We start from the raw sequence: 56,385 nt of genomic DNA on the forward strand, positions 1-56,385 counted from the left end.
TGGACCGACCAGCCGTCCCGGTCGCGGGCATCGTCGTACGGGGAGAACCACACCGAGCCGATGCCCTCGCCCTTGACCTTCAGCGCGATCAGCCCGCCCTGGGCGAAGGCCACGCACAGGTAGTCCTTCGTCAGGTGGTCGCGCAGACACTTGTTGACGTACACCAGGTCATTGATCGCCGCTTCCTCACGCACCGTGAAGAACGGCTGGTCCACCAGCAGACCCAGGTCCACGTCCAGGCCCGCACCCACCGGGGCGCAGCCGCCCGCGGCCTTGAGGAACGAGCGGTACGCCTCCGGCAGCCGGTAGCCGAGGTCCTCCTCGACGCCCTGGACCTGCTCCTCGGCGACCGACACCACCGACTTCGGCAGCCCCAGGTGCGCCGGACGGACCTCCTGCAACGGCCGCGTACCGCGCTTCTCGTGGTCCACCGGAGCCGTCGTCAGGCCCGCGTGATGCCGCAGCAGCGCCTTCACCTCGACCGGGACCAGCTCCATGCGCCGCGAGCCCGCCACGTGGTGCCAGGTCCAGCCGTGCGGGGTCGCCACCGGCCCGACCGTGTCCCACAGCTCGTGCCGGGCGGCCTTCATCGCCGCGTTCGCGGACACGTAGTCCGTGAGCCGCAGCTCGTCCACCCCGAAGCCCTCCGGCGGCTCGGCGATCTCCACGGCCGCGCGCGCGTACGCGGAGAAGTCCGGATGCCCGTTGCCGTCCATCCGCACTCCGTGGGGATGCCGAGCGGCCCGGACCGGGTCCGGGAAATGCACGACCTGCCCCGAGTAAGCGGCGTTGGGTGGCGCGGCCTGCTGCCCGAGCCGACCTGTCGTCATGGCGGTAGCCCCCTGCTGGATCTGGCTGGTTCACCACAGCCTATGCGCTGGGGCAAGAGCCTCACCCGCACCCGTCCGGCGCACCCGCCCGAGGGCCAGGAACATCCGAATTGATACGAATATTCGACCCCACTTCCACATGACAGCTGACGTTTGGCAGGCTGTCCCCGCAGCACGGGGGCGTGAGCGACAGCGGTCACCACCGCCGCCACGGGAGGGAAAGCACCACCATGCACAACACGGCAACACGCACGGAGTCCGGCGACACCGCGCCGGGTGCACCAGACGCACCGGGCACCACCGGTGCAGCCGGCGAAGCCACCGGGCCCGCCGGCGACCCCCGCCTGCGCTGGAGCAGCACGGACGGCCGCCCCGCCGTGCCCGTCCTGCGGTTCCGCCGGGACGGCATCCTCCCCACCGTCGCCGCGGCCCTGTCCGTACGCGGCGAAACCCTCACCGGTACCGCCGGCAAGGCCGACCAGCCGCCCGCGCTCCATCCGCTCGTCCAGGACTTCCTCGACACCCTCACCAGCGGCCAGCGCGAACGGTTCACGGGCCGGTGTCCGGAGGCGATCCTGCTCTCCCGCCACCTGGCCTCCGTCGAGGGCGCCCGCTCGCGCCGGGCCTCCCGCAAGCCCCTCTCCCCGAGCGAGGCCCGCCGCTCCCTCAAGAACGCGAAGATCACCGCCCGGCGCATCCGGGAGGACGGCGACCCCCTCCACGGCAGTTACGCACCCCCCTGCCGCTCCTGCGACGCACTCCTCGCCCACTTCGGCGTACGTTCCGTCGACCTCACCCCCTCCGAGTAGCCATGACCACCGCCTCAGCCTCCTACGACCGCTCCTCGGCCACCCGCTTCCCGGTCGCCGTGGACTCCGCCCTGCGCACCGCCGGCTGGGAACCCGGCCGCTGGGACATCAAGCAGGCCGAGTACTGGGCCGACGCCCTCCGGGACCACACCACGCCCGCCGGACACCGGCACACCGTGTTCCCCGCAGCCGTCGAGGCGTGGGCCGAATTCGGCGGCCTGACGGTCACCGCGCCCGGCGCCGGCCGGCAGATCGCCCCGACGCCGGTGCGGATCGACCCGCTCACCGGGCTCCACCTCGCGCGCACCTTCGCAGACCTCGGCCGGGCACTGTCCACCGAGCTCTGCCCGCTGGGCGTCGAGGCCGACGGCGGCTCCCACCTCGCGCTCGACCGCGAGGGCCGCGTCTACGGGATCGACCACACCGGCGACTGGTACCTCGGGCCCACCGTCGACGAAGCCCTCACCCTTCTCCTGACGGGTCTCCAGCCAACGCGCCTCACCACGGGCTAGGCCGGCGCTTTCGGATCTTGCCGGGCCCCCGCTGCCCGGCTGACAAGATCCGAAAGAGCCGGCCTAGGCGAGCTCCGGAAGCCGCTCGCCGGCTTCCGGGTAGCGCCCCTCCTCCAGCCGGAACAGGTACGCGCGCAGGTCGGCGGCCAGTCCGCCGGCCAGGTAGGCCTGGAAGTCCCACACCCCGAGCAGCGCGTCGTCCTCGTAGCGGTCGCGGCCGCGGCCGAACTCCACCAGCGCCCCCTCCAGGTGCTCGGCGACCTTGGCGCGCTCCGCCCACCACTGGCGCACGGCCTGCGGGGTCCACCACAGGTCCCCGTCGCACGCGTACTCCTGGAAGGGATCCTCGGTCGCCGCGCCCACCACGTCCCGCACCTGGCGCCGGTCGCGCGGCTGCCGGAACACGTACTCAATGCTGTGGCACTCGGCCGCGTAGAGCACGTTGTCCGGGGCCTGGAGCCGCCCCGTCCAGCAGTTGTCCGTCTCGGCCGTGTAGAACGGCCCGGGCACGTTCAGCCACAGCCGCTTCTCCCAGCGCCCCCCGAAGACCTTGCGGTCCTCGTCCGTCAGCTCCCCCACCGGATCCCAGCCCATCGCTACCCCCGCCCGCTCGGCAGGACCGCCGAGACCTTGAAGCCGCCCGCGTCCGTGGGGCCCGACACGAACACCCCGCCCAGGCCCAGGACGCGCTCGCGCATCCCGACGAGTCCGTTCCCTCCGCTCGGCAGGCCCGGCTCGGGGGCCTTGCCGTCGCAGGGGCCGTTCTCCACCTGCATGGCCACTTCCCCCGCCCGGTGCGCGAGCCGCACCACGACCCGCGCGCCCGGGGCGTGCTTGTGGCAGTTGGTGAGCGCCTCCTGCACCACGCGGAACCCCGTCTGCTCGACCTCCGCCGGGTACGCCGCCCACTCGCCGTGCACCAGCATCTCCACGGTCATCCCGGCCGCCCGCGACTGGCCCACCAGCGCGTCCAGCTCACCGAGCGAGGGCCCGTCCTCCACGCCCCCGGCGAACGCGACCGCGAGGACGGGCACCGCCGGCACGGGGGCCGGCGCCGGCTTGGGGGCCGCCCGGAGCACGCCGAGCATCTCCCGCAGCTCCGTCAACGCCTGCCGTCCCATGTCCCCCACCAGCGCGGCGTTCTTCGCCGCCCGCGCCGGGTCCTTGACCGCCACCGCCTCCAGCGCGGCCGCGTGCACCACCATCAGCGACACCCGGTGGGCGACCACGTCGTGCATCTCCCGCGCGATCCGGGTCCGCTCCTCCGTACGGGCCCACTCGGCCCGCTCCTCCGCCCGGTCCGCCAGCAGCGACAGCTCCCGTTCCAGCGAGTCCGCCCGTTCCTGCAGGCTCTCCATCAGCCGTCGGCGGGCCCCGATGTAGAGCCCGAAGAGCACCGGCGGCACGGTCAGCGCCACCGCGACGAACCCGGACAGCACGACCACGAGCGTCGTATCGGCCTCCACGTCCCCGCGGGTGCGCAGGTACATCACGACGAAGGTCGCGGCCAGCGACATCGAGGCCAGCGTGGCCGTGACCCGCCGGGGCACCTCGGAGGAGGCCAGGGTGTACATCCCGACCACCGCCAGCAGGAACCCCATCGCGGCCGGGGACACGGCGATCCCCACGAGCACCACGGCGATCGGCCACCGCCGCCGCAGCACCAAGGTAGCCCCCACCGCGAACCCGAACACCACGCCGACCGCGGTCGGCAGCCCCGCCTCGGCGGCGAAGGGCACTCCCTCCCACGCACACTCGACGGCGGACACACCGCCGAGCACCACATCCCCCACGGCCTCCCGCCGCCGCGCCCACCACAAAGGCGGCCCAGCGCGGCCTTCCACTTCCCCCGTACTGGTCATGCCGTCCAGCGTACGGGCGGCGTCCGTGGCGCTCCGGGCAAATACCCGCCGCCGAAACGGCGGGGACGGGTACCGTCGCATTGAGGCCAGGCGGTACGGCATAGTAGGGACGGCCAGCTTGATCGGTACGCCGAAATGTCCGGTTAGGCCACGTTCACTATCCCCTGTGGTGTAATTGGCAGCACTGAGGCTTTTGGTGCCTTATGTCCGGGTTCGAGTCCTGGCGGGGGAGCTGCTCACATCCGGGTCCGGACCGTCAAGGTCGGGACCCGCGTTCGTTCCGGGGCAGCGGCACCCCGGTATCCTTCACGGGTCCACCCCCGAAGCCGAAGGGCACACCCGTGAGCGCCAACCGCCCGGCAGCCGTCGTCGTACTCGCAGCGGGTGAAGGCACCCGCATGAAGTCGGCGACTCCCAAGGTTCTGCACGAGATCTGCGGGCGCTCGCTCGTCGGTCACGTCGTCGCCGCCTCCCGCGAGCTGGACCCCGAACACCTCGTCGTGGTCGTCGGGCACGCCCGGGAGCAGGTCACCGCCCACCTGGCCGGCATCGACGCCGAGGTGCGCACCGCCGTCCAGTACGAGCAGAACGGCACCGGGCACGCCGTCCGCATGGCCCTCGAAGAGCTCGGCGGCGGCATCAGCGGCACCGTGATCGTCGTCTGCGGCGACACCCCGCTGCTGACCGGGGAGACCCTGCGCCGGCTCGCGCAGACGCACGAGGCCGACGGCAACGCCGTCACCGTGCTGACCGCCGAGGTGCCGGACTCCACCGGCTACGGGCGGATCGTCCGCGACGCCGGCGGCGCCGTGACGGCCATCGTCGAGCACAAGGACGCCTCCGACGCCCAGCGCGCGATCCGCGAGATCAACTCCGGTGTCTTCGCCTTCGACGGCGCCCTGCTCGCCGACGCCCTCGGCAAGGTCCGCACCGACAACAGCCAGGGCGAGGAGTACCTCACCGACGTCCTCGGCATCCTGCGCGAGGCCGGCCACCGCGTCGGCGCGGCCGTCGGCAGCGACCACCGGCAGATCCTCGGGATCAACAACCGCGTCCAGCTCGCCGAGGCCCGCGCCCTGCTGAACGCGCGCCTGCTGGAGCAGGCCATGCTCGCGGGCGTCACGGTCATCGACCCCGCCGGCACCTTCATCGACGTGACCGTCACCTTCGGTCAGGACGCGATCGTGCACCCCGGCACCCAGCTGCTGGGCGCCACGCACATCGCCGAGGGTGCCGAGGTCGGCCCCAACACCCGGCTCAAGGACACCCACGTGGGCGCGGGCGCCCGGGTGGACAACACGGTCGCCGAGAGCGCGGTCGTGGGCCCGCAGGCCACCGTGGGCCCGTTCGCGTACCTGCGCCCCGGCACGAACCTCGGCGCGAAGGCCAAGGCCGGTACGTACGTCGAGATGAAGAACGCGACGATCGGCGAGGGCACCAAGGTCCCCCACCTGTCCTACGTCGGCGACGCGACGATCGGCGAGTACACGAACATCGGCGCCGCGAGCGTGTTCGTGAACTACGACGGTGAGCACAAGCACCACACCACCGTCGGCTCACACTGCAAGACGGGCTCGGACAACATGTTTGTGGCTCCCGTCACCATCGGGGACGGCGCCTACACGGCGGCCGGCTCGGTGATCACGAAGGACGTACCGCCCGGCGCCCTCGCCGTGGCCCGTGGCCAGCAGCGGAATATCGAGGGCTGGGTGGCCCGCAAGCGTCCGGGCAGTGCCGCTGCCACGGCGGCGCAGTCGGCGGCCCCGGAGGACGCCGTGCGCCCCTGAGGTGAACTGACCGGAAACAGGTACGCCCGTGACGGCGTACCGTGATAGGTGCACGCAATTCGGCTGGCTCACCGTGTGCGGGACGGACGCACATGGGGGCGAGCAGCTTCAACACGTCTGAGGAGACAGTGCTGTGACCGGGATCAAGACGACCGGCGAGAAGAAGCTGATGCTCTTCTCCGGCCGCGCCCACCCCGAGCTGGCCGAGGAGGTCGCGCACCAGCTGGGAGTCGGCCTCGTGCCGACCAAGGCTTTCGACTTCGCGAACGGCGAGATCTACGTCCGCTTCCAGGAGTCGGCTCGCGGCGCGGACTGCTTCCTGATCCAGAGCCACACGGCTCCGATCAATAAGTGGATCATGGAGCAGCTGATCATGATCGACGCGCTGAAGCGCGCGTCGGCACGCTCCATCACCGTGATCGTCCCGTCCTACGGGTACGCCCGCCAGGACAAGAAGCACAAGGGCCGCGAGCCGATCTCGGCCCGCCTGGTCGCCGATCTGCTGAAGACCGCGGGTGCGGACCGCATCCTCACGGTCGATCTGCACACGGACCAGATCCAGGGCTTCTTCGACGGCCCGGTGGACCACCTCTCGGCCCTGAACGTCCTCGCGGACTACGTCGGCGCCAAGGTGGACCGTACGAAGCTCACGATCGTGTCCCCGGACGCCGGCCGTGTGCGCGTGGCCGACCGCTGGTGCGACCGTCTGGACGCGCCGCTGGCGATCGTGCACAAGCGCCGCGACAAGGACGTCGCCAACCAGGTGACCGTCCACGAGGTCGTCGGTGAGGTCAAGGGCCGCGTCTGCGTCCTGGTCGACGACATGATCGACACCGGTGGCACCATCTGCGCCGCGGCCGACGCGCTGTTCGCGCACGGTGCGGAGGACGTCATCGTCACCGCCACGCACGGCATCCTGTCGGGCCCGGCGGCCGACCGCCTGAAGAACTCCAAGGTCAGCGAGTTCGTCTTCACGAACACCCTGCCGGACCCGTCCGACCTGGAGCTCGACAAGATCACGGTGCTGTCGATCGCCCCGATGATCGCGCGCGCGGTGCGCGAGGTCTTCGAGGACGGCTCGGTGACCAGCCTCTTCGAGGAGCAGCAGTAACCACAGCGGCAGCCACCTCTGTGACCGCTGCGCGGTAGATCCTTTTGGTGCGGCCTCCCCCGCCGGGTACACTCCTCGAGTTGCTCGGCGAGGGAGGCCGTACCTGTTTCCGGTACGGATGCTCCGTTATCGACGCGCTCTTCGTAGCAGGCCGTTTCGGCCGGGTGACTTCCGTCCATTTCCGTCACCCCACGAGGAGTGAGCATGTCCGAGGTCAAGCTTTCCGCCAAGATCCGTGACACCTTCGGCAAGGGCTCCGCCCGTCAGGCCCGTCGCGACGCCCTGACCCCCGCGGTCATCTACGGCCACGGCACCGAGCCGAAGCACGTCAACGTCGACGCCCACGCCCTTCAGCTGGCGCTGCGCACCCCGAACGTCCTGCTCTCCCTGGACCTCGGCGACGCCGGCACCGAGCTGGTCATCCCGAAGGCCGTGCAGAAGCACCCGCTGAAGCGCTCGATCTCCCACGTCGACTTCCTGATCGTCAAGAAGGGCGAGAAGGTCACCGTCGACGTCGCGATCGTCACCGAGGGCGAGCTGGCCGCCGGCGGCAACATGCTGGAGACCCTCCAGAACACCATCTCCGTCGAGGCCGAGGCCACGCACATCCCGACCGAGGTCACCGTCTCCATCGCGGGCCTCGAGGCCGGCGCGACCATCCACGCCTCGGACCTGGTCCTCCCGAAGGGCACCACCCTGGCCGTCGACGGCGACATCGCCGTCCTGCAGGTCGTGGCCCCGCAGGCCGAGGAGCCGGCCGCCGAGGCCGAGGGCACCGAGGCCTGAGCCTCGCCCCACCCCCTCAGCAGTTGCTGACCGACCGCCGTCCGGCTCCACTGGAGCGGGACGGCGGTCGTCTTCGTAGAGGAACCGAGGAGCTTTTGATGTCGGACGAAGCGGCGCCCTGGCTGATCGTGGGCCTGGGGAACCCGGGACCGGAGTACGCGGGCAACCGCCACAACATCGGGTTCATGGTGGCCGACCTGCTGGCGGAGCGGATCGGCGGGAAGTTCAAGGCGCACAAGGCCCGCGCCCAGGTGGTCGAGGGCCGCATGGGCCCGCCGGGGCCGGCGAACCGCCGGGTGGTGCTGGCCAAGCCGATGACGTACATGAACCTGTCCGGCGGCCCGGTGACGGCCCTGCGCGACTTCTACAAGGTGCCGCTGGAGCGGATCGTCGCGGTCCACGACGAGCTGGACATCGACTACCCGACGCTGCGCCTGAAGCTGGGCGGCGGGGACAACGGGCACAACGGCCTGAAGTCGATGACCAAGTCGATGGGCCCCGACTACCACCGGGTGCGCTGCGGCATCGGCCGGCCGCCGGGCCGCATGCAGGTCGCGGACTTCGTGCTGAAGGACTTCTCCTCCACGGAGCGCAAGGAGCTGGAGTGGTTCGTGGACCGCGCGGCGGACTCCGTGGAGTGCCTGATCGCCGAGGGTCTGGAGCGCGCCCAGTCGGCGTACAACTCCTGACCGGCAGGACACGAGGAAGCCCCCGCACCGTCCGGTGCGGGGGCTTCGTCGTGCCTGGGCGGCGGTCCGGGCCGTACGGGCCCTGCGGGTGCTCAGCCGGTGTTGCGCAGGCCCGCGGCGACGCCGTTGACCGTGAGCAGCAGGGCCCGGGCGAGCAGCGGGTCGGCCTCCTCGCCCCGGGCGGCGGCGGCGCGCTGGCGGGCCAGCAGGGAGACCTGGAGGTAGGAGATCGGGTCCAGGTAGGCGTCGCGCACGGCGAAGGTCTGCTGGAGCACCGGGTTCGAGCCGAGGAGCTCCTGGGCGCCGGTGATCCGCAGGACCTCGCGCACGGTGAGCTCGTGCTCGGCCTCGATGCGGGCGAAGACGTGCTTGAGGTTCTCGGGCACGAGGGTGTCGACGTAGTGGCGGGCGATCCGCAGGTCGGTCTTGGCCAGCGTCATCTCGACGTTGGACAGGAAGTTGCGGAAGAAGTGCCAGCGTCCGCCCATCTCGGCGAGGACGTCCTCCTGGCCCGCCTCGCGCAGGGCCTTGAGGCCGGAGCCGACTCCGTACCAGCCGGGGACGATCTGGCGGGACTGGGTCCAGCCGAAGACCCACGGGATGGCGCGCAGTCCGTCGAGGCCGGCGCCGGAGTCGGGCCGGCGGGAGGGCCGGGAGCCCAGGTGCAGGTCGGCGAGCTGGTCGACGGGGGTCGCGGCGAAGAAGTACGAGGGCAGGTCGGGGTCCTCGACGAGCTCGCGGTACGCGGCGTGCGCGGCGTCGGAGACGACGTCCATGGCCGCGTCCCAGCGGGTGAGGGCCTCGTCGGACTGGCGGGGCGCGGTGTGCAGGGCGGAGGCCTGCAGGGTGGCCGCGACGGTCAGTTCGAGGTTCTCCCGGGCCAGCGAGGGGACCAGGTACTTGTCGGAGATGACCTCGCCCTGCTCGGTGACCTTGATCTCGCCCTCGAGGGTCCCCCAGGGCTGGGCGAGGATCGCGTCGTGGGAGGGGCCGCCGCCGCGGCCGACGGTGCCGCCACGGCCGTGGAAGAGGCGCAGGCGCACGCCGTAGCGGTGGGCGACGTCGCGCAGCCGGCGCTGGGCGCGGTGGATCTCCCACTGGGAGGTGGTGATGCCGCCGAACTTGGAGGAGTCGGAGTAGCCGAGCATGACCTCCTGGACGTCTCCGCGCAGGGAGACCAGGCGCCGGTAGGAGGGGTCGGCGAGCATCTCGTCGAGGATGACGTCGGCGGCGCGCAGCTCGTCGGTGGTCTCCAGGAGCGGGACGATGCCGATCTTGGCCCAGCCGGTGTGGAGGTCGATGAGGCCGGCCTCGCGGGCGAGGACGGCGGCGGCGAAGACGTCGTCGGCGCCCTGGCACATCGAGATGATGTACGACTCGATGACCTCGGGGCCGAACTTCTCGAAGGCGTCCTTGATGGCACCGAAGACGCCGAGGGTCTTGGCTCCGGCGGCGTCGAGCGGGGCCGGGGTGGGCGCCAGCGGGCGGCGGGAGCGCAGTTCCTTGGCGAGGAGCTTCTGCCGGTACTCGCGCGGCATGTCGGCGTAGCGCCAGGACTCCTCGCCGAGCCGGTCGAAGAGCTGGCCGAGCGCGTGGTGGTGGGCGTCGGCGTGCTCGCGCACGTCCATCGTGGCGAGCTGGAGCCCGAAGGCGGCCAGGGTGCGGATGGTGCGGTCCATGCGGCCGTCGGCGAAGAGCGCGCCGCGGTGTTCGCGCAGCGAGGTCTGGATGAGGGTGAGGTCGGTGAGCAGCTCGGCGGTGCCGAGGTAGTCGCGGCCCTCCTCATGCGGGATGCCCTTGGCGAGGCGCTCGCGGGTGTTGAGGAGCTTCTGCCGGATGCAGGTGGCCTTGAGGCGGTACGGCTCCTCGGCGTTCAGCCGCTTGTAGCGCGGGCTGATCTCGGGGAGGCGCTCCAGGTCGGCCTGGAGGGAGGCGAGGAGTTCCTCGGTGGCTCCGGTGTAGCGGATGGAGTTGGAGAGGAGTCCGCGCAGATAGTCGATGAGTTCCAGCGCGTCGGTGATGCCGTGCTCGTGCTGGAGGATCAGCACGTCGCGGGTGACCTCGGGGGTGACGTTGGGGTTGCCGTCGCGGTCGCCGCCGATCCAGGTGCCGAAGGTGAGGGGGCGGGTGCCGGCGGGGATCTCGACGCCGACGCGCTGGAGCTCGGCGGCGAGGTCCTCCAGTACGTCCCCGACGGCGCCGGCGTGCAGCTCGTCGAGGTAGTAGATGGCGTTGCGGGCCTCGTCGGCGGGCTCGGGGCGCACGACGCGCAGCTCGTCGGTCTGCCAGACGAGGTCGATGTTCTCGGCGAGGCGCAGGTCGTGGCGGCGGCGGTCGCCGGCGCCGGTGACCGGCTCCTCCAGCAGGGTGGCGATGCGGCGCAGCTTGTTGAGGACGCTGCGGCGGGCCGCCTCGGTGGGGTGCGCGGTGAAGACGGGGCGGACGTTGAGGTTCTTGACCGTCGCGCGCAGGTGTTCGGGGTCGGCGTCCTTCAGCATGTCGGCCGTACGGGCGAGGAGCCCGCCCTCGGCGGCACGGTGGGCGCGCAGCTCCTTGCCGCGGTGCACCTGCTCGGTGACGTTGGCGAGGTGGAAGTAGGTGGAGAAGGCGCGTACGAGCTTGGCGGCGGTCTCCAGGTCGGTGTCGCCGAGCAGGGCGGCGGCGGCCTCGCCGTCGGTGCGGGTGAGGGCGCGGACGCGCTCGACGAGGTCGAGGAGGTCCTGGCCCTCCTGGCGTACGAGGGTCTCCCCGAGGAGGTCGCCCAGGCGGCGGATGTCCGCGCGCAGTTCCGCGTTGGCGGTGGCGGCCGGGGTGACGGGGGCCTGGCCCTGGGGGGCCTGGTCAGCACTGCTCACAGGTGCGGCTCCTTGCAGTGTTCGAGCGCTACTGGGCGGTGGGCTCCCGGCGACGTGCGGCGATGCCTTCCCCGGACTCGGTCCGGGGGCGGGATCTCCGCTCCTGATGCGCAGCTCGGGCTGCCCGTGCGGACCGCGCTGTCCGACGGGACCCAGGATAGGTGTCCGACGCGTGTGCCTGGACAAACGTCTCATCAGGCGGCGCGTGAACACCTCGCGCGCGCTCCTCCTCCCGGCGCTGCCCCTCTTGCCAGCTCACCCGGCTTTGCCATACTTACGATGCCGTAGGTTACGGGTCCGTAGGGTTTCGTAACCAGGGAGCCTCCCGCCTTCTCTCACCCCCCAGGGGACACCCATGACCACCAGTCCCGATCTGATCGAGGGTGCCACCGCGCCCTCCGACACGTCCGAGCCGTCCGCGACACTCGGCGGCGAGAACAAGCGGTCCATCGAGCAGATCGCTCTGCTGCTGTTCATCACCGTTCCCTTCGTGGCGCTCCTGGCCGCGGTCCCGCTGGCCTGGGGCTGGGGGGTGAGCTGGCTGGACCTGGGTCTGATGGTCTTCATGTACTTCCTGGCCTGCCACGGGATCACCATCGGTTTCCACCGCTACTTCACGCACGGTTCCTTCAAGGCGAAGCGGCCGCTGCGGATCGCGCTCGCCGTGATGGGGTCGATGGCGGTGGAGGGTCCGCTGGTGCGCTGGGTGGCCGACCACCGCAAGCACCACAAGTTCTCGGACCACGAGGGTGACCCGCATTCGCCGTGGCGGTTCGGGGAGACGCTGCCGGCCCTGATGAAGGGGCTGTGGTGGGCGCACATCGGCTGGCTCTTCGACGAGGAGCAGACCGATCAGCAGAAGTACGCCCCCGACCTGATCAAGGACCCGGCGATCCGCCGGATCTCGCGGGACTTCATCTTCTGGACGATGTTCTCGCTGGCGATCCCGCCGCTGGTGGGCGGTCTGGTGACGATGTCCTGGTGGGGCGCGTTCACGGCGTTCTTCTGGGGCTCCCTGGTGCGGGTCGCGCTGCTGCACCACGTGACGTGGTCGATCAACTCGATCTGCCACGCGGTGGGCAAGCGGCCGTTCAAGTCCCGGGACCGCAGCGGCAACGTGTGGTGGCTGGCGGTGCTCTCGTGCGGGGAGTCCTGGCACAACCTGCACCACGCCGACCCGACCTCGGCGCGGCACGGTGTGCTGCGCGGCCAGGTCGACTCCAGCGCCCGGCTGATCAGGTGGTTCGAGCAGCTCGGCTGGGCGACGGACGTGCGCTGGCCGTCGGCTGCCCGCATCGATGCCCGGCGCAGGGAAAACGAGTCGAACGCGGCATGATGGGGGGCGTGGCGATCGACGGCAGTAATTCCAGCAGCGACAAGCCCAGGCGCGGCCGCCGGGTACGGATGACGGGCGCGGAGCGGCGCCAGCAACTGCTGGACATCGGCCGGACCCTGTTCGCGGAGAAGGGCTTCGAAGGCACCTCGGTGGAGGAGATCGCGGCGAAGGCCGGGGTGTCCAAGCCGGTGGTGTACGAGCACTTCGGCGGCAAGGAGGGCCTGTACGCGGTCGTCGTGGACCGGGAGATGCGCCAGCTGCTGGACGGGGTGACGGGCGCGCTGACGGCCGGGCATCCGCGGGAGCTGCTGGAGCAGGCGGCTTTCGCGCTGCTGGACTACATCGAGTCGTACACGGACGGCTTCCGGATCCTCGTCCGGGACTCGCCGGTCGCCCAGTCGACCGGCACCTTCGCCTCGCTGATCAGCGATATCGCCACGCAGGTCGAGGACATCCTGGGCCTGGAGTTCAAGGCGCGGGGCTTCGACCCCAAGCTGGCCCCGCTGTACGCGCAGGCGCTGGTCGGGATGGTGGCGCTGACCGGGCAGTGGTGGCTGGACGTCCGCAAGCCCAAGAAGGCGGAGGTCGCGGCGCATCTGGTGAATCTCGCCTGGCACGGGCTGGACGGGCTGGAGTCGAAGCCGCAGCTGGTGGGCCGGCGCAAGAACTGACACGCGGTACGCGCAGGCATCACGACGGCGCCCCGTCACCGGAGATCCGGTGGCGGGGCGCCGTCGTGTGGTGCCGGGCGGTACGTCCTATGCGCAAGGTTCCAGAGCCGCGGGTTCCGGGTGGTGCCGCTCCAGGAATTCGAGCCGGTTGCCGACGGGGTCCTCCGAGTAGAAGCGGCGGTGGCCCGGCAGGTCGTCGTCCCAGACGACCTTGGCGCCCCGCTCGCTCAGTCTGCTCGCGTACGCCTCGATGTCGGTGACCCGCAGCCCCGGGTGGGCCTTGCGGGCGGGCCGGAAGTCCTCCTCGACGCCGAGGTGCAGCTGGACCGGGCCGGCGGCGAACCAGCAGCCCCCGCGTGCGGCGAGGACGGGCGGCTTGGGGATCTCGGTCATGCCGAGGACGTCCGTGTAATAGGCGCGGAGCAGGTCCTCCGAGTCCGGCGGCGCGGCGAGTTGCACGTGGTCGACTGCGGTCAGCACAGGTCATGCCTCCTTGCGGGCTACGGCGAAGATGCGGCGGAACGGGAAGACGGTGCCGCGCGGGCCGGTCGGGTAGGCCGCGCGCAGCCGGTCGCGGTATTCGGTGAGGAAGGCGTCCACGGCGTCGCGGTCGTCGCCGAGGGCGGTGAGAACGGGCCGCAGGGCGGTGCCCTTGACCCAGTCGAGTACGGGGTCGGGGCCCTGGAGCAGCTGGTGGTAGGTGGTCTCCCAGACATCGGCGGCGCAGCCGAGTGCGGTGAACCGGGCGAGGTATTCGGCGGGTTCGAGGAGGTGGATGTAGCGGGCGCCGTGTCCGGCGAGCCGGGACCGCCAGCGCGGGGTGTCGCACTGCTCGGCGAGCAGGGCGTGGCTGGGGGCGGTGAAGTTGCCGGGGATCTGGAAGGCGAAGGTGCCGCCGGGGCGCAGGCCGTTGATCCAGGCGCCGAAGGAGCCGGGGTGGCCGGGGACCCACTGGAGGGCGGCGTTGGAGACGATCAGGTCGTAGGGCTCTTCGGGAAGCCAGGTGGCGAGGTCGCCGTGGCGGAAGTCGAGGCTGCCGCCGCCGGGGGTGGGTCCGGCGTACTCCTCGCCGGCGCGGTGGAGCATCTCCGGGGAGAGGTCGAAGCCCGTGATGCGGGCCTCGGGCCATCGGTCGGCGAGGAGGGTGGTGACGTTGCCGGGGCCGCAGCCGAGGTCGGCGATGCGGGCGGGGCGGTGGGGGAGCTCGGGTATGCGGGTGAGCAGGTCGAGGAAGGGCCGTGTGCGGTGGCCCGAGTGCCGGAGGTACTGCTGGGGGTCCCAGGTGGGGGCGGATGGCGCGGTGGACGTGGGGGTCCCGGCGCGCGCGGTATCGGAATACATGTTCGAGCCTCCCTGCTGGCGGGGCGATCGGAAGCGGAATCCGTTCCGGCCCCCTCCATGCCCCATGCTCGCTTCATTTATATCTCGATGTCAAGATACTCGTGATCAAGATACTCGGTATGAAGAGACTTCACATCGACAGACCCCTTACACTGATCGGCATGGAGGACGAGGTCGACCGACTGGTGGCGGCATGGCGGCGGGAGCGCCCTGACCTCGACGTGGAACCGCTCGAGGTACTGAGCCGCGTCAGCAGGCTCGCGCGCCATCTCGACCGCGCCCGCCGGCTGGCCTTCTCCGAGCACGGCCTGGAGCCCTGGGAGTTCGACGTCCTCACCTCGCTCCGGCGGGCCGGCGCGCCCTACCAGCTCTCCCCCGGCCAGCTGTTGACCCAGACCCTGGTCACCTCCGGCACCATGACCAACCGCATCGACCGGCTGGCCAAGAAGGGCCTCGTCGAACGGCTCCCGGACCCCAGCGACCGCCGGGGGGTCCTGGTGCGGCTCACCCCCGAAGGACGGGACCGTGCCGACCAGGCCCTCGCCGGGCTGCTGGCCCAGGAGCGGGCGATCCTGGCCCAGCTCTCGCAGAACCAGCGCGGCGATCTCGCCAGGCTGCTACGCCAGTTGACCGCTCCGTTCGACAACATCCCCGGCTAGGTCCGCCGGTCGTACGCCGGCCCGCCGGGCCAGTGCCACCGCCGCCAGCGTGGAGTGCACCCCGAGCTTGCCCAGCACGTTCTGCATGTGGGTGCGGACCGTGTGCGGAGACAGGAACAGCCGCGCCGCCACGTCCTTGCGGCCCAGCCCCGCCACCATGCAGCGCAGCACCTCGTGCTCGCGCGGGGTCAGCGACTCCACCAGACGCTCGCTGTCCGTACGGTGCTTGCGCGCCGCGGTCAGTTCCCGGAGCACCCCGGTGAGCAGGGCGGGCGGCAGGTGGGTCTCCTCGCGCAGGACCCCGCGGATCACGGCCAGCAGCCGTGAGAGCGAACAGTCCTTCGCGACCCAGCCCGAGGCTCCCGCCTGGAGCGCGAGGGCGGCCCGACGGGGATCGTCGCGCTCGGCGAGCACGACGGTGCGGACCCCGGCATGGGTCACCCGCACCCCTGCGACCAGCGCGATCCCGTCCGAGGCCGGCGGCGGCGCCCCGGAGCCCGGCTCCCGCTGGGCGGGCACGGCCCCCGGGACCGCGCCGAGATCGGCGTCGACCAGCAGGACGTCGAAGCGACGGCCCTCGGCCGCCGCGCGTTCGAGGCAGCGCAGCGCGGCGGGACCGCTGCCGGCCGCGGACACGTCCACGTCCGGCTCGGCCGCGAGCGCGGCTGCGAGCGATTCGGCGAAGATGCGGTGATCGTCGACGACGAGAACCCGGATACGAACCACAAAACCCCCAAGGGTAGGGGAACGGACGACGGCGGGTACGGCGCCCGGACCGGGTGATCCGCAGCTGCCCCGGCCGCCGCCGTGACATCTCTGCACTACCCCGGACCGGACGACGTACCCGACTTGTCTCGACCCCTGAATCAACACCGGCCCCCACCGGTGTTACGCATCAGCGTAGGGCCGGGGGCGCCGGGCGGTTGGCCGAATAGCAGAAGTTTTCCCTCGGATTTTCCGGCGCGGGCGCTGCGAACCGGCTTTGTGGTGGCTTGAAATCGCCTGCCCCGAAGGTCCTGATGGCGGCTTCGGTACCGGCGTGTGCCGCGGGCAGTTGCACGGGGGGCATTTCACCCGGCGTGTGCACGCCGGGCGCCCGCGCACAGCGCCCGTCCGCAGCGCACGGCCCACACGCACACGCCCCCCGCACCGGTCGGGGTGCGGGGGGCGTGCAGGACGGCGGAGGTCCGGACGGCCGGGGGTTCCGGAAGGCTCAGGAGGCGTGCGTGCGCGCGAAGTTCCACGCGTCCGCGATGATCCCGGTGAGGTCCGAGCGGCTCGGGGTCCAGCCGAGGCGCTCGTGGGCCCTGCGCGCGGAGGCGACGAGCATCGCCGGGTCGCCGGCCCGGCGCGGGGCGACGACTTCGGGGATCTCCCGCCCGGTGACCTTGCGGACGGTCTCGACGACCTCGCGGACCGAGAACCCGCTGCCGTTGCCCAGGTTGCAGATCAGGTGCTCCCCGTCGGCGGCGACCCGCAGCGCGGCCAGGTGGGCCTCCGCCAGGTCGGCGACGTGGATGTAGTCGCGGACGCAGGTGCCGTCCGGGGTCGGGTAGTCCTCGCCGAACACCGAGATCGACTCCCGCTCGCCCAGCGCGACCTGGAGGACCAGCGGGATCAGGTGCGTCTCGGGGGTGTGCCGCTCGCCGAACTCGCCGTAGGCGCCGGCCACGTTGAAGTAGCGCAGGGACACCGCGGCCAGGCCGTGGGCCACGCACTCCCCCGCGATCATGTGGTCGACGGCCAGCTTCGTGGCGCCGTACGGGTTGGTCGGCGCGGTGACCGAGGTCTCGGTCAGCAGGCCTTCCGTCGGCTCCCCGTAGGTGGCGGCGGTGGAGGAGAACACCAGCTTGCGCACGCCGGCCTCGCGCATCGCGGCCAGCAGGGCCAGCGTCCCGCCGACGTTGTTCTCCCAGTACTTGCCCGGGTTCACCACGGACTCGCCGACCTGCGAGGACGCCGCGAAGTGCAGCACCGCGTCGTAGGAGGCGTCCAGGTGGCGGGCGGCGTCCTGGATCCGGCCCTCGACGAAGGTGGCGCCCGCCGGGACCCCGACGCGGAAGCCCGTGCTCAGGTCGTCGAGGACGGTGACCTCGTGGCCGGCCTCCAGAAGGTGGGCCGCGACCACGCTGCCGACGTATCCTGCGCCACCGGTTACCAGGTACTTGCTCACTCGCCTACTGCCTCTCGCGGGGGAGCACGCGCGGGTTCGTGCGCGTGCTTGGAGACTGGCTTACCCGATTCCGCGCCCATGGGGAAATCGGCGGCCGGACCCCGCCGGTGCGTCAGCCGCGCGCGGCGGCGGACGGGGCCGTGGGCAGCGCCCGGTCCAGCAGGCCGGTACGGGCGGCCAGCGCGGCCGCCTCCAGCCTCGACCCCACGCCCAGCTTCATCAGGACCCGCTGCACGTGCGTACGGGCGGTGCTCGGGGCGATCTCCATGCCCGCGGCGATCAGCCGGGTGTCCTCGCCCTCGGCGACCCGGACGAGCACCTCCACCTCGCGCGGGGTGAGCAGCCGCAGCAGCCTGCTGCCCTCGTCGTCGGGCTGGGCGGCGGGATTCAGCAGCTCCGCGAAGGCCCCCTGCAGCAGCTGCGGGGCGATCGCCACCTCCCCCGCCCTGGCCTTGGCCAACGCCCGTTCCACGCCCTCGATGCGCTCGTCCTGGCGTACGTACCCGCAGGCGCCGGCGGCGAAGGCGGCCGCGATCCCGCGCGGGCTGGGCACCGGGCCGAGGACGACCACGGCGGTCTGCGGGCGCTCCCGCTTGATGCGGACGACGGGCTCGAAGACCCCGGGCTCGGCCGGGGTGGCCGTGCCGAACAGGCAGACCTCCGGAGCGCGGCCGATGACCAGCTCGGCGGCGCCCGCCGCCGGGGCAGCGGCGGCCAGTACCCGGTGGCCGCGCAGCTTCAGGGCAGAGGCGAGTGCCTCGGCCAGCAGCCGGTGCTCGTCGACCACCACGACCCGTACGCCCATTGAGGAACCACCCCCCACCCTTCTGACCCGGCAAGCTACACGCTTGTTCGACGGTGCGAGGGGGATACAGCGCAGAAGCCCCCGATCGGTGCGGACCGTTCGGGGGCTTCTGGCGGTGCTGTGCGAGTCAGCTCGCGGTGAAGGAGACGAACAGGAAGTCCTTCTCGGTCTCCGAGAACGGCTTGCTGACGTTCTGCTTGGACATGAAGAGCTTTCCGTTGTGGTAACGGAACTCGGAGGAGAACTCGGGCGAGAAGGACGTCTCGCCGCTCCTGATGGCCTTGTCGGCCGGGTTCTCCATGAGGAGGGTTTCCTTCATCGTCTTGCCGTCGATGCTGACGATCTGGCCGCCCTTGTCGTACGGGGGGGTCTTGTAGGCGATGATGTTCGCCCCGTCCATGCGCAGCGGGTACATGGTGTACCGCTCGCCCGCGTCGGCGCGGTCGGTGGTCTGCTTGCCGGTCTCCAGGTCGAAGGAGACCAGCTCGTTGGTGCGGCCGCTGGGGGACTGGCCCTGGTGCTCGGCGGAGGGCACGTAGACCTTGCCGTTGCCGACGACCATGTTCGAGCACTTCTCGACGTCGGTGGAGGCGCACTTGGCGGCGAAGGAGCCGGCGACGAGGGGGATGCGGGCCTTCAGCTCGCCCTTGGGGTCGATGACGAACAGGTCGCTGACGCCCTTGCCGCCCTTGGCGTTGTCCCCGACGTCGGCCCCGACGACGAACGGCTTGGTGGAGACGATGTGTGCGTACTCGATGCCCTGGGAGAGCTTGTACGAGGCGGTGGGCGCGCCGGTGACCGGGTCGAGGATCTGCGCGTGCAGCGTGTAGTTGGGGTGCTGGCCGCACTTGCGGATGACACCGAGGGCCTCGCCGCCCGCGTAGCCGGTGTCGCGGCAGCTCTCGCCGTCGACCTTGGGCTGCCACAGGTTCTTGCCGTCGGCGAGGTTCCAGGCGGCGCCGCCGCTGGAGACGCCACCCGCAGCGACGGTCTTGCCGCTGATGGTGATCTCGGAGAACTGGACGGGCTTGTCGCCGCCGGTGGCGCTCTTGACGTTGCCGGACCATGCGAGCTTGCCGGCCTCCAGGTCGATGACGCCGACCTCGGTGCACGGCGGGTACTTGTTCTCGGCCGTGGGCTGGGCGGGCCGGAAGAGGATCGCGCTCTTGTTCTCGCTGACGTGGTGGGTGGCGCCGCAGACCTCGCCCGTGAGGGGGATCTCCCACTTCTTGGAGCCGTCGACGAGGTTGTAGCCGACGACCTTCGACACGTCGGACTTGACGTAGGTGTTGTCGGTCAGCCAGGAGCCGTTGACGGAGACCAGGTCGGCGACCGTGGGGGCCGGGTGGTTGTAGAGGGTCTTCGACTTGGGATTGCCGGGGACCTTCTCGGTGCCGGGCGTGGAGACCTGGTTCTTGTCGCCGCCCGGGGAGGCGCTGGGGTCGCTCTGCGCGGTGGTCCCGCCGCCGTCGCCGGAGGTGTACCAGAGGCCGCCGCCGACGATGAGGACGATGGCCAGCAGGGCCGCGCCGACGATCATCAGCTGAGTGCGCTTGTCGTTGCCGCCGCCGGCCGCGGGCCGGGCCGCGGGTTCGGGCGCGCCGGGCGGGCCGGGCACACCGGGCGGGCCGAACGGCGGCGGGGTGCCGGGCTGCTGCGGGTAGCCGTAACCGGGACCGGACTGCGGGTATCCGTAGCCGGGCTGCTGGACGGGCGGGTAGCCGTAACCGGGCTGCTGGGCCGACGGGGCCGGCGGCTGCGGAGCGCCCTCCGGCGCGGGCGGGACCGGCGGGGGCGCGCCGAAGCCTCCCGACGGGGGCTGCTGCGGGGGCGGCGGGGTACTCGGCGTACTCATGCGGGGTTCTACTGCCTCTCGGTGGGCGGCTCGGTGGACTCGTTCACTTGCCGAAGGCCATCAGGAGCTTCTCCTCCTTGTTCTCGCCGATCAGCCGGGGGACGGAGAGGAAGAGCCGCCCGTCCCCGTAGGTGACGCTCTCGGAGGTCAGGAAGGAAGCCTCGAGCCGTGCGGAGGTGCCCGAGGGAAGCTTCAGCAGCGTCTGGGGCTCGCCTCCGCCGCCCGGGAACGAGACGACCTCGCCGGGCTGGTCGGCCACGGAGGCGCGGTAGGCGGTCAGCCGGCCGTCCGCGGCCCTGAGCGGGATGAGGACCTTCTTGTCGCCGGCCTTGGTGCGCCACTTGACCTTGCCCGTGCCGAGGTCGAAGGCGACGATCTCGCTGCCGGTGGACTTGTCCGCGGACTGGAGGTAGAGGGTGTCCGCGTCGACGTTGGAGTCCCCGCAGTGCTGCAGGCCCTCGGTCGTGCTGCTGCCGCCGCAGTTGACCAGGAAGCTGCCTTCACCGGAGAGCGTGCTGCGCTTCTGTCCCTTGTCGTCGAGGACGAGGATCGCGCGCTGCTTGGTGTCGCGGTTGCCGGTGTCGATCACGGTGGGGCTGACCGAGTAGACGGCGTTGACCTGGTAGCCCTTGGGCAGGCGGTAGCTCCAGGTCTTCTTGCCGGTGTTCGGGTCGGCGTCCTGGATCTCGATGGTCCGGTCGTCGTCCATGCAGAGGGCCGTGGCGATCATCTTGTTGTTGTCCGCGGCGTACGTCATGGGCTTGCAGCCATCGGGGCCCGCGTCGGAGAAGAGCTTGCCGCCGGTGCTCAGGCGGTGGGCGCTCTGGCCCCCCATCCAGCCGAGGGCGAAGGTGTCGCCGCTGAGGCTGACCGTGGTGTCGGAGGCGGTCTTGAACGGCCCCTCCATGACGAGCTCCTTCGTCCAGCCCTCCTTGCCGGCCTTGAGGTCGATGAGCTTGATCTGGTTGCAGTTGCCGTCGGCGTTCTTGACGACCATGACGGTCTTGCCGTCTGGGGTGGTCTGACCGGTGATTCCGCAGATCTCCGTGCGGAGATCGATCTTCCACTTCTCCTTGCCGTCGGTCGTCCCGTAGCCGATGACGGACTTGTCGACGGTCTTGACGACGGTGTCGCCGACGACCCACAGGCCCTTGGCCGGGATACCGGCACCCGGGCCCTCCATCTTGACGGTCTTCAGCCAGAGGGCCTTGTCCTCACCCGGCTTGCGGCCCGCGTTGAGGTCGGTCGGGATGTTGCTCCCGTGGCCGATGGGGTCGTCCCTTTCCGTCGAGGCCGAGGGTGCGGGCTTGCCGTCGGCGGGCGCCGGGCTCTGCGCGACGGGCCCCTTCGCGGCGGGCTTCCCGTCGTCACCGAGCAGGAAGTAGCCGCCGGTACCGAGTACGAGGACCCCCGCGACCGCGGCCGCGATCAGGACCACTGCCTTGCGCCGGCCGGGCCGCGGCCCGACGGGGGGCGTGCCGGGCGACGTCGGGAACCCGTGCACGCCGCCGGACACGGGCGGCTGGGTGACGGTCGGGGGCTGCTGGGCGTACGGGTTGGGGCCCTGCGGGGGCAACCCGTATCCCGGTTGCGGAGGACCGGGCAAGTGGCCGTAGCCGGAGGGCGTCGGCGGCTGGGGCGGCTCGGTCATCAGCGCATACCTTCGGCGTCAGGCGGCAAGTCGGGTGTGGAACGACCCTTTCTACCACTCGTGGCCGACATGCGACGGGCCGGTCCGACCCCTGTTCCCAAGGGCGGACCGGCCCGTGACGTGGTCGTTATCCGACCGGGCGGTGCTCAAATCTGTCCGGACTCACGCGTCTTCGGCCAACTCCAGCCAGCGCATCTCCAAATCGTCGCGGTCCGCGAGGAGTTCGCGGAGCTCCGCGTCGAGCTTGGCCACCTTGTCGTAATCGGTGGAGTTCTCGGCGATCTGGGCGTGCAGGTTGCCCTCGCGGTCGGACAGCTTGTTCAGCTGCCGCTCGATCTTCTGGAGCTCCTTCTTCGCGGCGCGCGAGTCCCCCGAGGCGGTGGACTTCGCGGCGGCGGAGGCCTGAGCGGGCGCCGGGGCGGCCGCCTCGATCATCCGCTGCCGGCGCTCCAGGTACTCGTCCAGACCGCGCGGCAGCATCCGCAGGCTCGCGTCGCCGAGCAGCGCCATCACCGTGTCGGTGGTGCGCTCGATGAAGAACCGGTCGTGGGAGATCACGATCATCGAGCCGGGCCAGCCGTCGAGGAGGTCCTCCAGCTGGGTCAGGGTCTCGATGTCGAGGTCGTTGGTGGGCTCGTCGAGGAAGAGGACGTTGGGCTCGTCCATCAGCAGGCGCAGGATCTGCAGGCGGCGCCGCTCACCACCGGAGAGGTCGCCGACGGGCGTCCACTGCTTCTCCTTGGTGAAGCCGAACTGCTCGCAGAGCTGGCCCGCCGTCATCTCGCGGCCCTTGCCGAGGTCGACGCGGTCGCGGACGCGCTGGACGGCCTCCAGGACCCGCAGGGACGGGTCGAGTTCACCGACCTCCTGGGAGAGGTAGGCCAGCTTGACGGTCTTTCCGACGATGACCCGGCCGGCCGCGGGCTGGACCTCGCCCTGGGTACGGGCGGCCTCGGCGAGGGCGCGCAGCAGGGAGGTCTTGCCTGCGCCGTTGACGCCGACGAGGCCGACGCGGTCGCCGGGACCCAGGTGCCAGGTGAGGTGCTTGAGCAGTTCCTTCGGCCCGGCGTGGACGCTGACGTCCTCCAGGTCGAAGACCGTCTTGCCGAGGCGGGCGTTGGCGAACTTCATCAGCTCGGAGGTGTCGCGCGGCGGCGGCACGTCGGCGATCAGCTCATTGGCCGCCTCGATGCGGTAGCGCGGCTTGGAGGTCCGGGCGGGGGCGCCGCGGCGCAGCCAGGCCAGCTCCTTGCGCATCAGGTTCTGCCGCTTGGACTCCTCGGTGGCTGCGATGCGGTCGCGCTCGGCGCGGGCGAAGACGTAGTCGCTGTAGCCGCCCTCGTACTCGTGCACGTCACCGCGCTGCACGTCCCACATGCGGGTGCAGACCTGGTCGAGGAACCAGCGGTCGTGGGTGACGCAGACGAGCGCGGAGCGGCGCTCCTGGAGGTGCTTGGCCAGCCAGGAAATGCCCTCGACGTCGAGGTGGTTGGTGGGCTCGTCGAGGATCAGGAGGTCCTGGTCGGCGATGAGGAGCTTGGCGAGGGCGATCCGGCGGCGCTCGCCGCCGGAGAGCGGGCCGATGACGGTGTCGAGGCCCTGGCCGAAGCCGGGCAGGTCGAGGCCGCCGAAGAGTCCGGTCAGGACGTCACGGATCTTGGCGTTGCCGGCCCACTCGTGGTCGGCCATGTCCCCGATGATCTCGTGGCGGACGGTCGCCCGGGGGTCGAGGGAGTCGTGCTGGGTGAGGACGCCCATCTGCAGGCCGCCGGACTGGGTGACCCGGCCGGTGTCCGGTTCCTCCAGCTTGGCGAGCATCCGGATGAGGGTGGTCTTGCCGTCGCCGTTGCGGCCGACCACGCCGATCCGGTCTCCCTCGGACACGCCGAGGGAGATGCCGTCCAGCAGGGTACGTGTGCCGTACACCTTGCTGACTGCCTCGACATTGACCAGATTGACGGCCATCAGACGCGCTCCAGGGAAAGGGTGTGGATCAGCCCCTCAGCCTAACCCTCCGGGCAGGGGCAGAGCGTTCTACGAGATACCAGCCGCCCAGTGCCATCGCGATCGCGGCCGGAGCGGTGACGGGAAGGGCGATCAGCGTGGCGCTGTGCCCGTCGAGCAGGCCGCCGAGGCCGGTCATGGACAGACCCAGGATCCCGAGCAGGCACAGGGTGATCCCGAGGGCGGCGAGCGGGCCGCCGGTGCGCCGTGCGGGGGCGGGGGCGCTCGGCCGGGGCGCCTCGAAGCGGCGGAACAGCGCGACGAGCACGCCCGTCAGCCCGGCCGCGGCGAGGATCCGTACCGGGACCTGCGCCCACCAGGCGGCCGTCGCGGGCTCCGGCAGGCCGAGGCCGAGCGCGAGCTGGGCCCCGTACACGCCGAGCATGGCGGTGAGGTGCCACAGGAAGGCGGTCATGGCGAGGCCGTTGGCCGCGACGACCCCGCGCCAGACGCGCGGACGGCGCAGCCAGGCGGAGGCGGGCCCGGCCGCCAGCTGGACGGCGCCGACGAGCCACAGGCCGTGGCAGAGCAGGGCCAGGGTGGGCGGGGCCATGTTGGAGACCTTCTCGCCGGGCATCCCGACCATGGACAGCGGGTACGGGCCGTACGCCACCAGCAGGGCGGCCGAGGCGAGTCCGGCGGCGGCGAGCACGGCCGGCCGGCGGATGCGGCCGTCAGCGCGCAGGAAGCCGAGCTGGTGGACGGCAAGCCAGACGAAGGCGAAGTTCAGGAACTCCACGTACGGGACGCCGAGCGCGAAGCGCAGTACGTCGACCAGCGCGGCGGCCCCGGCCAGGGCGGCGAAGGCGGCCCAGCCGTGGCGCTCGTGCAGCTTCAGCAGCGGCGGGGTGAAGGCGACCATGGCCAGGTAGATCCCGATGAACCACAGCGGCTGGGTGACCAGCCGCAGCGCGGCCCCGGTCAGCGCACCGCCGCCCCTGCCGGCGAGCTGCACGGCGAGCGCGAGCACGGCCCACACCAGGACGAAGACGAGGGTGGGGCGCAGCAGCCGCTGGAGCCGGGCCCGCAGGAAGACGGCGTAGACGGGGCCGTCGGTGCGGCGGGCCAGGGAGCGGTAGGACAGGGCGTGCGAGAAGCCGCCGACGAAGAAGAAGACGGGCATGATCTGCAGCCCCCAGGTGAGCACCTGGAGCGCGGGAACGAGGGCGAGCAGGTTCCCTATCCCGTCGGCGCTGACGGCGGCCATCAGCCAGTGTCCGGCGATGACGGTGCCGAGCGAGGCGACGCGCAGCAGGTCGACGTACCGGTCGCGGTCGGCGGGGGTGGCGTCGGCCAGGGCCCGTGCGGTGGCTGTCATGCGGCTACGGTCGCTCCCGCGGGGTGTCTCCCGACAGGGGGCGGATACTCAACTCCGGCCTAGGTATTGCCACTACCGGGGCTCCGCCCCCGTGCCCCGCGCCTCAATCGCCGGCGCGGCTCAAAGACCGGGGCTCCGCCCCGAACCCCGCGCCTCAAACGCCGGCGGGGCTGAAATCCCAGCCCCGCCGGCGTTTGAGGCGGCGCGGGGGAACACATTCAGCCTCGCCGGCGTTTGAGGCGCGGGGGTCCGGGGGCAGCGGACCCGCAGGGTCAGGACGGCAGGACCGTGGCCCCGGGGGCCGGGCTGGACGCCACGCGAGTGGCCCGGCAGGTGCCGGAGGCCTCGAGCGCGGCCGCAACCTTGGCGGCGGTTTCCTCGTCCGCAACGAGGAACGCCGTGGTCGGCCCCGAGCCGGAGACCAGCGCGGCGAGCGCACCGCCGTCGACACCCGCGGCCAAGGTGTCCGACAGCGACGGCCGCAGCGAAAGGGCCGCCGCCTGGAGGTCATTGGCCAGTACGGCCGCCAGCGCGTCCGCGTCGCCCGAGGCCAGGGCCGCCAGCAGCGCCGGCGAGGCCTGCGGCTCGGGGATCCGCTTCCCCGCCGCCTCGGCCAGCCGGTCGAACTCGCGGAACACCGCCGGCGTGGACAGCCCGCCGTCGGCCACCGCGAAGACCCAGTGGAACGCCCCGGCCTCCACCGGCGTCAGCAGCTCACCGCGGCCCGTGCCGAGCGCGGCCCCGCCGACCAGGCTGAAGGGGACGTCGCTGCCGAGCTCCGCGCACATGTCGAGGAGTTCGGCGAGCGGGGTGCCGAGGCCCCACAGGGTGTCGCAGGCCAGCAGGGCCGCGGCGCCGTCCGCGCTGCCGCCCGCCATGCCGCCCGCGACCGGGATGTTCTTCGCGATGTGGAGGTGGACGGCGGGTTCGATCCCGGCCCGGGCCGCGAGGATCTCGGCGGCGCGCGCCGCGAGATTGGTGCGGTCCAGCGGGACCTGGCCGGCGTCGGGACCCTCACAGGTGATGGTCAGGGCATCGGCCGGGGTGGCCGTGACCTCGTCGAAGAGGGAGACGGCGAGGAAGACGTTGGCCAGGTCGTGGAAGCCGTCGGGGCGGGCGGCGCCCACCGCCAGCTGCACGTTGACCTTCGCGGGGACCCGTACGGTCACGGCCGCCCGGCGCGCGCTCACAGTGCGGGCCTCTCCGCCGCGGGCTTGTGCTCGGCGATCGCCGCGAACTCCTCGACCGTCAGGGACTCCCCGCGGGCCTGCGGCGAGACACCGGCGGCGACCAGCGCGGCCTCCGCGCCCGCCGCCGATCCGGCCCAGCCGGCCAGCGCGGCGCGCAGCGTCTTGCGGCGCTGGGCGAAGGCGGCGTCCACGACCGCGAAGACCTCGGCCTTGGTGGCGGTGGTCTTGATCGGCTCGGTGCGGCGCACCAGCGAGACCAGACCGGAGTCGACGTTCGGGGCGGGCCAGAAGACCTTGCGGCCGATGGCGCCGGCGCGCTTGACGTGTGCGTACCAGTTGGCCTTGACGGAGGGCACCCCGTAGACCTTGTTGCCCGGCTCGGCGGCCAGCCGGTCGGCGACCTCGGCCTGCACCATCACGAGCGTCCGCTCGATGGTCGGGAAGCGGTCGAGCATGGTCAGCAGGACGGGCACGGCCACGTTGTACGGCAGGTTCGCGACGAGTGCGGTCGGCGGGGGGCCGGGCAGCTCGGTCACCAGCATCGCGTCGGAGTGGACCAGCGCGAAGCGGTCCTTCTTCGCGGGCATCCGGGCCTCGATGGTGGCGGGCAGCGCGGCGGCCAGGATGTCGTCGATCTCGACGGCGACGACCCGGTCGGCGGCCTCCAGCAGCGCGAGCGTCAGCGAGCCCAGTCCCGGGCCGACCTCGACGACCACGTCGTCCGGGCGCACCTCGGCGGTGCGCACGATCCGGCGCACCGTGTTGGCGTCGATGACGAAGTTCTGCCCCTTCTGCTTCGTCGGGCGTACGCCGAGGGCGGCGGCCAGCTCCCTGATGTCGGCCGGCCCGAGGAGGGCGTCGGGCGCGGCGGGGGAGGTGTTCTCGGTGTTCTCGGGCTGCTGCTCTGCGGTGCTCACCGGTAAAGCCTACGGCCGCAGTGCGGCCACGGGCTCGCCCCCCGTTGCACGTAGAGCTTCTTCGCCCGGTACGTCTGTTCCGTGCCCGAGGCGTCCTGCGGGCGGCCGCTGCCACCGAGGCCCTGCCAGGTACGGACGTCGAACTGGTACAGCCCGCCGTAGGTGCCCGAGGGGTCGGTGGCGGAGGCGCGTCCGCCGGACTCGCACTGGGCGAGGGCCCCCCAGTCGAGGCCGTCGGCGCCGGCGACGGAGCTCGGCAGCGCTCTGGTGCCGACCTTGACGAGCTGGGTGACGGGCTCGCGGACGACCTCGTCGGCGATGGGCCGGGGCTTCTGCCGGACTCCGTTGACGGTGCGCAGGCTGTACGTGACCCTGCGCGCGCCGGGGCGGCCGGCGCGCTCGACGACCTCGGTCCCGGCGAACAGCCCGGGGTCCTTGACCTTCTCGGTCCCGTACGGGATGCGCTCCTCGCGGACCTCGCGGGTGCCGGTGATCCGCAGCACGGTGACGGTCTGGCCGTCGCGCGGGAAGGCGGTGGGGGGTACGGAGGTGGTGTCCTGGCCCTGGAGGGTGATGCCCGCCTGGTCCAGGGCCTCCTGGACGGTGGCGGCGTTGGTGCGGATGGCGCGTTCGCGGCCGTCGGCCATGAAGGTGACGCTGCGTTCGGTGCGGACGCTGAGGGCCAGACCGGCTCGCGGGACGGGGGCCGTGCGGGGGGTGGAGAGGTAGGCGCCCTCGGCGCGGATGCCGAACTGCCGCAGGGCGCCCTCGACGGTGCGGGCCGTGGTCCACACCTGACGCTGCTGCCCGTCGAGGGTCAGGCGCAGGGGGCGGCCGTAGCGGACGACGACCTCCTCGCCGTCGTCGAGGGGTTCGCCGGGGGCGGGTGCGACGAGGTCGTGGGGGCCGACGCCGAGGCCTTCGGAGGCCAGCAGTTCGCCGATGTCGTCGGCGAAGGTGTGGAGGTTGCGCGGGACGCCGTCCACGGTGAGCCGTACGGACTTGTCCGCGGCCACGAAGGCCGTGGTGCCGCCCGCGAGGAAGGCGACGACGAGGGCCTGCGGGACGATCCGCCGCCAGTTCGTGCCGGGGGCCTGGGCGGGGGCGCCGCGGGCGCGCCGGCGGCCGGACCCGGAGCCCGGTACTGCGGGGGCGACCGGTACCGGCGGGGCGACGGGCGCGGGCGGGGCCGCGGGGCTCGCGGCCCGGCGGCGGCCCGGGCCGGGCGCGGCGGGCGCCCCGGCCAGGGTGTCGGCCTCGGACAGCTCGAGCGGCGACATGCCGGTCCGGCGGCGGCGCCCGCCGCGCGGGGCCGGGACCGCGGGCTCCGGGTCCCACGCGGCGGGACCGGGATCGCCCGGACCGGACGGCCGGGCCGGAGGCCCGGCCTCGTACGCCTCGTACGCCTGGGCCTCGTACGCCTCGGGGACGGGACCGCCACGGCGGTGACTGCCCTGCGTATCGCTCACGACGCTCGCTCCACTGGTGATCCGGCACCCTCTGGTGCGGGCACGGCACCCTAGCGGAGGAGTCGTCACGCTCCAAAGTCGCGCAGCTACACAGCGTGTCGGAGTGGGCGCGGGGTCAGTAGCCGAAGGCGCGGGCCGTGTTGGCCGCCAGCGCGGTGGCCATCGCGTCCTCGTCGATGCCGCGGACGGCGGCCATCGCGCGGACGGTCAGCGGAATGAGGTACGGGGCGTTGGGCCGTCCGCGGTACGGCGCCGGGGTGAGGTAGGGCGCGTCCGTCTCGACGAGCACGAGTTCCAGCGGGGCCACGGCGAGGGCCTCGCGCAGCGGCTGGGCGTTCTTGAAGGTGACGGTCCCTGCGAAGGACATGTAGTACCCGGCGGCGGCGCACTCGCGGGCCATGTCGGCGTCCCCGGAGTAGCAGTGGAAGACGGTCCGCTCCGGGGCGCCCTCCTCGCGCAGGACGCGCAGCACGTCCGCGTGGGCGTCCCGGTCGTGGATGACCAGCGCCTTGCCCTGCCGCTTGGCGATCTCGATGTGCGCGCGGAAGGAACGCTCCTGGGCGGCCATGCCCTCCGGCCCGGTGCGGAAATAGTCCAGTCCCGTCTCGCCGACCGCCTTGACGTGGTCGAGCGCGGCCAGCGCCTCGATCTCGGCGAGCGCCTCGTCCAGCGCGGCCTCGCCGCCGCCCGGCCGGGCGCCCTGCCGCGACCATCCGTCGGGATCCCCGAGCACGATCCGCGGGGCTTCGTTCGGGTGGAGGGCGACGGCCGCGTGGACGTTCTCGTACTGCGCCGCGGTCTCGGCGGCCCACCGGGAGCCCTTCACGTCGCAGCCCACCTGGACGACGGTGGTCACGCCCACCGAGGCGGCCTTGGCGAGGCCCTCCTCGACGGTGCCCGACTGCATGTCCAGGTGGGTGTGGGAGTCCGCGACCGCCACCCGGAGGGGTTCGGGCAGCGGCGGCGGTGCGTCCTTGGGCTGCGTCTTCTCCACGCGTGTGCTCATACGGCCGATCTTATGACCGGCGGAAGAGCCCCTTCAGACGGGAGAGCAGGCCCCGGCGTTCGGCGGCCGGGTCGACGGCCACCGGCCCCGGGGCATCGTGCGTCCTGGCCGGCCGGCGGGGCTCGGGCGCCCGGGGGACGTTCACGCCGGCCGGCACCGGTCCGGCGATCCCGGGGGCGATCTGGTGGTGGTAGAGGTGGTCGATCATGCCCATCACCGAGGAGACCTGCCCGGCCCGCATGATCCGTACGACGTGTCCGCCGCAGTTCAGGCAGGTCGGGTTGGACAGCGGGGAGGGCACCCGCTCGCCGTCGACCTTGTACATGATGAACGGCTCGCCCCTGCCGTCGACATGGTGCTCGATCGCGTACGCCTGCTCCCAGCCGTACCCGCACTTCATGCACGCGAAGGAGTAGGCCTCGTGCACGGTGTGCACGTCGGAGGCGGTCACAGCGACAGGGACTGCGGCGGCGGGGACGGGTACCGGGGTGTCTGCGATCTCACTCATGCCAGCTCCTCTTGTTCCACTGGTGCCATTGCCAGTGGACGCCTCAACGGGCGGGAGCGCATCAGGCCCTGTCTACTGTTGGACGGTCCTTGGGCGAGTCATTCCGAAAGTGCCCGGTGCGCGGTCTGAGCTTTGCCTTTCAGGTTAGCTCTTTACCTGTCTACGGCACCTTTTGTGCCGCGTTCTTTGCCGCGACCACCGCGTCGAACACCGCGCGCTTGGGTACGCCCGCCTCGGCCGCGACCGCCGCGATGGCTTCCTTGCGCCGCTCACCGGCCTCCTCGCGCACCCGCACCCTGCGCACGAGCTCCTCGTCGTCCACATCGCCGGGCACGGCCGCCGGGGCGCCCTCAACCACGACGGTGATCTCCCCGCGCACCCCTTCGGCGGCCCAGGCCGCGAGCTCGCCGAGCCCGCCGCGCTTGACCTCCTCATAGGTCTTGGTCAGCTCGCGGCAGACCGCGGCCCGCCGGTCGGCCCCGAAGACCTCGGCCATCGCGGCCAGGGTGTCGTCGAGCCGGTGCGGGGCCTCGAAGTAGACGAGCGTGCGCCGCTCGCCCTCGACCTCGCGCAGCCGGCTCAGGCGCTCCCCCGCCTTGCGCGGCAGGAACCCCTCGAAGCAGAACCGGTCCACCGGCAGCCCGGACATGGCGAGCGCGGTGAGCACCGCGGACGGCCCGGGGACGGCCGTGACCTTGATGTCCTTCTCCACGGCGGCGGCGACGAGCCGGTAGCCGGGGTCGGAGACCGAGGGCATGCCCGCGTCCGTCACCAGCAGCACGCGCGCCCCGCCGGCCAGGGCCTCCACCAGCTCCGGGGTGCGCGCCGACTCGTTTCCCTCGAAGTACGAGAGGACGCGCCCGGTGGTATGCACGCCGAGCCCCTGGGTGAGCCGGCGCAGCCGCCGGGTGTCCTCGGCGGCGATCACATCGGCCCGCTCCAGCTCGGCCGCGAGGCGCGGCGGCGCGTCCGTGAGATCGCCGATGGGGGTGCCGGCGAGCACGAGCGTGCCCATCAGGCCTCCGGCCGTGGCTGCAGTTGTGGTGGGCTCCGTACCGCGGGGCTGGTCAGTTGTCACCCGCCCATCCTCTCAGCCCGGTGCCCCGACGCCCCCCGCCGCTGGTGGCGCACACAGATCTCTTCCCTACGATGTGCCGGTGACCAGTACCGCGACGCCGCCGCCCAGCCCCGCGGGGGCCCCGCCCGCCTCCTGGGCGGGACGCGAAGATGAGCCGCCCACCTGGCTGCGCCGGCTGCGCGGCTTCGGCTACGTGCCGCCCGCCGCCGCGTCCGCGCGCGCGGACGTCCGCACCCGCCTGGTGCCCCCGTACACCCGGCCGTCCAAGCAGCTGTGGATGACCTTCGGGCTGCCGCCCGAGGTGTGGGGGACCTGGCAGCGGATCGTCTCGTGGGTGGGGCCGCTGCTGGTGGCGGCGGTCGCCGGGGTGCTGCGGTTCGTGCACCTGGGCAGCCCGAAGGCGGTGATATTCGACGAGACGTACTACGCCAAGGACGCCTGGGCCACGATCAAGCAGGGCTACGAGGCCAGCTGGCCCAAGGACATCGACAAGTCGATCCTCGCCAACCCGGCCGGGGTCGCCCTCCCGGCGGATCCGGGCTACGTCGTGCACCCCCCCGTCGGCAAATGGGTGATCGGGCTGGGCGAGTGGATGTTCGGCTTCACGCCCTTCGGCTGGCGGTTCATGACCGCCGTGCTCGGCACCCTGTCGGTGCTGATGCTGTGCCGGATCGGCCGCCGCCTCTTCCGCTCGACCTTCCTGGGCTGCCTGGCGGGAGCGCTGCTCGCGGTGGACGGCCTGCACCTGGTGATGAGCCGCACCGCGCTGCTCGACCTGGTGCTGATGTTCTTCGTGCTCGCCGCCTTCGGGGCCCTGCTGATCGACCGTGACCGGGCCCGGGCCCGGCTCGCCGACGCGCTGCCGGTCGATCCGGAGGGCCGGACCGGACCCGACGCGAGGATCGCCGAGACCCTGCGGCTGGGGTGGCGGCCGTACCGGATCCTGGCGGGCGTCTGTCTGGGTCTGGCCGCGGGCACGAAGTGGAACGGCTTCGTCGTCCTCGCCTTCTTCGGCATCCTGACCGTGCTGTGGGACGCCGCCGCGCGCCGCACCGCGGGCGCGGGAGCCCCGTACGCCGCGATGCTGCGGCGCGACGCGCTGCCCGCCTTCGTGTCCACCGTCCCGGTCGCGATCGTGACGTACGTGGCCTCGTGGTCGGGCTGGATCTTCAGCCCGGACAACGGCAAGGGCGGCTACCTGCGCGACTGGGCCGCCAAGCACGACCAGGGCAGTTCGCTCGGGTTCCTGCCGGAGTGGCTGCGCAGCCTGTGGCACTACGAGACCGAGGTCTACAACTTCCACGTCGGCCTGACCTCGGGGCACACCTACGAGTCCAACCCGTGGAGCTGGCTGGTCCTGGGCCGGCCCGTCTCCTACTTCTACGAGTCCCCCGAGCCGGGCACGGACGGCTGCCCGGCGACGCAGGCCGGCAAGTGCGCCCGAGAGGTCCTGGCCCTCGGCACCCCGCTGCTGTGGTGGGCGGGCTGCTTCGCGCTGCTGTACGTGCTGTGGCGGTGGTTCTTCCGCCGCGACTGGCGGGCGGGCGCGATCGCGTGCGGGCTGGCGGCGGGTCTGCTGCCCTGGTTCAACTACCAGGAGCGGACGATCTTCTACTTCTACGCCGTGGTCTTCGTCCCGTACCTGTGCCTGGCGGTGGCGATGATGATCGGCGCCCTGCTGGGCCCGGCCGGATCGAGCGAACGCCGACGGGCGCTGGGCGCGATCGGAGCGGGGGTGCTGGTCCTGCTGATCGCCTGGAACTTCATCTACTTCTGGCCGATCTACACGGGCCAGACCCTGCCGATGGACTCCTGGCGCGGCCGCATGTGGCTGGACACCTGGGTCTAGCAGCCAGAACGAGGGCCCCGATGCCGGACGGCGTCGGGGCCTTCGTCGTCGGGGCTAGCGGGACGCCTCGCATGCCGAGGCCGCTACGTCCTTGCTCGCGCCTGCTTCGGCGAGGCTGGCGCTGCAGCTGGTCTGGTTGCCGATCGCCCCCTGGTAGCACGCCTCGGCCACGCCGCCGGTGACCTTCGCAGCGTGCTTGGCGACGTACTGCTCGCAGGCCTGTACGTCCGCCTGGGCGGACGGGGCGGCGACGACCACGCCGCCGACCGCGAGGGCCAGGCCTGCCAGGATGCTGGGGATTCGAGCCGACGGACGCATGCGGATGCACCTGCTCTCTCGGTCGGTCACGCGGTCCGCCGGCGCGCCGGACCGCGGGCGGGGTCGGCGGCGTGGAGCAGGCACTCCGGGGGCGAGCGGCTCGACGCATCGGCCTTCCCCCGCCCTTCCGACGCTAGAACACGGCACCGGAGCACGCACGTTCGGACCGGGCGGGCCCGCGGGCGCCTCAGGCCGGCGGCTGCCCGAGCGGCAGGCCGAGCGTGACCGGCCCGAAGCCGGCCGGCAGCCGGCGCACGGCCAGGGCCGCGGCCTCGGGCGCCGTGGTGAACTCGCCCAGGTCCGGGGTGATGAAGCCGGTGCCCACCCCGTACGTGCCGTCGTCGCCCGTGGTCAGGCACGGACTGCCGAGCGTCAGGCTCGGGCGGGTGGTGGGCGAGAAGCGCAGCGCCCAGTGGCTCGTGAACGGGTAGAGAGCGCGCAGGGCCGGCTCGGCGTACGCCGCCTCGACCAGGGCCAGGTAATGCTCCTGCCAGGAGTACTCCAGCTCGCGCGCCCCCCGGAGCAAGCCCTGCCACTCCGACTCCACCAGGCGGACGGGATCGAGGTCGGGCACCTCGAAGCGGCCCGTCAGGTGCACGAACGGGGCCGCCCGGCGGATGTCGTCGAGGGACTCGCCGTGGTGCCAGGCCCGGGCCGCCGCGGCGACCTGGGCCAGATCGTCCGTGTCCCCGTCGATGAGGCACGAGCCCTGGAACGGTTCCTCGCCGCGGATCGACCAGCGCCGCCCGTACTCCCATGCGCTGATCCGCAGCGGCTCGCGGTGCGCCGGCGTGCTCGCGACGCTCGCGTGCAGCAGCGGACCGGAGCCGGGCGAGGCCGGGAGAACGAAGTCGAGGCCGCCTTCCGCCGCCGCTCGGAGCGCCGCGGCGAGGCTGCCGCGGGCCGCGACGTCGGGGTACAGGACGGCGGGATCCGGAGGTGTGGACACAGCTCCGAATTATGCCCGGCCCGCGGGCCGGGATCCTCGCCGGATGTCCCGGTCCGGTAACAACGACGTACCGGATCGCTGCTCAGAGTAAAGTCCGCACCAAGGGTTCTTTGAACATGTTCAGGAGCCGTCGTCATGGGGGAAGGACTCAAGTGAACGGGGCAGCGAAGGGTGCCGTCATCGGCGGGGTGTTCCTCGCCCTGGTCGGCGGCGCCGGGTACGGGGTGTACGCGCTGGTCGGCGACGCCGACGGAGACGGAGACGGCAAGGACGGCGAGACCTCCGTCCAGGCCGCGAAGGGCAGCGGGCCGGTCGGCGAGAAGGACGCCGCGAAGACCGCCAAGGCCTTCCTGGCCGCCTGGGCGGCCGGGGACGAGCGGGTGGCCGCCGACCTGACGAACAACGCCGCGGCCGCGCAGGCCGCGATCGGGGACTTCACGGCCAAGTCGTACGTGTCCAAGGCCGTCATCACCCCCGGCACGCCGAACGGCACCGTCGTGCCGTTCAAGGTCGAGGCCGAGATCACGTACGAGGGCACGACCAAGCCTCTGGCCTACGACTCCCAGCTGACCGTGGTGCGTGGGGTGACCAGCGGAAAGCCGCTGGTCGACTGGCAGCCCTCGGTGATCCACCCGCAGCTCCAGAAGGACGAGAAGCTGCGCGCGGGCGCCCCGGCGAACCCGCCGGTCAAGGCGGTCGACCGCAACGGCGAGGAGCTCACCGCGGACAAGTACCCCTCGCTGCGCCAGGTCCTGGACGAGCTGCGCCAGAACTACGGCAGCAAGGCGGGCGGCAGGGCGGGGGCCGAGGTGTGGATCGAACCGGCCGCGAAGGACGCTCCCAAGCGGACCCTGCTGACCCTCGTCGAGGGCGAGCCGAGCACCCTCAAGACCTACCTGGACGCGAAGGTGCAGGCCGCGGCCGAGCAGGCGGTCGCCAAGTTCCCGGAGGCCTCGGTGGTCGCCGTCCAGCCGAGCAACGGGCACATCCTGGCCGTCGCGAACAACCGCAGGGACGGCTTCAACGCGGCGATGCGGGGCACCCGGGCGCCCGGATCCACGATGAAGATCGTGACGGCGGCGATGCTGATGGACCGCGGCCTGGTCGCCGCGGACAAGCCGGCGGAGTGCGCGAAGACGGTGACCTGGGGCCGTGAGTTCCACAACCTGGAAAACTTCTACCTGCCGGCCGGCACCAACTTCGCGACCTCGTTCGCCCGCTCCTGCAACACCGCCTTCATCAAGCAGATCAAGCCCGTCAACGACGACGCCGCGCTGCCGGACGAGGCCAAGGAAGTCTTCGGCATCGGCCTGGACTGGAAGACCGGCATCCAGTCCACCGACGGCAAGGTCCCGCCGGCCACGGGCGCGGCGGCGGCCGCCGAGTACATCGGCCAGGGCCAGATCACCATGAACCCGCTGAACGTCGCGTCCATCACCGCGACGGCACGCACCGGCGTCTTCCGCCAGCCCGTGCTGGTCTCGCCGGAGCTCGACGGCCGCAAGCTCGCCACGGCCGAGCGCCGGATGAAGTCCTCGGTGCAGCAGCAGCTGGTCGCCATGATGAAGCTGACGGCCACCAGCGGCACCGCCCAGACGGCGATGGCCTCGGTCCGCGGCTCGGACAAGGGCGCCAAGACCGGCTCGGCGGAGGTCGGCGGTGCCGGGGAGAGCCCGGACAGCTGGTTCACCGGCTTCAGGGGCGACGTGGCCGCGGCCGCGATGGTGGAGGGCGGCGGCCACGGCGGTGAGGCGGCGGGCCCGGTCGTCGCCCAAGTGCTGAACGCGGGCTGAGGACGGACTGAAGGCGGACTGAAGGCGGGCCGAAGGCGGGCCGACCGGGTGCCGGCGACGCGACCGGCCCTGGCCGACGAGACCGGCCCGGGCCCGAATCGGTCGTGTCGCCGCGCCGGGCGGCGATAGCGTCGCGCCATGACGACGTCCACGCACCCCCTGTTCGCCGAGGCCCTCGCCGGGCTGGGCCTCGACCTCACCGTCCGGAGCTTTCCCGAAGGCACCCGTACGGCCGCCGACGCGGCGGCCGCGATCGGCTGCGAGCTGAGCCAGATCGTCAAGTCGCTGATCTTCGCGGCGGACGGGGTCCCGGTGCTGGTCCTCATGGACGGTGCCTCACGGGTGGACGTGGAGGCCGTACGCCGCGAGCTCGGCGCCGGGAAGGTGACGCGGGCCGATGCCGCCCTGGTCCGGGAGACCACGGGCTACGCGATCGGCGGGGTCCCGCCCTTCGGGCACCGCACGCGCACCCGGGTGCTGGCCGACCGGTCCCTGCTGGCCCACGGGGAGATCTGGGCGGCGGCCGGTACCCCGACCACGGTGTTCCCGATGGCCCCGGACGAACTCATCGCGCACGCGGGAGCCACACTGGCCGACGTACGCGAGCGGGGCGGGCGGGCCGAGGGGGCCGAGCGGGCGTCAGAGGGCTGACAGTGCCGACTTCAGGGCCCGGACCAGGGACTGCGCCCGCGGGTCCGCGGTGACCGACTTGGCCAGGGCGTTGGTGACGTAACCGAAGCCGATGCCCGCCTCCGGATCCGCGAAGCCCAGGGATCCGCCGCGGCCCGGGTGGCCGAAGGAGGCCGGCGAGAGCAGCGGTGAGGCCGGGCCGTGCAGCATGTAGCCGGCGCCGAAGCGGGTGTTCACGACCAGCACCCGGTCCGGCCCGGCGGAGTGCTCCCGGGCGGCGAGCGCGGTGGTGGCCGGGGTGAAGATCCGCGCGCCGTCCTCCACCACGCCGATCGTGGCCCCGTAGAAGCGGGCCAGGGCGCGGGCCGTGCCGATGCCGTTGGAGGCCGGGAGCTCGGCGGCCCGGTAGGCGGGGTCGTTCTCGTCGGGCAGCGGGTCGATGGCGGCGAAGGCCCGGCGGGTGAGGGAGTCCGGGTCGGCGTAGGCCTCGGAGACGTTGCGCCGGGGCCGGGTCCGCAGCATGCCCGCGCTCTCGGGCGGCTCGACCGGAGCCACCCGGCCCACCCGGTGGGCCTCGGTCTCCGGCAGGCCGATCCAGAACTCCAGCCCCAGCGGCTCGGCGATCTCCTCCGCCAGGACGCAGCCCAGCGTGCGGCCGGTGGCCCGCAGCACCAGCTCGGACAGCAGCCAGCTGTAGGTCTGCGCGTGGTATCCGTGCTCGGTGCCCGGCTCCCAGTAGGGCTGCTGCGCGGCGACCGCACGCGCCCCGGACACCCCGTCGGCGGCCTCGGCGGCGGTCAGCCCCCGGTCCAGCGCCGGTATGCCCGCACGGTGCGCGAGCACGTCGCGGACCAGGATCCGCTCCTTGCCGCCCGTCTTGAACTCCGGCCAGTACGAGCCCACGGGCGCGTCCAGGTCCATCAGCCCGCGCTGGTGCAGGAGCAGCGGCACGGCGGCGGCCACGCCCTTGGTCGCGGAGCGGACGATCTGCGCGGTGTCCCCGGTCCAGGGCTCGGTGCCGTCCGCGTCCTTGGTACCGGCCCACAGGTCGACGACCTTGCGGCCGTCGCGGTACACGGCCACGGCCGCGCCCCGGTCCCCGAGCACCTCGAAATTGCGTACGAACGCGTCCCTGACGGGCTCGAAGCCCTCCGCCACCACACCCTGGATGTCCACGTGCGGTCCAACAAACGCGGACCGGTGCTTATGCCACCGATACCGAACGCGGGTCGAAGCCGAAGGGGAGCTCCAGCCGGTGGGCCCGCATCAGCTTCTCGTCGCACAGAAGGTCCTGCGTGCGGCCGTCCGCCGCGATGACCCCCTCGCTGAGGATCACCGAGCGCGGGCACAGTTCGAGCGCGTACGGCAGGTCGTGCGTCACCATCAGCACGGTCACGTCGAGCGAGCGCAGGATGTCCGCGAGCTCGCGGCGCGAGGCCGGGTCCAGATTGGACGAGGGCTCGTCCAGGACCAGGATGTCGGGCCGCATGGCCAGGACCGTCGCCACCGCGACGCGGCGGCGCTGCCCGAAGGACAGGTGGTGCGGCGGCCGGTCGGCGAAGTCCGCCATCCCAACCTGGTCGAGGGCCGCTGCGACCCGCTCCTCAAGCTCCGCGCCCCGCATCCCGGCCGCTGCCGGGCCGAAGGCCACGTCCTCCCGCACGGTCGGCATGAACAGCTGGTCGTCGGGGTCCTGGAAGACGATCCCGACCCGGCGGCGGATCTCGGCGAGGTTGCGCTTCTCCACCGGCAGCCCGGCCACGGTCACCGAGCCGACCCCGCCGGCCAGGATGCCGTTGAGGTGCAGGACCAGCGTGGTCTTGCCGGCTCCGTTGGGTCCGAGCAGGGCGACCCGCTCGCCCTGCCCGACGGTGAGGTCCACGCCGAAGAGGGCCTGGTGGCCGTCCGGGTAGGCGTAGGCGAGGCCGGCGACTTCGAGGGAGGGAGTACTGGTCACAGGGTCCATCCCATCAGACAGACGGCGAGCGCCGTCACCGGGAGGGCGGCCGCGTACGCCCACTGGGCGCGCGTGGCGGCGACCTCGTCGATCACCGGCATCGAGCCGGTGTAGCCGCGGCTGACCATCGCGAGGTAGACCCGCTCGCCGCGCTCGTAGGAGCGGATGAACAGCGCGCCGGCCGTCTTGGCCAGCACTCCCCAGTGCCGGATTCCGCGGGCCTCGAAGCCGCGCGAGCGGCGGGCGATGGACATCCGGCGCAGCTCGCCGCCGATCACATCGCCGTAGCGGATCATGAAGGAGGCGATCTGGACGAGCAGGGGCGGCAGCTTCAGCCGCTGCAGGCCCAGCAGCAGGGCCCGCAGCTCGGTCGTCGAGGCGAGCAGGACGGAGGCGGCCACGCCGAGCGTGCCCTTGGCGAGGACGTTCCAGGCACCCCAGAGGCCCGAGACGCTGAGGGACATGCCGAGCACCTGCACCTGCTCGCCCTCGGCCACGAAGGGCATGAGCACGGCGAAGGCGACGAAGGGGATCTCGATCAGGAGCCGCCGCAGCAGGAAGCCGGCCGGGATCCGGGCGACGGCCGCGACCCCCGCGATGAGGAGGGCGTACAGGCCGAAGGCCCACACCGCCTCGCGCGGTGTGGACACGACGACCACGACGAAGGCCAGCGTCGCGGCGAGCTTGCAGTGCGGGGGGAGGTCGTGGACCGGTGAGTGCCCCGGACGGTAGAGCTTGTGGGCGTGGCCGGCCCCCATGTCAGCCTGCCGAGACGGAGGTGGAGGCGGCGGTCAGGTCTTCGGTACGGCGCCGGCGCACGGCCCAGAAGATCCCGGTACCGGCGACGACGGTCACGCCGACGCCGATGACCCCGGCGAGGCCGCCGGACAGGCGGGCGTCCTCGACGTCCTTGACGCCGTAGTCGGCGAGCGGGGAGTTCGCGGCGGCGTGCTCCTCGACCTTTTCGTCGATGCCCTTGTCCGCGGCGACCTTCTCCAGGCCGTCGGGGTCGGCGGAGGCGTAGAAGGAGACGAACCCGGCGAGCACGAGGGCGGTGACCAGGCCGGTCACCCACACCTTCTTCGTCGATCCGGCGCCGGCGGCGGCGGGCGCGGACGCGGTGGCCGGTGCGTCGACGAGCTCGCCGCCGACGCGCAGCTTCAGGGGCGCGGTCAGCCCGCGGGCCCCGTGCACCAGGTCGGGACGTACGGCGATCACGGCGCCCACGGTCGCCGCGGTGATGGCGGCCTCACCGATGCCGATGAGCACGTGCACGCCGACCATGGCGGTGAGCACCTTGCCGATGGGCACGTCGGTGGTGCCTCCGACGGCGTAGACGGCGGTGAAGGCGGCGGCCGCGGCGGGCACCGAGAGCAGGGCGCCTACGAAGGCGGCCACGGTCACGGAGCGACGGGTGGGCGGCAGGATCGCGAGCAGCCCGCGGAAGACCGCGTAGGCGAGGACGACGGTGACGACACCCATGACGGTGACGTTCACGCCGAGGGCGGTCAGGCCGCCGTCGGCGAAGAGGATGCCCTGCATGAGCAGGACGACGGAGACGCACAGCACGCCGGTGTAGGGGCCGACGAGTATCGCGGCGAGTGCCCCGCCCAGCAGGTGTCCGCTGGTGCCGGCGGCGACGGGGAAGTTCAGCATCTGCACGGCGAAGATGAAGGCGGCGACCAGACCGGCGAGCGGGGCGGTCCGCTCGTCGAGTTCGCGGCGGGCGCCGCGCAGGCTGACGGCCACCGCGGCGGCGGCCACCACTCCGGCGGCCACCGAGACGGGCGCGTTGATGAATCCGTCGGGCACATGCATGGAGTGGCTCCGCTTCCGCTTCTTACGCAGTCTTTAGCTGTTCAACCATAGTGCCCAGTTGCGAATCGTTGGCAAGAGCGGCTGCGTCACAAAAAGAGCCGTGCGGTTTCGTGGGAATGTGCGAGGCTGGACGGGACAAACGGACGCAAATGTTCCGATTTCGAGGAGTCTTGTCGATGTCAGCCACCGCCGAGAATCCACCAGCGACCGCGACCGCCACCGCCGTCGAGGAGCGGGTCCGCGCCCGTGTGATCACGGACGACCCCCTCTACCGGACCATCCCGGTCGCGCTGCGCTTCGCAGCCGCCGAGCCGCTGGCCGTACGGATCGTCTTCCCGGCGGGCCTGTCCCCCGAGGGCACCGACAACGAGTGGGTCTTCCCCCGGGCCCTCCTGGAGGCCGGCCTCCAGGCTCCGACGGGGACCGGGGACGTACGCGTCTGGCCCTGCGGCCGCGTCCAGGCGGTCGTCGAGTTCCACTCCCCCGAGGGCGTCGCCGTCGTCCAGTTCGACATCGCGGCACTGCGCCGGTTCCTCCGCCGCACCTACGCCCCCGCCGCGTCCGCCGCGTCCATCACTCGATAGGCCCAAACGGGCCCGGCCCCGTACCACCCGGTGATCGGGCGGTACGGGGCCGGGCCGTCCTGTCGGCCGGTGCGGAGCCGGCAGGAGGTCGGGCGTCGAGGTCAGGCGTTGACCAGCTCGCGGTCCTTGTCCGGGCCCTCCGGCGACTGCGAGGACTGCTCCAGGTGCTTGCGCAGGCTCTCGCCCTCCACGTCCACGTTCGGCAGCAGCCGGTCCAGCCACTTCGGCAGCCACCAGGCCTTGTGTCCGAGCAGTGCGAGCACCGCCGGGACGATGGCCATGCGGACCACGAACGCGTCGAAGAAGACGGCGACGGCCAGACCGAAGCCGATCATCTTGACCATCTGGTCACTGGCTCCCATGAAGCCCGCGAACACCGCGATCATGATGATGGCGGCGGCCACGACGACCCGCGCGCTGTACTGGAAGCCGGTGACCACGGCCTGGCCCGGGCGCTCGCCGTGGACGTACGCCTCACGCATGCGGGTGACGAGGAAGACCTCGTAGTCCATGGCCAGACCGAAGACGACACCCACCATGAAGATCGGCATCATCGACATGATCGGACCGGTCTGCTCCACTCCGAAGACCGAGCCGAGCCAGCCCCACTGGAAGACCGCGACGACCGCGCCGAGGGCGGCGACCACCGAGAGCAGGAAGCCGAGGGCCGCCTTGAGCGGGACCAGGATCGAGCGGAAGACGAGCATCAGCAGCAGGAAGGCGAGGCCGACGACGAGCGCCAGGTAGGGCAGCAGCGCGTCGTTCATCTTCTGCGAGAAGTCGATGTTCATCGCGGTGGCGCCGGTGACGAGGACGTTGTCCCCGCTGCCGTCGCGGATCTCGTGGACCAGGTCCTCGGTCTGGGTGGAGGACGGGCGGTCCTTCGGGATGACCGTGATCACCGCGGCGTCGCCGGCCTCGTTGAGGGTCGCCGGGGTGACCGCGACGACGCCGTTCAGGCCCTTGATCCGGTCGGCGGTGGAGTCGGCGAGCGCCTTGTCACCGTCGACGACCACCATCAGCGGGCCGTTGAAGCCCGGGCCGAAGCCGTCGGAAAGCAGGTCGTACGCCTGGCGCTGGGTGGTGGAGACCGGCTGGGCGCCGTCGTCCGGCAGGCCCATCTCCAGCTTGCTCGCCGGGATCGCGATGACGCCGAGGCCGATCACACCGGCCAGCAGCACCATGACCGGGCGGCGCAGGACGAAGCGGGCCCAGCGGGTGCCGCCGTTGGCCTTCTTCTCGGTGCCCGCCGGCTTGCCCTTGCCGAACAGCCGGCTCTTCTCGCCCGCCGGCAGGACCTTCTTGCCCGCGAAGGCGAGGATGGCCGGGACCAGGGTCAGCGCGACGAGCACGGCGATGACCACGGTGCCCGCGGCCGCGAAGCCCATCTTGGTCAGCATCGGGATGTTGACGACGGCCAGGCCCACCAGGGCGATGACCACGGTCAGACCGGCGAAGACGACGGCGGAACCGGCGGTGCCGACGGCGCGCCCCGCGGCCTCGTCGCGCTCACGGCCCTCGGCGAGCTCCACGCGGTAGCGGGAGACGATGAAGAGGGCGTAGTCGATGCCGACCGCGAGGCCGATCATCGTCGCGAGGGTGGCGGTGGTGTTGCCGAGGTCGAGCACGTTGGCGAGCGCCGTGATGGACGAGACGCCGATGCCCACGCCGATCAGCGCGGTCAGCAGCGGCAGACCGGCCGCGACCAGCGAACCGAAGGTGATGACGAGGACGATCGCGGCGACCGCGATGCCGATGATCTCGCCGGAGCCGGTCTCGGGGGCCGCCATCAGCGCGTCACCGCCGATCTGGACGTTCAGGCCGGCGGCCTTGGCCCCCTCGCCCGAGTCCTTGAGCGCGTCGCGGGTGGCGTCCTTCAGCTCCATGCCGCTGACGTTGTACTTGGCGCTGATGTAGGCGGTGGAGCCGTCCTGGCTCACGGCCTGGGCCTCGTACGGGTTGGCGACGGAGGAGATCTCGGCCGCGCCCGGTCCGGTCTTCAGTTCGCCGACGATCTTCTCGACCTCGGCCTTGGGGCCGGGGTCGGTGACCTTGGCGCCCTCGGGGGCCTTGATGACGATCCGGGCGGTGGCGCCGTCGGCGGCCATGCCCGGGAAGCGCTTCTCCAGCAGGTCGAAGGCCTTCTGGGCCTCGGTGCCGGGTATCGAGAACGAGCCGGAGGTGGGTGCGCCGGCCGAGGCGGCGCCGAAGCCGGCGGCGAACAGCAGCGCCACCCAGAGGAGGGCGACGAGGCCGCGGCGCCGGAAGGCGCCCCTGCCGAGTCGGTAGAGGAAGGTAGCCACGTCGGTGGTTCTCCCGTTCAGGTCGTGGAATGGATCCGGATCGGATCAGGGCATGGAGAGCCGGCCCGACGACGAGAGCGGCGTGTCAGGAGCAGCAGGAGGCGGTGCAGGGGACGGGAAGGGCGAGGATCAGACGCCGAGGGCGGGGAAGACCACGGCGTCGATGAAGTCACCGAGGAAGGCCCGGTCCACCGGGCGGTCCTCGATCAGCGGGAGCGCGATGAACGCCCCGATGAGCATGTGCGGGACGAAGTCGAGCGCGGGACAGTCCGGGCGGATCTCGCCCCGGTCCACCGCACGCTGCAGCATCGCCTGGAGACCGTTGATCTCCGGGTCGACCAGCAGGTCGCGCAGCGCCTTGTGCAGCTCCGGGCTCTCGTGGACGGCATGGGCCAGACCCCGCATCAGCGCGGTGTCCTTGGCCATCTGCGCGTCGTCGGAGTGCTCGACCATGCGCGCGAAGTCCCCACGCAGGCTGCCCGTGTCGATCTCGCGCAGCGAGACCGGCTGCGTGCACCGCAGGGCCTTGGCGACCAGTTCCGGCTTGCTCCCCCACTGGCGGTAGAGGGTGGCCTTGCTGGACTTCGTACGGGCGGCGACCGCGTCCATGGTCAGCGCCTCGTAGCCAACGTCACGCAGGAGGTCGAGGACCGCCTCGTGCAGTTCGGCCTGCCGCTCGGGAGTGATCCGGCTGCGCCGAGCCGTCGTCGCCTCGGTCATGTCCGTGCCTCCCGTCGAAGCGAAACTGTTCCGTACGCTTAAGACGATACCCCCACCCCAAGCGAAACGAAACCGTTCCGTTTCGCTTGGCCGAGTGGCATGGATCACCTGTACGAGTTGCCAGGGCCCCCCTGCGCGGAAAGCATTGGGGGGTGAGTCACGACGTCGCGTACCTCCGGTTCCCGCACCTGCACGACGACCTTCTCTGCTTCGCCACCGAGGACGATCTCTGGGTCGCCCCGCTGGTCCCCGACGGCCGGACGCCCGGACGGGCCTGGCGCATCACCGTCGACCGGACCCGCGTCGGCCACCCGCGGTTCTCCCCCGACGGCAGGCACATCGCCTTCACCAGCTGGCGCAGTCTCGATCCCGAGATCCATCTCGCCCCCGTCGACGGCGGACCCGCCCGCCGGCTGACCCACTGGGGCGCCCTGGACACCCGCGTCTGCGGCTGGACCCCGCCCGACGAGGACGGCCGCAGCGACATCCTGGCCGTGTCCTCGCACGGCCAGCCCTTCTCCTACTTCGCCTGGGCCTACACCCTGCCCACCGACGGCAGCCCCGGCGGCCGCCTGCCCTGGGGACCCGTCTCCGACATCCAGGTGCACGCCACGGAGGAGGGCGAGCGGCACTCCCTGCTGCTCACCGGCAAGCCCCCGCACGAACCCGCCGCCTGGAAGCGCTACCGCGGCGGGGCCACCGGCCGGCTGTGGCTGCACGGGGAGCGGCTGCTGGAGGACATCGAGGGACACCTCGACTCCCCGATGTTCGTGGACGGCAGGATCGCCTTCCTCTCCGACCACGAGGGCATCGGCAACCTGTACTCCTGCCTGCCCGACGGCACCGGTCTGCGCCGCCACACCGATCACGAGGAGTTCTACGCCCGGCATGCCTCCAGCGACGGCTCACGCGTCGTCTACCAGTGCGCCGGCGACCTCTGGCTCGTCGAGTCCCTGGCCCCCGACGCCCGCCCGCGCAAGCTCGACGTCCGCCTCGGCGGCCCGCGCGCGGGCCGGCGTACGTACCAGGTGCCGGCCGCCAGCCACGTCGACTCGCTCTCCGTGGACGCCACCGGGCGCGCCAGCGCGGTCGTGGTGCGCGGCAGCCTCTACTGGCTGACCCACCGCGACGGCCCGGCCCGCACCATCGCCGACACCCCCGGCGTACGGGTACGGCTGCCCGAGATGCTCGGCAGCGGCGGCCAGGTCGCCTACATCACCGACGCGGAGGGCGAGGACGCGATCGAGATCGCGTACCTGCCGCGGGCCTCCGGGGAACGGGAGCCCCGCCGGCTCGCCTCGGGCGAACTGGGGCGGGTCACCGAGCTGCTCTCGGACCCGGACGGCGAGCGGCTCGCCATCGCCTCCAACGACGGCCGGCTGCTGCTCCTCGACGCCACCGAGGAGTCCAACGGCGAGGTCACCGAGCTGATCCGGTCCATCAACGGCCCCGTCACCGACCTCGCCTTCTCCCCCGACGGGGCCTGGCTGACCTGGTCGCACCCCGGCATCGGGCGTTCGCTGCGGCAGATCAAGATGGCGCGGATCTCCGGCCCCGGCGCACGCGTCATCGTCGACGTCACCAACGGCCGCTTCGAGGACGAGAATCCGGTCTTCACCCGGGACGGGCGCTACCTGGCCTTCCTGTCCTGGCGCGGATTCGACCCGGTCTACGACGTGCACACCGGCGACCTGTCCTTCCCGCTCGGCTGCCGCCCGTACCTGGTGCCGCTCTCCTCCGCGACCCCCTCCCCCTTCGCGCTCTCCGCCGAGGGGCGGCCCGCGGCCGGGGGGCTCGACCTGGCGGAGGGCGACTCGGGCGACGGCGACGGCGCCGTGATCGTGGAGGTGGAGGGCCTGGAGAGCCGGGTCACCCCGTTCCCCGTGACCGCGTCCAAGTACTCGGCCCTCTACCCGGTGCACGGCGGCGGGCTCGTGTGGCTGCGCTGGCCGATCTCGGGCGCGCTCGGCGAGACCTTCGCCAACCCTGCCGACATCAGCGGCAAGCCGACGCTGGAGCACTTCGACCTCACCAAGGCCCGCAAGACCGAACTGGCCTCCGGGCTCGACTGGTTCGCGGTCAGCGGCGACGGCACCCGGCTCGTGATCAATGACGACGGCGACCTGCGCGCGGTCCCGGCGACCGAGTCGGGCGACAGCGACTCGACCGTCTACCTGGACCTGCGGCGCATCCTGCACGAGGTGGACCCGGCGGCCGAGTGGCGCCAGGCCTACGAGGAGGCCGGGCGGATCATCCGCGCGTACTTCTGGGAGCCGAAGATGTGCGGCATCGACTGGGACGGGGTGCTCGCCCAGTACCGCTCCCTGGTCGAACGGGTCGCCTCGCCCGACGAGTTCGCCGACCTGCTGCGCGAGGTCCTCGGCGAACTCGGCACCTCGCACGCCTACGTCTCCCCCGCACGCCGCAACGAAGGCCCCCCGCACTACCAGCGCGCGATCGGCCTGCTCGGCGCCAACCTCTTCCCCCGGGACGGGGAATGGGTGGTCAGCCGGATCCTGCCCGGCGAGTCCTCGGACTCCAAGGCCCGCTCGCCGCTGGCCGGCACCGGCATCCGGGAGGGCGCGGTACTCACCCATGTCGACGGACGGCCGGTGGACCCGGTCGCCGGGCCCTATCCGCTGCTCGCGGCGGCCGGCGGCACCACCGTGGAGCTGACCTTCCAGCCCGCGGCGGGCGAGGGCCGGGCCCGCCGCGTCGCCATCGTGCCGCTGATCGACGAACGGCCGCTGCGCTACCAGGACTGGGTGTCCAAGCGGCGCGAGGCGGTCCGGGAGATCAGCGGCGGCCGGTGCGGCTACCTCCACATCCCCGACATGGGCGGCTCGGGCTGGGCGCAGTTCAACCGCGACCTGCGGATGGAGATGTCCCGGCCCGCGCTGATCGTGGACGTACGCGGCAACGCGGGCGGGCACATCAGCGAGCTGGTGGTGGAGAAGCTGACCCGCTCCATCCTCGGCTGGGACCTGACCCGCAACGCCCAGCCGGTCAGTTACGCCTCCAACGCGCCCCGCGGTCCGATCGTGGCGCTGGCCGACGAGGCGACCTCCTCGGACGGTGACATGATCACCGCGGCCTTCAAACTGCTGGGCCTGGGCCCGGTGGTGGGCCAGCGCACCTGGGGCGGAGTGGTCGGCATGACCGGCCGCCACACCCTCGGCGACGGCACGGTGATCACGGTGCCGATGAACGCCGCCTGGTTCCCCGAGTACGGCTGGTCGGTGGAGAACCACGGCGTGGAGCCGGACCTCTCGATCCTGCGCACCCCGCTCGACTGGGCGGAGGGCCGGCACGCCCAGCTCGACGACGCCGTGCACCTGGCGCTGGAGCTGCTGGAACAGGACCCGGCAGCGGTGCCGCCGGGCTACACGGACGTACCGGACCGGCGCCGTCCGAAGCTGCCGCCGAGGGAGTGAGCGCAGCGCACACGGGAGGGGCGCGATCCCCGGGAACTCCGGGAATCGCGCCCCTCGACGCTGCGTGCGCTGCGTGCGCTGCGTGCGGGCCCGGTGCCGGTCGGGCCGGGGTACCTAGGTCAGGTCGTCGAGCTCGCCCTGGATGCCGTCGAACGACCGCTGCGGCAAGGTCTTCGGCTGCGAAGGCCGCTGGGACCTGTCGCCCTGCGGGCCCTTGCCGGGCTTCTGCGCCTGCCGCGCCTTCTCCTCGAGCTCCTGCGCCTTGTCCTTGAACTGGTCCTTGATACCCATGCTGTTCACTCCATGAGGGGTGTCGGTGGTGGGGGCCCTGGTGGGGCCTCGACCAGACTTGCACGGGCGGACAACGCACGCATTTCGATCAGTGACTCTGCGTGCGCTCCTTCTCGTCGGCGGCTCCGCCGGCCCCGACGAGCCCCTTGGACACCCCGCTCAGACGCGGCTCGAAGCGCTTCATCTCGCGCTGTCCGACGCTCGCGATGATCCCGGGCAGGTACCCGCGCATCCCCTGCATGCCGCGCAGCCACCACTGCGCGTACACGTGCGGCGAGCGCCGCTCGATGCCCGCGACGATCCGGTCGACGGCCGGCCCCAGCGGGTACGTCCGGTTCGACGGCCACGGCAGCCGCTGGCGCAACTCCCGCATCACCTCGTCCTGGTCGGCGCCGCGCACCATGTCCGTGTCGGTCCAGGAGAGGTAGCCGACACCGACCTTGACCCCCTTGTGGCCGACCTCCGCGCGCAGGCAGTGCGCGAAGGCCTCGACCCCGGACTTGGAGGCGCAGTAGGCGGTCATCATCGGCGCCGGGGTGATCGCGGCGAGCGAGGCGATCTGGAGGAAGTAGCCGCGGCTCTCGGTCAGTACGGGCAGGAAGGCGCGGGCGGTGACGGCCCCGCCGATCAGGTTGACCTCGATCACCCGGCGCCAGGCGTCCGGGTCGGAGTCGGCGAACGGACCGCCGGCGGCCACGCCCGCGTTGGCGACGACGATGTCCACCTTGCCGAAGCGCTGCTTGACCTCCTGGGCGACCCGGGCCATGGCCTCGTGGTCGGTGACGTCGGCGTACCAGTGGTCGCTGTCGGTGTGCAGCCGCTCGGAGACCTCTTTGAGGGCCTCCGGCTCCAGACCGACGAGGGCGATCTTCGCACCGCGGGCCGACAGCTTGCGCGCGAGCAGCTCGCCGACACCCCGGGCGGCACCGGTGACGACGGCGACCTGGCCTTCCAGACTCCTGCGTGCGCTCACGGTGTCTTCTCCTTCTCGGTGGTGGCCGGATCGGTGGTACCGGGATCGGTGGTGCCGGGATCGGTGGTGCCGGGATCGGTGGTGCCCAGGTGGAGCTCGGCGAGCTCGCGCAGGGCGGCGGTGACGGCCTCGGGGGCCTCGACCGGGGTCATGTGCCCCATGCCGGTCAGCTCGGTCAGGCCCACGCAGTTCGGCAGCGCGGCGGCGAGCCCGCGGGCGTGCACGATCGGGGTGAGCCGGTCGGCGGTGCCGCCGATGACGGCGGTGGGCACGGCGAGACGGGCGACGTCCGCGTCGAGGTCCAGTCCGGCCAGCACCTGGGACCACGCGTGACGCACCCCGGTGGGGCAGGCATGGACGATACGGGCGCACGCCTCGACCTTGTCCGGCGCGGAGCCGGGACCCATCGTGGCGTACTTCAGGACCTTCTTCCCGACGGGCGTGACCGGCCCGAGAGGAGCGCGGGCCCCGAGCACCGCGCCGGTGATACGGGTCCGTACGCGCCCGGCGCGCACCGGCAGGACCAGCGCCTCCGCGACCAGCCGGGAACTGCCGGTGCTGCACAGCAGCGCGGCCGCGGCCCGCTGGGCGAACTCCGGCCGGCCCGCCGCCGCCATGATCGTCATGCCGCCCATGGAATGCCCGGCGACGACCGCCCGCTCCCCGGGGGCGAGCACCGCCTCCAGGACCGCCACGAGGTCGTCGGCGAGGGCGGTGGTGCTGTGGATCCGGGCGGCGGGGCTGCGCCCGTGCCCGCGCTGGTCGTAGGCGACGACCCGGTGGGTGGCCGCCAGGGCCCGTATCTGCGCGGCCCAGAAGGCGGTGGAACAGGTCCAGCCGTGGGCCAGGACCACGGCCGGCGCGCCCTCGTCCCCGTGGACCTCGACATGCAGGCGGGCCCCGTCGGCCGAGACGGCGACGAGCTCCCGCCGCGCGACGGGCGGGGCGTAGGGACCGGAGGTGACATGCATCAACCGACTCACGCGGCCCCCTCGGCAGCCGCGCCCGACCCAGCCCCGCCGGCGTTTGAGGCGCGGGGGTCCGGGGGCAGGGCCCCCGGCAACGGCGCCGCACCGGCACCGGCAGCCACCGCCGCCGGGACCCGCTCCCGCTCCCCCGCCCGCACGACCTCGTACTCCGCCAGGTCGACGCTCAGCGTCTCCCGGCGGAACTCACCTGTCGTCCCTGGCCAGACGGTGGTGTTGCGGCCCTGCGCGTCCAGGTACCAGCTGGTGCAGCCGCCGGTGTTCCACACCGTCCGCTCCATCCGGGTCTGCACCTGCCGGTTCCACCGGCCCACGGCGGACGGCCGGGCGCCGAGCGCGACCTTGCCGCCCAGGCTGCTTCCCTCGAGGAGGGCGAGCTGCCGCAGGTAGTCCGCCATGTAGTTCAGCTGCGACTCGATCATCAGGATCATCGAGCTGTTCCCGAGCCCGGTGTTCGGACCGATGATCGTCATCCAGTTGGGGAAGCCGGCGGCCGTGGCCCCGCGCAGCGCCTGCATCCCGTCCTTCCAGGCGTCCGCGAGGGTCTGGCCCTCCGCACCCACCACCCGGTCCGCGATCGGCATGTCCGTGACGTGGAAACCGGTGCCGAAGATGATCGCGTCCACCTCGGTCTCGGTCCCGTCGGCGGCGACCAGCACCGAGCCGCGGATCTCCTTCAGCCCGGAGGCGACCAGGTCCACATCGGGCCGCGCCAGGGCCGGGTAGTACTCGCTGGAGAGCAGGATCCGCTTGCAGCCGATCCGGTAGGAGGGCGTCAGCTTCGCGCGCAGCGCCGGGTCCTTGATCGAGCGCGCCATGTTGGCCTTGGCGAGGGACTCGATCAGGCCGAGCTGGTTCGGGCGCTTGGTGAAGGCGCTGACCTGGAGCTCCCGGATCCCCCACAGCAGCCCGCGCCGCGCCGCCCGGGTGAAGGGCAGCTGGCGGTGGAGCCAGCGCTCCCCGGCGGTGATGGCCCGGTCGGTGCGCGGCATCACCCACGGCGGGGTCCGCTGGAAGAGGGTGAGCCGCTCCACCTCGGGGGCGATAGCGGGCACGATCTGGATGGCGGAGGCGCCGGTGCCGATCATGGCGACGCGCTTGCCGCGCAGGTCGTAGTCGTGGTCCCAGCGGGCGGAGTGGAAGACCTTGCCGGGGAACTCGGCGAGCCCGGGGATCTCCGGCATCTTCGGGTCGGACAGCGGCCCGGTCGCGGAGACGACGACGTCGGCGGTCAGTTCCCCGGCCGAGGTCTCGATCTCCCAGCGCAGCTCGTCCGCGTCCCAGCGCATCATCAGCACCTCGGTGTCGAGCCGGATGTGCCGGCGCAGTCCGAAGGTGTCGGCGACGTGCTCCAGGTAGTCCCGGATGGCCGGCTGTCCGGAGAAGGTCCGCGGCCAGTCGGGATTGGGGGCGAACGAGAACGAATAGAGGTGGGACGGGACGTCGCACGCGCAGCCGGGATAGCTGTTGTCGCGCCAGGTGCCGCCGACCGAGCCGGCCCGTTCCAGTACGACGAAATCCGTGATCCCTTCGCGCCGCAGCCGTACGGCCGCGCCGAGCCCGCCGAATCCGGACCCGATCACCGCCACCCGTACGTGCTCGCGCCCGCCCGTGCCGCCGCCCGTGCCGCCGCCCGCGCTGCCGCCCGTGCCCCTTGTGCCACCCATGCCCGCCGCCTTCCGCTCATCCGCAGTCCCAGCCACGCAACGCCGCACCACACCATCGAAACACTGCCAGCAATCACTGGCACAATCGGGAGGGTAGAGCAGCCCCGTACTCATGGGTAGGGGGCGGACCCGGAAAGTTACTGCCGGTACGCCATAAGGTGCGTCTGTGGAGAAGGAAGAGACGCGAGCGAAGACGACGGTGCGCGAGTACCGCACGGAGGAACTGGCCGAAGCGGCCGGCATCCCCGTCCGCACCCTGCGCTTCTACCGCGAACGCAAACTGCTCCCGCCGCCCCGCCGCGAGGGGCGGATCGCCTGGTACGACGACCACCACCTGGCCCGGCTGCGCACCATCGCAGCCCTGCTGGAACGCGGCCACACCCTCGGCGGCATCGCCGAGCTCACCGCCGCCTTCGAGAGCGGCCGCGACGTCGGCCAGCTCGGCGAGCTGCTCGGCATCGGCTGGTCCGAGGAGACCCCGGTCCGGCTCACTCCGGAGGCACTGGCCGACTACTTCGAGGGCGAGGTCACCCCGGAGAACCTGGCGGCCGCACTGGACCTCGGCTACCTCGCGGTCGACGGCGACGCGATCGTGCACGTCAGCCGCCGCCTGCTGGACGTCTCCTCGGCCCTGGTCCGCGAGGGCGTACCGCTGGCGGCGGTCCTGGAGACCGGCCATCGCGTCCGCGAGCACGCGGACGCGATGGCCCTGCTCTTCACCGAGCTCATATCGAGCCACATCTCGGCGGACGCGCTCACGCGCCTGCGGCCGCTGGCCAAGAGCGTGGTGGACGCCGAGCTGACGATGGCGATGGACCGCCTGCTGGCCCCGGGCGGCGGAGCCGCCCCCGAATCAGGCTCCGGCCCCGGCCCCGAATCAGGAGCCGGTCAGACGCCCAGCTCGTAGACGACGGTCACGGGCGCGTGGTCGGACCAGCGCTCCGGGTGCGTCTCGGCCCGCTCCACGAACGCCTTCACGGCCTTCGCCGCCAGCCCGGGGGTCGCCACCTGGAGGTCGATCCGCCAGCCGGCGTCGTTGTCGAAGGCCCGCCCGCGGTAGGACCACCAGGAGTACGGCCCCTCGGTGTCCGGGTGCAATTCCCGCACCACGTCGACGTAGCCCGCCTCCGAGTAGACCTTGCCGAGCCACTCCCGCTCCTCGGGGAGGAAGCCCGCGTTCTTCCGGTTCGTCTTCCAGTTCTTGAGGTCGGCCTCCTGGTGGCAGATGTTCCAGTCACCGCACACGACGACCTCGCGGCCGTCGGCGGCGGCCCGCACCTTCAGCACCGCCAGGTACTCCAGGAACTCCGCCATGAACCGGTACTTCTCGTCCTGCTTCTCCGTCCCGGCCTCGCCCGAGGGCAGGTAGAGGCTGGCCACGGTCACACCGGGCAGGTCGATCTCCAGGTACCGCCCGCTTCCGTCGAACTCCGCGCTGCCGAATCCGACCTGCACCCGCTCGGGCGCGCGCCGCGTGTAGAGCGCGACCCCGGCCCGCCCCTTGACGGCGGCCGGAGCGAAGACGGTGTGCCAGCCCGCGGGGGTCCGGACATCCTCCGGAATCTGGCCTTCCTCGGCCCGCACCTCCTGCAGGCAGACCACGTCGGCGTCGGATCCCTCCAGCCACGGCCCGAAGCCCTTCTTGGCGGCGGCGCGGATCCCATTCACATTCACGGAGGTCACAGTGAGCATCCCAGCACCATAGCGGGATGGTTCCGTACGATATTCGAATGTCTCACCGGATAGACCTCCGCACCGTGCCGTACGACCACCCGGACGCGGTCAAACTCAACGACCAGGTCCAGCTGGAGTACCAGGAGCGGTACGACGGTGAGGGCGACGCCACATTCCTGGACCCGGCGATGTTCGCCCCGCCGCAGGGCCTCTACCTGCTCGCGTACGACGCCACGGACACCCCGGTGGCGAGCGGCGGCTGGCGCAGCCAGGACGAGAACGACGAGGGCTACTCGGACGGCGACGCGGAACTGAAGCGCATGTACGTCGTCCCCGAGGCGCGCGGCCTGGGCCTGGCCCGCCGCATGCTGGCGACCCTGGAGGACGACGCCCGCGCGGCGGGCCGCCGGCGCATGGTCCTGGAGACGGGCGACCAGCAGCCGGAGGCGATCGCCCTCTACCTCTCCTCGGGCTACGCCCTCTCCGCGAAGTTCGGCCACTACCGCCACCACGACTCCAGCCGCTGCATGACGAAGCCCCTCACCACCTGACCCGCACGCCCCGCCCCCGGCAGCGGGCCGCACCCGCCCTACCGCGGAAGCCACACCGCCGGGTCCGTCCCCCACCGGGACGGGCCCGCCGCCCACTCCCCGAAGGGGCTGGCGGCGTGCCGCACCATCCCGTACCCGGACGCCGTCTCCCGCAGCCACGGCCCGGCCGCATACTCCGCGCCGGCCGGACCGCCGTCGGCCGGGCCGCCGTCGGCCGGAGCGGCACCGGCCGGCCCCCGCACCAGCCACGACCCCGTCCCCGCCAGCGAGAACCGCAGTCCCCGCCCGCCGCCCTCCGCCAGCGCCCTCAGCACACCGGCCGCCACCAGGTATCCCGTCCCGTGGTCCAGCGCCTGCGCCGGCAGCACCCCGGGCACCCCGTCGGGCCCCGCGCACCGCGCAGCGATCCCGTACCCGGCCTGCACCAGCGAATCGAAGCCCCGCCGCCCGGCCCACGGCCCCCGCGCCCGCCACCCCCACGCGCACAGCTCGGCCACCACGAGCCCAGGCCACCGCTCCAGCAGCTCGCGCGCCCCGAACCCGTACCGTTCCAGCGCCCCCGGCCGGTACCCGCTCACCACCACATCGGCCCCGGCCAGCAGCCCCTCGAAGACGGCGCGGTCCGCCGCCCGAGCCAGGTCCAGCAGCGCCGACCGCTTCCCGAAGCCGGTGTCCGCGTACGCGTCGTCCGCCTCCGGCAGCCGCGGCGAGTCGATCCGCAGCACGTCCGCCCCCAGCAGCCCGAGCGTCCGCGTCGCGACGGGCCCGGCGATGACCCTGGTCAGATCCAGTACCCGCACCCCCGTGGCGGGCCGGCCGACCGGGGCGTCGCCGAGGGTCCGCCCCCGCGCCCCTGATTCCCGTACGGGTTCCATCAGCGGCTGCGGCTCCCCGTCATCCCCTGCCACGGCGACGGCGAGTCCGCCCTCCCCGTACACGAGCTCCTGCACCTCGACGGCCGTGCGCCCGGCGAGCGCCGCGCGTACCGCCTCCGGCGTCGCCGACGGCAGTCGCAACGCCCGTACCAGCGCGGCCTCGTGGTGCGCGTAGTTGGCGTGCGTGCGCACCCAGCCGTCCCCCGTCCGCCAGAAGCCGGACAGCGGCGCGAAGGTCACCGGCGTCCGCCCCGCCACCCGCAGGTGCCGTTCGCTGACGAACGCCGTCGCCACCGCGCCTTCGTCCACCACGAGCGGAGCCACGTCCTGCGCCCGGCCGCCGGCCCGCACCGCGGCGAGTTCCGCCGCGGCCAGTCCGCAGACCCCGACGCTCGCGCGCGCCAGCTCGCCCACGGGCAGCGGCCCTTCGCCCAGATCCCCGGCTCCGCGGTAACTCACCCGTCCGGCAAGCTCGGGCGCCCCGCCAAGGGCCGCCCAGGCCTGGACCGTTCTGTCGTCCCGTTCCTCACCGATCGTCATGAACCAATCATTACCGTGGTCACGCGGGTCGGTCAGAAGCCGCCCCCGACCTCGTACGGGCCGCCGCCCACGGCCGTGGCGGCCGTCGACGCGTAGGTGTCGCCGCCCGCGTCCCGGCCGCCCGGGGCGTGGTTGTACTGGGTGGCGAAGACATGCCGGCCGGCCGGGACGGTCCTGCCGGCCTTCAGCTTCCACCGGTAGACCACCGCATCGCCGCTCCCGTCGACGGTGACCTCGAAGTCGTCCCCCGGCAGGGTCTGCCAGGTGCCGGTGGTCGCCACGCCGCCCGTCTGCGCGATACGGACCTCAAGGGTGAGCGCGGCGAGCGGTTCGCGGTTCTGGAGGGTGATGTTGCTCTGGGCCCAGTACGTGTTGCTGTGCGGGTCGACGGAGCCGTCGGACCACAGCGGCCCGCTCTCGGTGCCCGGGGCGCCGGTACCGTCGGGCGCCGTCACCACCTGGCGGCCTCGCCCTCCGTCCTTCTGCGCGGAGGCAACGGTGAAGGCTCCGGCCACGAGGGTGGCACCGACGGCGAGCGTGGCGAGGGTGACGCGGCCCCAGGAGAGCGCCCGAGTCCTCTGCCGGGCGCGGGGGGCATGGGTGATGCGGGGGGCGTCGGAAGCATCCGCGTCGGCGGCGGCCATGCCGCGCCGCACCCGCGCGAGCATCCGCTCCCGGTCGGGCTCGTGCGCCTGTGCCGCTTCCCGCAGCTTTCCTGACACGTCGTTCACCGGCGCCTCCCTCCCGCGAGTTCTCCGACGGCCCGCGGGCCGAGCAGCTTCTGGAGTTCCGCCATGCCCTTGGAGGTCTGGCTCTTCACCGTACCGACCGAAATGCCGAGGGCCAGCGCCGTGTCCTTCTCGGACAGGTCCAGTGCGTGGCGCAGGACCACACAGGCCCGTTTTCGAAACGGCAGCCGGGCCAGGGCGGTTCGTACGTCGAGGGCTGCGGCGACGTCCGGTGCGTCGGCCTCCTCGGAACGGTTCGACCAGAAGAGGACGATGCGCCTGCGCTCGCGCACCGCCGCCCGGATCCGCGTTCGGGCCATGTTGGCGACGATCCCGCGGGCGTAGGCGAGGGGGTGGTCCGCCCGGCGGACCCGGTCCCAGCGGTGCCACACGGCAACGAGGGCGTCCGCGGCCAGGTCGTCGGCGCCGTCCGGCTCCCCGATGAGCATGCAGGCCAGGCGCGCGAGTTCGGCGTGGTGCCGTTCGAAGAAGGCGTGGAACTCGATGGCCGCGTTCCCGTGGA

The 56,385-nt window shown here is 72.3% G+C and carries 51 protein-coding genes and 1 tRNA gene (2 of these 52 running past the window's edge); 17 read left to right on the plus strand and 35 right to left on the minus strand.

Features of this window, described 5'->3' with window-relative positions:
- Positions 1-830 carry the 5' portion of an SMI1/KNR4 family protein gene (locus OG753_RS18305; RefSeq protein ID WP_327262834.1) on the minus strand. Its footprint begins 166 nt before the window's first position, so the window shows 830 of its 996 coding nt (coding positions 1-830); it begins with the start codon at positions 828-830; its stop codon lies off the left edge, out of view.
- Positions 831-1,060: 230 nt separating this feature from the next.
- Here OG753_RS18305 and OG753_RS18310 point away from each other — a divergent pair, with 230 nt between their 5' ends.
- Together OG753_RS18310 and OG753_RS18315 are read left to right on the plus strand one after the other, a co-directional pair.
- Positions 1,061-1,639: a YwqJ-related putative deaminase gene (locus tag OG753_RS18310; protein ID WP_327262835.1), complete on the plus strand. Its 579-nt coding sequence runs from the start codon at positions 1,061-1,063 to the stop codon at positions 1,637-1,639.
- A gap of 2 nt (positions 1,640-1,641) precedes the next feature.
- Positions 1,642-2,151, plus strand: a complete 510-nt coding sequence (locus OG753_RS18315) for an SUKH-3 domain-containing protein (RefSeq protein ID WP_327262836.1) — start codon at positions 1,642-1,644, stop codon at positions 2,149-2,151.
- Positions 2,152-2,214: 63 nt separating this feature from the next.
- Here the strand turns inward: OG753_RS18315 and OG753_RS18320 are convergent, their stop codons facing one another.
- A complete protein-coding gene (locus OG753_RS18320; protein ID WP_327262837.1) occupies positions 2,215-2,745 on the minus strand; it encodes a hypothetical protein in 531 nt (176 codons plus the stop codon).
- 2 nt (positions 2,746-2,747) lie between these two features.
- Positions 2,748-4,013: a histidine kinase gene (locus OG753_RS18325; RefSeq protein WP_327262838.1), complete on the minus strand. Its 1,266-nt coding sequence runs from the start codon at positions 4,011-4,013 to the stop codon at positions 2,748-2,750.
- Between the two features lie 160 nt (positions 4,014-4,173).
- Between OG753_RS18325 and OG753_RS18330 the strand changes: the two genes are divergently transcribed.
- From OG753_RS18330 to pth, 5 genes are all read left to right on the plus strand, one after another.
- A tRNA-Gln gene (locus OG753_RS18330) sits at positions 4,174-4,245 on the plus strand.
- A gap of 109 nt (positions 4,246-4,354) precedes the next feature.
- Positions 4,355-5,800 (plus strand): bifunctional UDP-N-acetylglucosamine diphosphorylase/glucosamine-1-phosphate N-acetyltransferase GlmU, encoded by a 1,446-nt coding sequence (gene glmU, locus OG753_RS18335; RefSeq protein WP_327262839.1) that lies wholly within the window; start codon positions 4,355-4,357, stop codon positions 5,798-5,800.
- 133 nt (positions 5,801-5,933) lie between these two features.
- The gene (locus OG753_RS18340) at positions 5,934-6,911 is read left to right on the plus strand and encodes a ribose-phosphate diphosphokinase (protein WP_030716976.1); all 978 of its coding nucleotides are present in this window, start codon (positions 5,934-5,936) and stop codon (positions 6,909-6,911) included.
- Between the two features lie 204 nt (positions 6,912-7,115).
- The gene (locus OG753_RS18345) at positions 7,116-7,697 is read left to right on the plus strand and encodes a 50S ribosomal protein L25/general stress protein Ctc (RefSeq protein ID WP_327262840.1); all 582 of its coding nucleotides are present in this window, start codon (positions 7,116-7,118) and stop codon (positions 7,695-7,697) included.
- Positions 7,698-7,795: 98 nt separating this feature from the next.
- Positions 7,796-8,386, plus strand: a complete 591-nt coding sequence (gene pth / locus OG753_RS18350) for an aminoacyl-tRNA hydrolase (RefSeq protein WP_327262841.1) — start codon at positions 7,796-7,798, stop codon at positions 8,384-8,386.
- A gap of 92 nt (positions 8,387-8,478) precedes the next feature.
- Here the strand turns inward: pth and ppc are convergent, their stop codons facing one another.
- Positions 8,479-11,241, minus strand: coding sequence for a phosphoenolpyruvate carboxylase (ppc, locus tag OG753_RS18355; protein WP_327262842.1), 2,763 nt, complete (start codon positions 11,239-11,241; stop codon positions 8,479-8,481).
- A 355-nt stretch (positions 11,242-11,596) separates the two neighbouring features.
- Here ppc and OG753_RS18360 point away from each other — a divergent pair, with 355 nt between their 5' ends.
- On the plus strand, positions 11,597-12,577 hold the full coding sequence (locus OG753_RS18360) for an acyl-CoA desaturase (RefSeq protein WP_383200580.1): 981 nt from the start codon (positions 11,597-11,599) through the stop codon (positions 12,575-12,577).
- On the plus strand, positions 12,574-13,248 hold the full coding sequence (locus tag OG753_RS18365; RefSeq protein ID WP_030008903.1) for a TetR family transcriptional regulator: 675 nt from the start codon (positions 12,574-12,576) through the stop codon (positions 13,246-13,248). Before OG753_RS18360 ends, OG753_RS18365 begins: the two co-directional genes overlap by 4 nt.
- 87 nt (positions 13,249-13,335) lie before the next feature.
- On the opposite strand, the gene OG753_RS18370 is transcribed toward OG753_RS18365, so the two are convergent.
- Both OG753_RS18370 and OG753_RS18375 read right to left on the minus strand, forming a co-directional pair.
- Positions 13,336-13,728 carry a VOC family protein gene (locus OG753_RS18370; RefSeq protein ID WP_327262844.1) on the minus strand — a complete coding sequence of 131 codons (393 nt, stop codon included), beginning with the start codon at positions 13,726-13,728 and terminating at the stop codon, positions 13,336-13,338.
- 3 nt (positions 13,729-13,731) lie between these two features.
- Entirely contained in the window at positions 13,732-14,589 is an 858-nt protein-coding gene (locus OG753_RS18375) for a trans-aconitate 2-methyltransferase (protein WP_327262845.1), read from the minus strand.
- A gap of 161 nt (positions 14,590-14,750) precedes the next feature.
- Here OG753_RS18375 and OG753_RS18380 point away from each other — a divergent pair, with 161 nt between their 5' ends.
- Complete coding sequence (locus OG753_RS18380) at positions 14,751-15,248, plus strand: MarR family winged helix-turn-helix transcriptional regulator (protein ID WP_405789217.1); 498 nt, start codon at positions 14,751-14,753, stop codon at positions 15,246-15,248.
- Here the strand turns inward: OG753_RS18380 and OG753_RS18385 are convergent.
- From OG753_RS18385 to rsmI, 13 genes are all read right to left on the minus strand, one after another.
- Positions 15,207-15,974 carry a LuxR C-terminal-related transcriptional regulator gene (locus OG753_RS18385; protein ID WP_383205154.1) on the minus strand — a complete coding sequence of 256 codons (768 nt, stop codon included), beginning with the start codon at positions 15,972-15,974 and terminating at the stop codon, positions 15,207-15,209. The genes OG753_RS18380 and OG753_RS18385 overlap by 42 nt on opposite strands.
- A gap of 487 nt (positions 15,975-16,461) precedes the next feature.
- Positions 16,462-17,421 (minus strand): UDP-glucose 4-epimerase GalE, encoded by a 960-nt coding sequence (galE, locus tag OG753_RS18390; RefSeq protein WP_327262847.1) that lies wholly within the window; start codon positions 17,419-17,421, stop codon positions 16,462-16,464.
- A 112-nt stretch (positions 17,422-17,533) separates the two neighbouring features.
- The gene (locus OG753_RS18395; protein WP_327262848.1) at positions 17,534-18,226 is read right to left on the minus strand and encodes a LuxR C-terminal-related transcriptional regulator; all 693 of its coding nucleotides are present in this window, start codon (positions 18,224-18,226) and stop codon (positions 17,534-17,536) included.
- Positions 18,227-18,353: 127 nt separating this feature from the next.
- Positions 18,354-20,081 carry a PQQ-binding-like beta-propeller repeat protein gene (locus OG753_RS18400; protein WP_405789219.1) on the minus strand — a complete coding sequence of 576 codons (1,728 nt, stop codon included), beginning with the start codon at positions 20,079-20,081 and terminating at the stop codon, positions 18,354-18,356.
- Positions 20,082-20,124: 43 nt separating this feature from the next.
- Positions 20,125-21,732 carry a PQQ-binding-like beta-propeller repeat protein gene (locus OG753_RS18405; protein WP_405789221.1) on the minus strand — a complete coding sequence of 536 codons (1,608 nt, stop codon included), beginning with the start codon at positions 21,730-21,732 and terminating at the stop codon, positions 20,125-20,127.
- A gap of 162 nt (positions 21,733-21,894) precedes the next feature.
- A complete protein-coding gene (locus OG753_RS18410) occupies positions 21,895-23,697 on the minus strand; it encodes an ABC-F family ATP-binding cassette domain-containing protein (RefSeq protein ID WP_327262851.1) in 1,803 nt (600 codons plus the stop codon).
- Between the two features lie 28 nt (positions 23,698-23,725).
- Positions 23,726-25,054, minus strand: a complete 1,329-nt coding sequence (locus OG753_RS18415) for an acyltransferase (protein ID WP_327262852.1) — start codon at positions 25,052-25,054, stop codon at positions 23,726-23,728.
- A gap of 272 nt (positions 25,055-25,326) precedes the next feature.
- On the minus strand, positions 25,327-26,244 hold the full coding sequence (locus tag OG753_RS18420) for a 4-(cytidine 5'-diphospho)-2-C-methyl-D-erythritol kinase (RefSeq protein ID WP_327262853.1): 918 nt from the start codon (positions 26,242-26,244) through the stop codon (positions 25,327-25,329).
- Positions 26,241-27,161 carry a 16S rRNA (adenine(1518)-N(6)/adenine(1519)-N(6))-dimethyltransferase RsmA gene (rsmA, locus tag OG753_RS18425; protein WP_327262854.1) on the minus strand — a complete coding sequence of 307 codons (921 nt, stop codon included), beginning with the start codon at positions 27,159-27,161 and terminating at the stop codon, positions 26,241-26,243. The genes OG753_RS18420 and rsmA overlap by 4 nt, the downstream gene beginning before the upstream one ends.
- Positions 27,158-28,630: a ubiquitin-like domain-containing protein gene (locus OG753_RS18430; RefSeq protein WP_405789223.1), complete on the minus strand. Its 1,473-nt coding sequence runs from the start codon at positions 28,628-28,630 to the stop codon at positions 27,158-27,160. The genes rsmA and OG753_RS18430 overlap by 4 nt, the downstream gene beginning before the upstream one ends.
- Before the next feature lie 115 nt (positions 28,631-28,745).
- Complete coding sequence (locus OG753_RS18435; RefSeq protein ID WP_327262856.1) at positions 28,746-29,636, minus strand: TatD family hydrolase; 891 nt, start codon at positions 29,634-29,636, stop codon at positions 28,746-28,748.
- Between the two features lie 10 nt (positions 29,637-29,646).
- Entirely contained in the window at positions 29,647-30,144 is a 498-nt protein-coding gene (locus OG753_RS18440; protein WP_401278506.1) for a hypothetical protein, read from the minus strand.
- A 160-nt stretch (positions 30,145-30,304) separates the two neighbouring features.
- Positions 30,305-31,162 carry a 16S rRNA (cytidine(1402)-2'-O)-methyltransferase gene (gene rsmI, locus OG753_RS18445; RefSeq protein WP_405792710.1) on the minus strand — a complete coding sequence of 286 codons (858 nt, stop codon included), beginning with the start codon at positions 31,160-31,162 and terminating at the stop codon, positions 30,305-30,307.
- A 139-nt stretch (positions 31,163-31,301) separates the two neighbouring features.
- Between rsmI and OG753_RS18450 the strand changes: the two genes are divergently transcribed.
- The gene (locus OG753_RS18450) at positions 31,302-33,071 is read left to right on the plus strand and encodes a dolichyl-phosphate-mannose--protein mannosyltransferase (RefSeq protein ID WP_405789224.1); all 1,770 of its coding nucleotides are present in this window, start codon (positions 31,302-31,304) and stop codon (positions 33,069-33,071) included.
- 54 nt (positions 33,072-33,125) lie between these two features.
- On the opposite strand, the gene OG753_RS18455 is transcribed toward OG753_RS18450, so the two are convergent.
- Together OG753_RS18455 and OG753_RS18460 are read right to left on the minus strand one after the other, a co-directional pair.
- The gene (locus OG753_RS18455) at positions 33,126-33,389 is read right to left on the minus strand and encodes a hypothetical protein (RefSeq protein WP_327262860.1); all 264 of its coding nucleotides are present in this window, start codon (positions 33,387-33,389) and stop codon (positions 33,126-33,128) included.
- Between the two features lie 187 nt (positions 33,390-33,576).
- Positions 33,577-34,338, minus strand: coding sequence for a DUF6193 family natural product biosynthesis protein (locus OG753_RS18460; RefSeq protein ID WP_405789226.1), 762 nt, complete (start codon positions 34,336-34,338; stop codon positions 33,577-33,579).
- 152 nt (positions 34,339-34,490) lie between these two features.
- On the opposite strand from OG753_RS18460, the gene OG753_RS18465 reads away from it, so the two are divergent.
- Both OG753_RS18465 and OG753_RS18470 read left to right on the plus strand, forming a co-directional pair.
- The gene (locus tag OG753_RS18465) at positions 34,491-36,131 is read left to right on the plus strand and encodes a penicillin-binding transpeptidase domain-containing protein (protein ID WP_405789228.1); all 1,641 of its coding nucleotides are present in this window, start codon (positions 34,491-34,493) and stop codon (positions 36,129-36,131) included.
- A 138-nt stretch (positions 36,132-36,269) separates the two neighbouring features.
- Complete coding sequence (locus OG753_RS18470) at positions 36,270-36,782, plus strand: YbaK/EbsC family protein (protein ID WP_327262863.1); 513 nt, start codon at positions 36,270-36,272, stop codon at positions 36,780-36,782.
- On the opposite strand, the gene OG753_RS18475 is transcribed toward OG753_RS18470, so the two are convergent.
- Genes OG753_RS18475 through OG753_RS18490 form a run of 4 tightly spaced genes read right to left on the minus strand, consistent with a single transcriptional unit; the run spans position 36,771 to position 40,536 of the window.
- Positions 36,771-37,937, minus strand: coding sequence for a serine hydrolase domain-containing protein (locus OG753_RS18475; RefSeq protein WP_327262864.1), 1,167 nt, complete (start codon positions 37,935-37,937; stop codon positions 36,771-36,773). The two genes, OG753_RS18470 and OG753_RS18475, sit on opposite strands and share 12 nt — an antisense overlap.
- A gap of 28 nt (positions 37,938-37,965) precedes the next feature.
- On the minus strand, positions 37,966-38,727 hold the full coding sequence (locus OG753_RS18480; RefSeq protein ID WP_405789230.1) for an energy-coupling factor ABC transporter ATP-binding protein: 762 nt from the start codon (positions 38,725-38,727) through the stop codon (positions 37,966-37,968).
- Positions 38,715-39,476 carry a cobalt ECF transporter T component CbiQ gene (gene cbiQ, locus OG753_RS18485; protein WP_327262866.1) on the minus strand — a complete coding sequence of 254 codons (762 nt, stop codon included), beginning with the start codon at positions 39,474-39,476 and terminating at the stop codon, positions 38,715-38,717. Before cbiQ ends, OG753_RS18480 begins: the two co-directional genes overlap by 13 nt.
- A 1-nt stretch (position 39,477) precedes the next feature.
- Positions 39,478-40,536, minus strand: coding sequence for an energy-coupling factor ABC transporter permease (locus tag OG753_RS18490; protein ID WP_405789233.1), 1,059 nt, complete (start codon positions 40,534-40,536; stop codon positions 39,478-39,480).
- 176 nt (positions 40,537-40,712) lie between these two features.
- Here OG753_RS18490 and OG753_RS18495 point away from each other — a divergent pair, with 176 nt between their 5' ends.
- A complete protein-coding gene (locus tag OG753_RS18495) occupies positions 40,713-41,120 on the plus strand; it encodes an SsgA family sporulation/cell division regulator (protein WP_401278530.1) in 408 nt (135 codons plus the stop codon).
- A 101-nt stretch (positions 41,121-41,221) separates the two neighbouring features.
- On the opposite strand, the gene OG753_RS18500 is transcribed toward OG753_RS18495, so the two are convergent.
- Positions 41,222-43,423 (minus strand): MMPL family transporter, encoded by a 2,202-nt coding sequence (locus OG753_RS18500; protein ID WP_327262869.1) that lies wholly within the window; start codon positions 43,421-43,423, stop codon positions 41,222-41,224.
- Between the two features lie 129 nt (positions 43,424-43,552).
- Positions 43,553-44,143, minus strand: a complete 591-nt coding sequence (locus tag OG753_RS18505) for a TetR/AcrR family transcriptional regulator (RefSeq protein ID WP_327262870.1) — start codon at positions 44,141-44,143, stop codon at positions 43,553-43,555.
- A gap of 152 nt (positions 44,144-44,295) precedes the next feature.
- Here OG753_RS18505 and OG753_RS18510 point away from each other — a divergent pair, with 152 nt between their 5' ends.
- The gene (locus tag OG753_RS18510) at positions 44,296-47,577 is read left to right on the plus strand and encodes a S41 family peptidase (protein ID WP_327262871.1); all 3,282 of its coding nucleotides are present in this window, start codon (positions 44,296-44,298) and stop codon (positions 47,575-47,577) included.
- A gap of 114 nt (positions 47,578-47,691) precedes the next feature.
- Here OG753_RS18510 and OG753_RS18515 read toward each other — a convergent pair whose 3' ends face one another.
- The 4 genes from OG753_RS18515 to OG753_RS18530 form a co-directional block, all read right to left on the minus strand.
- Positions 47,692-47,868: a hypothetical protein gene (locus OG753_RS18515; protein WP_405789236.1), complete on the minus strand. Its 177-nt coding sequence runs from the start codon at positions 47,866-47,868 to the stop codon at positions 47,692-47,694.
- An 88-nt stretch (positions 47,869-47,956) separates the two neighbouring features.
- Positions 47,957-48,841 (minus strand): SDR family oxidoreductase, encoded by an 885-nt coding sequence (locus OG753_RS18520; protein WP_327262873.1) that lies wholly within the window; start codon positions 48,839-48,841, stop codon positions 47,957-47,959.
- Complete coding sequence (locus tag OG753_RS18525) at positions 48,838-49,824, minus strand: alpha/beta fold hydrolase (protein WP_405789238.1); 987 nt, start codon at positions 49,822-49,824, stop codon at positions 48,838-48,840. The genes OG753_RS18520 and OG753_RS18525 overlap by 4 nt, the downstream gene beginning before the upstream one ends.
- On the minus strand, positions 49,821-51,494 hold the full coding sequence (locus OG753_RS18530; RefSeq protein WP_405789240.1) for a flavin-containing monooxygenase: 1,674 nt from the start codon (positions 51,492-51,494) through the stop codon (positions 49,821-49,823). Before OG753_RS18530 ends, OG753_RS18525 begins: the two co-directional genes overlap by 4 nt.
- A 166-nt stretch (positions 51,495-51,660) precedes the next feature.
- Between OG753_RS18530 and OG753_RS18535 the strand changes: the two genes are divergently transcribed.
- Positions 51,661-52,401: a MerR family transcriptional regulator gene (locus tag OG753_RS18535; protein WP_405789242.1), complete on the plus strand. Its 741-nt coding sequence runs from the start codon at positions 51,661-51,663 to the stop codon at positions 52,399-52,401.
- Here OG753_RS18535 and OG753_RS18540 read toward each other — a convergent pair.
- Entirely contained in the window at positions 52,383-53,186 is an 804-nt protein-coding gene (locus tag OG753_RS18540; protein WP_401683836.1) for an exodeoxyribonuclease III, read from the minus strand. The two genes, OG753_RS18535 and OG753_RS18540, sit on opposite strands and share 19 nt — an antisense overlap.
- A gap of 38 nt (positions 53,187-53,224) precedes the next feature.
- On the opposite strand from OG753_RS18540, the gene OG753_RS18545 reads away from it, so the two are divergent.
- Positions 53,225-53,719: a GNAT family N-acetyltransferase gene (locus tag OG753_RS18545; RefSeq protein ID WP_327262878.1), complete on the plus strand. Its 495-nt coding sequence runs from the start codon at positions 53,225-53,227 to the stop codon at positions 53,717-53,719.
- Positions 53,720-53,757: 38 nt separating this feature from the next.
- Here OG753_RS18545 and OG753_RS18550 read toward each other — a convergent pair whose 3' ends face one another.
- The 3 genes in view from OG753_RS18550 to OG753_RS18560 are tightly spaced (at most 32 nt apart) and all read right to left on the minus strand, a layout consistent with a single transcriptional unit that may run on beyond the window.
- Positions 53,758-55,134, minus strand: a complete 1,377-nt coding sequence (locus tag OG753_RS18550; RefSeq protein WP_405789244.1) for a CoA transferase — start codon at positions 55,132-55,134, stop codon at positions 53,758-53,760.
- A gap of 32 nt (positions 55,135-55,166) precedes the next feature.
- A complete protein-coding gene (locus OG753_RS18555; protein ID WP_405789246.1) occupies positions 55,167-55,865 on the minus strand; it encodes a hypothetical protein in 699 nt (232 codons plus the stop codon).
- Positions 55,862-56,385, minus strand: the 3' portion of a protein-coding gene (locus OG753_RS18560; protein ID WP_327262881.1) for a SigE family RNA polymerase sigma factor. 19 nt of this gene lie beyond the right edge of the window; the window shows 524 of its 543 coding nt (coding positions 20-543); the start codon falls outside the window, past its right edge; its stop codon occupies positions 55,862-55,864. Before OG753_RS18560 ends, OG753_RS18555 begins: the two co-directional genes overlap by 4 nt.

Origin of the sequence: Streptomyces sp. NBC_00029, assembly GCF_045160505.1 — a bacterium.
GTDB lineage: Bacteria > Actinomycetota > Actinomycetes > Streptomycetales > Streptomycetaceae > Streptomyces.

What these genes read in the sequence shown, in the direction of transcription:
- OG753_RS18310 (WP_327262835.1), top strand. Translation starts at nt 1,061, where the DNA reads ATGCACAACACGGCAACACGCACGGAGTCCGGCGACACCGCGCCGGGT.
- OG753_RS18315 (WP_327262836.1), top strand. Translation starts at nt 1,642, where the DNA reads ATGACCACCGCCTCAGCCTCCTACGACCGCTCCTCGGCCACCCGCTTC.
- OG753_RS18320 (WP_327262837.1), bottom strand. Translation starts at nt 2,745, where the DNA reads ATGGGCTGGGATCCGGTGGGGGAGCTGACGGACGAGGACCGCAAGGTC.
- OG753_RS18325 (WP_327262838.1), bottom strand. Translation starts at nt 4,013, where the DNA reads ATGACCAGTACGGGGGAAGTGGAAGGCCGCGCTGGGCCGCCTTTGTGG.
- OG753_RS18345 (WP_327262840.1), top strand. Translation starts at nt 7,116, where the DNA reads ATGTCCGAGGTCAAGCTTTCCGCCAAGATCCGTGACACCTTCGGCAAG.
- pth (WP_327262841.1), top strand. Translation starts at nt 7,796, where the DNA reads ATGTCGGACGAAGCGGCGCCCTGGCTGATCGTGGGCCTGGGGAACCCG.
- OG753_RS18360 (WP_383200580.1), top strand. Translation starts at nt 11,597, where the DNA reads ATGACCACCAGTCCCGATCTGATCGAGGGTGCCACCGCGCCCTCCGAC.
- OG753_RS18365 (WP_030008903.1), top strand. Translation starts at nt 12,574, where the DNA reads ATGATGGGGGGCGTGGCGATCGACGGCAGTAATTCCAGCAGCGACAAG.
- OG753_RS18375 (WP_327262845.1), bottom strand. Translation starts at nt 14,589, where the DNA reads ATGTATTCCGATACCGCGCGCGCCGGGACCCCCACGTCCACCGCGCCA.
- OG753_RS18380 (WP_405789217.1), top strand. Translation starts at nt 14,751, where the DNA reads ATGGAGGACGAGGTCGACCGACTGGTGGCGGCATGGCGGCGGGAGCGC.
- OG753_RS18395 (WP_327262848.1), bottom strand. Translation starts at nt 18,226, where the DNA reads ATGGGCGTACGGGTCGTGGTGGTCGACGAGCACCGGCTGCTGGCCGAG.
- OG753_RS18400 (WP_405789219.1), bottom strand. Translation starts at nt 20,081, where the DNA reads ATGAGTACGCCGAGTACCCCGCCGCCCCCGCAGCAGCCCCCGTCGGGA.
- OG753_RS18405 (WP_405789221.1), bottom strand. Translation starts at nt 21,732, where the DNA reads ATGACCGAGCCGCCCCAGCCGCCGACGCCCTCCGGCTACGGCCACTTG.
- OG753_RS18410 (WP_327262851.1), bottom strand. Translation starts at nt 23,697, where the DNA reads ATGGCCGTCAATCTGGTCAATGTCGAGGCAGTCAGCAAGGTGTACGGC.
- OG753_RS18415 (WP_327262852.1), bottom strand. Translation starts at nt 25,054, where the DNA reads ATGACAGCCACCGCACGGGCCCTGGCCGACGCCACCCCCGCCGACCGC.
- OG753_RS18435 (WP_327262856.1), bottom strand. Translation starts at nt 29,636, where the DNA reads ATGAGCACACGCGTGGAGAAGACGCAGCCCAAGGACGCACCGCCGCCG.
- OG753_RS18440 (WP_401278506.1), bottom strand. Translation starts at nt 30,144, where the DNA reads ATGAGTGAGATCGCAGACACCCCGGTACCCGTCCCCGCCGCCGCAGTC.
- OG753_RS18455 (WP_327262860.1), bottom strand. Translation starts at nt 33,389, where the DNA reads ATGCGTCCGTCGGCTCGAATCCCCAGCATCCTGGCAGGCCTGGCCCTC.
- OG753_RS18470 (WP_327262863.1), top strand. Translation starts at nt 36,270, where the DNA reads ATGACGACGTCCACGCACCCCCTGTTCGCCGAGGCCCTCGCCGGGCTG.
- OG753_RS18480 (WP_405789230.1), bottom strand. Translation starts at nt 38,727, where the DNA reads ATGGACCCTGTGACCAGTACTCCCTCCCTCGAAGTCGCCGGCCTCGCC.
- cbiQ (WP_327262866.1), bottom strand. Translation starts at nt 39,476, where the DNA reads ATGGGGGCCGGCCACGCCCACAAGCTCTACCGTCCGGGGCACTCACCG.
- OG753_RS18490 (WP_405789233.1), bottom strand. Translation starts at nt 40,536, where the DNA reads ATGCATGTGCCCGACGGATTCATCAACGCGCCCGTCTCGGTGGCCGCC.
- OG753_RS18495 (WP_401278530.1), top strand. Translation starts at nt 40,713, where the DNA reads ATGTCAGCCACCGCCGAGAATCCACCAGCGACCGCGACCGCCACCGCC.
- OG753_RS18505 (WP_327262870.1), bottom strand. Translation starts at nt 44,143, where the DNA reads ATGACCGAGGCGACGACGGCTCGGCGCAGCCGGATCACTCCCGAGCGG.
- OG753_RS18515 (WP_405789236.1), bottom strand. Translation starts at nt 47,868, where the DNA reads ATGGGTATCAAGGACCAGTTCAAGGACAAGGCGCAGGAGCTCGAGGAG.
- OG753_RS18530 (WP_405789240.1), bottom strand. Translation starts at nt 51,494, where the DNA reads ATGGGTGGCACAAGGGGCACGGGCGGCAGCGCGGGCGGCGGCACGGGC.
- OG753_RS18540 (WP_401683836.1), bottom strand. Translation starts at nt 53,186, where the DNA reads ATGCTCACTGTGACCTCCGTGAATGTGAATGGGATCCGCGCCGCCGCC.
- OG753_RS18545 (WP_327262878.1), top strand. Translation starts at nt 53,225, where the DNA reads ATGTCTCACCGGATAGACCTCCGCACCGTGCCGTACGACCACCCGGAC.
- OG753_RS18550 (WP_405789244.1), bottom strand. Translation starts at nt 55,134, where the DNA reads ATGACGATCGGTGAGGAACGGGACGACAGAACGGTCCAGGCCTGGGCG.